General features: G+C 64.2%; 59 protein-coding genes (1 of these 59 cut by a window edge). 25 read left to right on the plus strand and 34 right to left on the minus strand.

The genetic code is table 11. From position 1 onward, the window contains the following. Nucleotides 1-541, plus strand: partial view of an ATP-binding cassette domain-containing protein gene (locus G7045_RS12745; protein WP_166159966.1) — the final stretch only. It extends 1,340 nt beyond the left edge of the window; the window shows 541 of its 1,881 coding nt (coding positions 1,341-1,881); the start codon falls outside the window, past its left edge; it ends in the stop codon at nt 539-541. 8 nt (nt 542-549) lie between these two features. On the opposite strand, the gene G7045_RS12750 is transcribed toward G7045_RS12745, so the two are convergent. From G7045_RS12750 to G7045_RS12780, 7 genes are read right to left on the minus strand one after another with little or no spacing between them, the layout of a single operon-like run. Next, entirely contained in the window at nt 550-1,641 is a 1,092-nt protein-coding gene (locus G7045_RS12750) for a chemotaxis response regulator protein-glutamate methylesterase (protein ID WP_166159967.1), read from the minus strand. Nucleotides 1,642-1,663: 22 nt separating this feature from the next. After that, a complete protein-coding gene (gene cheD, locus G7045_RS12755) occupies nt 1,664-2,419 on the minus strand; it encodes a chemoreceptor glutamine deamidase CheD (RefSeq protein ID WP_166159968.1) in 756 nt (251 codons plus the stop codon). Nucleotides 2,420-2,454: 35 nt separating this feature from the next. Beyond that, nucleotides 2,455-3,321, minus strand: a complete 867-nt coding sequence (locus G7045_RS12760; RefSeq protein WP_166159969.1) for a CheR family methyltransferase — start codon at nt 3,319-3,321, stop codon at nt 2,455-2,457. Between the two features lie 39 nt (nt 3,322-3,360). Beyond that, a complete protein-coding gene (locus tag G7045_RS12765) occupies nt 3,361-3,849 on the minus strand; it encodes a chemotaxis protein CheW (RefSeq protein ID WP_166159970.1) in 489 nt (162 codons plus the stop codon). A 59-nt stretch (nt 3,850-3,908) separates the two neighbouring features. After that, nucleotides 3,909-6,020 carry a chemotaxis protein CheW gene (locus G7045_RS12770; RefSeq protein ID WP_166159971.1) on the minus strand — a complete coding sequence of 704 codons (2,112 nt, stop codon included), beginning with the start codon at nt 6,018-6,020 and terminating at the stop codon, nt 3,909-3,911. A gap of 42 nt (nt 6,021-6,062) precedes the next feature. Further along, nucleotides 6,063-6,425, minus strand: a complete 363-nt coding sequence (locus G7045_RS12775; protein ID WP_166159972.1) for a response regulator — start codon at nt 6,423-6,425, stop codon at nt 6,063-6,065. Between the two features lie 47 nt (nt 6,426-6,472). Next, on the minus strand, nt 6,473-6,919 hold the full coding sequence (locus G7045_RS12780; protein ID WP_166159973.1) for a hypothetical protein: 447 nt from the start codon (nt 6,917-6,919) through the stop codon (nt 6,473-6,475). A gap of 93 nt (nt 6,920-7,012) precedes the next feature. On the opposite strand from G7045_RS12780, the gene G7045_RS12785 reads away from it, so the two are divergent. Next, nucleotides 7,013-8,125: an ATP-binding protein gene (locus G7045_RS12785; RefSeq protein ID WP_166159974.1), complete on the plus strand. Its 1,113-nt coding sequence runs from the start codon at nt 7,013-7,015 to the stop codon at nt 8,123-8,125. Further along, nucleotides 8,122-8,751: a response regulator transcription factor gene (locus G7045_RS12790; protein WP_166159975.1), complete on the plus strand. Its 630-nt coding sequence runs from the start codon at nt 8,122-8,124 to the stop codon at nt 8,749-8,751. Before G7045_RS12785 ends, G7045_RS12790 begins: the two co-directional genes overlap by 4 nt. A gap of 45 nt (nt 8,752-8,796) precedes the next feature. Here the strand turns inward: G7045_RS12790 and fliR are convergent, their stop codons facing one another. The 13 genes from fliR to fliF form a co-directional block, all read right to left on the minus strand. Beyond that, entirely contained in the window at nt 8,797-9,561 is a 765-nt protein-coding gene (gene fliR, locus G7045_RS12795; protein ID WP_166159976.1) for a flagellar biosynthetic protein FliR, read from the minus strand. 16 nt (nt 9,562-9,577) lie between these two features. Beyond that, nucleotides 9,578-9,847, minus strand: a complete 270-nt coding sequence (fliQ, locus tag G7045_RS12800) for a flagellar biosynthesis protein FliQ (RefSeq protein WP_166159977.1) — start codon at nt 9,845-9,847, stop codon at nt 9,578-9,580. 10 nt (nt 9,848-9,857) lie between these two features. After that, a complete protein-coding gene (gene fliP / locus G7045_RS12805; RefSeq protein ID WP_166159978.1) occupies nt 9,858-10,619 on the minus strand; it encodes a flagellar type III secretion system pore protein FliP in 762 nt (253 codons plus the stop codon). Continuing rightward, nucleotides 10,616-10,975, minus strand: coding sequence for a flagellar biosynthetic protein FliO (locus G7045_RS12810; RefSeq protein WP_166159979.1), 360 nt, complete (start codon nt 10,973-10,975; stop codon nt 10,616-10,618). The genes fliP and G7045_RS12810 overlap by 4 nt, the downstream gene beginning before the upstream one ends. Nucleotides 10,976-10,982: 7 nt before the next feature. Beyond that, nucleotides 10,983-11,441 (minus strand): flagellar motor switch protein FliN, encoded by a 459-nt coding sequence (gene fliN / locus G7045_RS12815; protein ID WP_166159980.1) that lies wholly within the window; start codon nt 11,439-11,441, stop codon nt 10,983-10,985. Beyond that, a complete protein-coding gene (fliM, locus tag G7045_RS12820; protein WP_166159981.1) occupies nt 11,431-12,435 on the minus strand; it encodes a flagellar motor switch protein FliM in 1,005 nt (334 codons plus the stop codon). Before fliM ends, fliN begins: the two co-directional genes overlap by 11 nt. A 24-nt stretch (nt 12,436-12,459) precedes the next feature. Then, the gene (gene fliL / locus G7045_RS12825; protein ID WP_240919224.1) at nt 12,460-13,029 is read right to left on the minus strand and encodes a flagellar basal body-associated protein FliL; all 570 of its coding nucleotides are present in this window, start codon (nt 13,027-13,029) and stop codon (nt 12,460-12,462) included. A gap of 126 nt (nt 13,030-13,155) precedes the next feature. Then, a complete protein-coding gene (locus tag G7045_RS14760; protein ID WP_240919225.1) occupies nt 13,156-14,394 on the minus strand; it encodes a flagellar hook-length control protein FliK in 1,239 nt (412 codons plus the stop codon). A 2-nt stretch (nt 14,395-14,396) separates the two neighbouring features. Beyond that, complete coding sequence (gene fliJ, locus G7045_RS12835) at nt 14,397-14,873, minus strand: flagellar export protein FliJ (protein ID WP_166159982.1); 477 nt, start codon at nt 14,871-14,873, stop codon at nt 14,397-14,399. Between the two features lie 12 nt (nt 14,874-14,885). Continuing rightward, a complete protein-coding gene (gene fliI, locus G7045_RS12840) occupies nt 14,886-16,280 on the minus strand; it encodes a flagellar protein export ATPase FliI (protein WP_166159983.1) in 1,395 nt (464 codons plus the stop codon). Next, nucleotides 16,270-17,052 carry a flagellar assembly protein FliH gene (locus tag G7045_RS12845; protein ID WP_166159984.1) on the minus strand — a complete coding sequence of 261 codons (783 nt, stop codon included), beginning with the start codon at nt 17,050-17,052 and terminating at the stop codon, nt 16,270-16,272. Before G7045_RS12845 ends, fliI begins: the two co-directional genes overlap by 11 nt. 24 nt (nt 17,053-17,076) lie before the next feature. Further along, on the minus strand, nt 17,077-18,075 hold the full coding sequence (fliG, locus tag G7045_RS12850; RefSeq protein ID WP_166159985.1) for a flagellar motor switch protein FliG: 999 nt from the start codon (nt 18,073-18,075) through the stop codon (nt 17,077-17,079). Nucleotides 18,076-18,132: 57 nt separating this feature from the next. Next, entirely contained in the window at nt 18,133-19,875 is a 1,743-nt protein-coding gene (fliF, locus tag G7045_RS12855; protein ID WP_166159986.1) for a flagellar basal-body MS-ring/collar protein FliF, read from the minus strand. Between the two features lie 174 nt (nt 19,876-20,049). Here fliF and fliE point away from each other — a divergent pair, with 174 nt between their 5' ends. Then, on the plus strand, nt 20,050-20,355 hold the full coding sequence (gene fliE, locus G7045_RS12860; RefSeq protein WP_166159987.1) for a flagellar hook-basal body complex protein FliE: 306 nt from the start codon (nt 20,050-20,052) through the stop codon (nt 20,353-20,355). A gap of 121 nt (nt 20,356-20,476) precedes the next feature. Here fliE and G7045_RS12865 read toward each other — a convergent pair whose 3' ends face one another. From G7045_RS12865 to G7045_RS14850, 4 genes are all read right to left on the minus strand, one after another. Next, on the minus strand, nt 20,477-20,776 hold the full coding sequence (locus G7045_RS12865; protein WP_166159988.1) for a flagellar protein FliT: 300 nt from the start codon (nt 20,774-20,776) through the stop codon (nt 20,477-20,479). A gap of 2 nt (nt 20,777-20,778) precedes the next feature. Continuing rightward, complete coding sequence (fliS, locus tag G7045_RS12870; RefSeq protein ID WP_166159989.1) at nt 20,779-21,285, minus strand: flagellar export chaperone FliS; 507 nt, start codon at nt 21,283-21,285, stop codon at nt 20,779-20,781. Nucleotides 21,286-21,346: 61 nt separating this feature from the next. Continuing rightward, nucleotides 21,347-22,762, minus strand: coding sequence for a flagellar filament capping protein FliD (gene fliD, locus G7045_RS12875; protein WP_166159990.1), 1,416 nt, complete (start codon nt 22,760-22,762; stop codon nt 21,347-21,349). A 204-nt stretch (nt 22,763-22,966) separates the two neighbouring features. Next, nucleotides 22,967-24,487 carry a flagellin gene (locus tag G7045_RS14850; protein ID WP_166159991.1) on the minus strand — a complete coding sequence of 507 codons (1,521 nt, stop codon included), beginning with the start codon at nt 24,485-24,487 and terminating at the stop codon, nt 22,967-22,969. A 316-nt stretch (nt 24,488-24,803) separates the two neighbouring features. Here G7045_RS14850 and G7045_RS14855 point away from each other — a divergent pair, with 316 nt between their 5' ends. Beyond that, nucleotides 24,804-26,327 (plus strand): flagellin, encoded by a 1,524-nt coding sequence (locus tag G7045_RS14855; RefSeq protein ID WP_166159992.1) that lies wholly within the window; start codon nt 24,804-24,806, stop codon nt 26,325-26,327. Between the two features lie 8 nt (nt 26,328-26,335). After that, the gene (locus tag G7045_RS12890) at nt 26,336-28,501 is read left to right on the plus strand and encodes a tetratricopeptide repeat protein (protein WP_166159993.1); all 2,166 of its coding nucleotides are present in this window, start codon (nt 26,336-26,338) and stop codon (nt 28,499-28,501) included. 62 nt (nt 28,502-28,563) lie between these two features. Here the strand turns inward: G7045_RS12890 and G7045_RS12895 are convergent, their stop codons facing one another. Genes G7045_RS12895 through rfbF form a run of 7 tightly spaced genes read right to left on the minus strand, consistent with a single transcriptional unit; the run spans nt 28,564 to nt 34,827 of the window. Further along, a complete protein-coding gene (locus tag G7045_RS12895) occupies nt 28,564-29,223 on the minus strand; it encodes a hypothetical protein (protein WP_240919226.1) in 660 nt (219 codons plus the stop codon). Further along, the gene (locus G7045_RS12900) at nt 29,217-30,074 is read right to left on the minus strand and encodes an NAD(P)-dependent oxidoreductase (protein ID WP_166159994.1); all 858 of its coding nucleotides are present in this window, start codon (nt 30,072-30,074) and stop codon (nt 29,217-29,219) included. Before G7045_RS12900 ends, G7045_RS12895 begins: the two co-directional genes overlap by 7 nt. A 17-nt stretch (nt 30,075-30,091) precedes the next feature. After that, nucleotides 30,092-31,162, minus strand: a complete 1,071-nt coding sequence (locus G7045_RS12905) for an FkbM family methyltransferase (protein ID WP_240919227.1) — start codon at nt 31,160-31,162, stop codon at nt 30,092-30,094. A gap of 17 nt (nt 31,163-31,179) precedes the next feature. Continuing rightward, a complete protein-coding gene (locus G7045_RS12910) occupies nt 31,180-32,421 on the minus strand; it encodes a class I SAM-dependent methyltransferase (protein ID WP_166159995.1) in 1,242 nt (413 codons plus the stop codon). Continuing rightward, nucleotides 32,418-32,978, minus strand: coding sequence for a dTDP-4-dehydrorhamnose 3,5-epimerase family protein (locus G7045_RS12915; RefSeq protein WP_166159996.1), 561 nt, complete (start codon nt 32,976-32,978; stop codon nt 32,418-32,420). The genes G7045_RS12910 and G7045_RS12915 overlap by 4 nt, the downstream gene beginning before the upstream one ends. Next, nucleotides 32,975-34,057, minus strand: a complete 1,083-nt coding sequence (rfbG, locus tag G7045_RS12920; RefSeq protein ID WP_166159997.1) for a CDP-glucose 4,6-dehydratase — start codon at nt 34,055-34,057, stop codon at nt 32,975-32,977. The genes G7045_RS12915 and rfbG overlap by 4 nt, the downstream gene beginning before the upstream one ends. Next, a complete protein-coding gene (gene rfbF, locus G7045_RS12925) occupies nt 34,054-34,827 on the minus strand; it encodes a glucose-1-phosphate cytidylyltransferase (protein WP_166159998.1) in 774 nt (257 codons plus the stop codon). Before rfbF ends, rfbG begins: the two co-directional genes overlap by 4 nt. 142 nt (nt 34,828-34,969) lie before the next feature. Between rfbF and motA the strand changes: the two genes are divergently transcribed. From motA to G7045_RS12970, 9 genes are all read left to right on the plus strand, one after another. Next, complete coding sequence (gene motA / locus G7045_RS12930) at nt 34,970-35,830, plus strand: flagellar motor stator protein MotA (protein ID WP_166159999.1); 861 nt, start codon at nt 34,970-34,972, stop codon at nt 35,828-35,830. A 24-nt stretch (nt 35,831-35,854) separates the two neighbouring features. Then, the gene (motB, locus tag G7045_RS12935) at nt 35,855-36,790 is read left to right on the plus strand and encodes a flagellar motor protein MotB (protein WP_166160000.1); all 936 of its coding nucleotides are present in this window, start codon (nt 35,855-35,857) and stop codon (nt 36,788-36,790) included. A 65-nt stretch (nt 36,791-36,855) separates the two neighbouring features. After that, complete coding sequence (gene cheY / locus G7045_RS12940) at nt 36,856-37,239, plus strand: chemotaxis response regulator CheY (RefSeq protein ID WP_255492040.1); 384 nt, start codon at nt 36,856-36,858, stop codon at nt 37,237-37,239. Nucleotides 37,240-37,243: 4 nt separating this feature from the next. Next, on the plus strand, nt 37,244-37,870 hold the full coding sequence (locus G7045_RS12945; protein ID WP_166160001.1) for a protein phosphatase CheZ: 627 nt from the start codon (nt 37,244-37,246) through the stop codon (nt 37,868-37,870). Nucleotides 37,871-37,980: 110 nt separating this feature from the next. Then, entirely contained in the window at nt 37,981-39,129 is a 1,149-nt protein-coding gene (locus G7045_RS12950) for a flagellar biosynthesis protein FlhB (RefSeq protein ID WP_166160002.1), read from the plus strand. Continuing rightward, nucleotides 39,126-41,207, plus strand: a complete 2,082-nt coding sequence (gene flhA, locus G7045_RS12955) for a flagellar biosynthesis protein FlhA (protein WP_166160003.1) — start codon at nt 39,126-39,128, stop codon at nt 41,205-41,207. The genes G7045_RS12950 and flhA overlap by 4 nt, the downstream gene beginning before the upstream one ends. Beyond that, on the plus strand, nt 41,204-42,892 hold the full coding sequence (flhF, locus tag G7045_RS12960; protein WP_166160004.1) for a flagellar biosynthesis protein FlhF: 1,689 nt from the start codon (nt 41,204-41,206) through the stop codon (nt 42,890-42,892). Before flhA ends, flhF begins: the two co-directional genes overlap by 4 nt. Then, on the plus strand, nt 42,885-43,661 hold the full coding sequence (locus tag G7045_RS12965) for a hypothetical protein (RefSeq protein WP_166160005.1): 777 nt from the start codon (nt 42,885-42,887) through the stop codon (nt 43,659-43,661). Before flhF ends, G7045_RS12965 begins: the two co-directional genes overlap by 8 nt. A 6-nt stretch (nt 43,662-43,667) precedes the next feature. Next, nucleotides 43,668-44,384 carry an RNA polymerase sigma factor FliA gene (locus G7045_RS12970; RefSeq protein ID WP_166160006.1) on the plus strand — a complete coding sequence of 239 codons (717 nt, stop codon included), beginning with the start codon at nt 43,668-43,670 and terminating at the stop codon, nt 44,382-44,384. Nucleotides 44,385-44,449: 65 nt separating this feature from the next. Here the strand turns inward: G7045_RS12970 and G7045_RS12975 are convergent, their stop codons facing one another. The 3 genes from G7045_RS12975 to flgA form a co-directional block, all read right to left on the minus strand. Then, complete coding sequence (locus G7045_RS12975) at nt 44,450-44,797, minus strand: hypothetical protein (RefSeq protein WP_166160007.1); 348 nt, start codon at nt 44,795-44,797, stop codon at nt 44,450-44,452. Nucleotides 44,798-44,858: 61 nt separating this feature from the next. Further along, nucleotides 44,859-45,179 (minus strand): flagellar biosynthesis anti-sigma factor FlgM, encoded by a 321-nt coding sequence (flgM, locus tag G7045_RS12980; RefSeq protein WP_166160008.1) that lies wholly within the window; start codon nt 45,177-45,179, stop codon nt 44,859-44,861. Nucleotides 45,180-45,289: 110 nt separating this feature from the next. Then, nucleotides 45,290-46,033 (minus strand): flagellar basal body P-ring formation chaperone FlgA, encoded by a 744-nt coding sequence (gene flgA / locus G7045_RS12985; RefSeq protein WP_166160009.1) that lies wholly within the window; start codon nt 46,031-46,033, stop codon nt 45,290-45,292. 168 nt (nt 46,034-46,201) lie between these two features. Here flgA and flgB point away from each other — a divergent pair, with 168 nt between their 5' ends. The 10 genes from flgB (at nt 46,202) to flgK (ending at nt 55,547) form a co-directional block, all read left to right on the plus strand. Beyond that, nucleotides 46,202-46,627 carry a flagellar basal body rod protein FlgB gene (gene flgB / locus G7045_RS12990; protein ID WP_166160010.1) on the plus strand — a complete coding sequence of 142 codons (426 nt, stop codon included), beginning with the start codon at nt 46,202-46,204 and terminating at the stop codon, nt 46,625-46,627. Between the two features lie 20 nt (nt 46,628-46,647). Further along, nucleotides 46,648-47,052 carry a flagellar basal body rod protein FlgC gene (gene flgC, locus G7045_RS12995; RefSeq protein WP_166160011.1) on the plus strand — a complete coding sequence of 135 codons (405 nt, stop codon included), beginning with the start codon at nt 46,648-46,650 and terminating at the stop codon, nt 47,050-47,052. 17 nt (nt 47,053-47,069) lie between these two features. Continuing rightward, the gene (locus G7045_RS13000; protein ID WP_166160012.1) at nt 47,070-47,735 is read left to right on the plus strand and encodes a flagellar hook assembly protein FlgD; all 666 of its coding nucleotides are present in this window, start codon (nt 47,070-47,072) and stop codon (nt 47,733-47,735) included. A 37-nt stretch (nt 47,736-47,772) separates the two neighbouring features. After that, nucleotides 47,773-49,053, plus strand: a complete 1,281-nt coding sequence (gene flgE / locus G7045_RS13005; RefSeq protein WP_166160013.1) for a flagellar hook protein FlgE — start codon at nt 47,773-47,775, stop codon at nt 49,051-49,053. 25 nt (nt 49,054-49,078) lie between these two features. Beyond that, entirely contained in the window at nt 49,079-49,819 is a 741-nt protein-coding gene (gene flgF, locus G7045_RS13010) for a flagellar basal-body rod protein FlgF (RefSeq protein WP_166160014.1), read from the plus strand. A gap of 33 nt (nt 49,820-49,852) precedes the next feature. Continuing rightward, nucleotides 49,853-50,635: a flagellar basal-body rod protein FlgG gene (gene flgG / locus G7045_RS13015; protein ID WP_166160015.1), complete on the plus strand. Its 783-nt coding sequence runs from the start codon at nt 49,853-49,855 to the stop codon at nt 50,633-50,635. 8 nt (nt 50,636-50,643) lie between these two features. Continuing rightward, nucleotides 50,644-51,330 (plus strand): flagellar basal body L-ring protein FlgH, encoded by a 687-nt coding sequence (locus G7045_RS13020; RefSeq protein WP_166160016.1) that lies wholly within the window; start codon nt 50,644-50,646, stop codon nt 51,328-51,330. Nucleotides 51,331-51,499: 169 nt separating this feature from the next. Then, a complete protein-coding gene (locus G7045_RS13025) occupies nt 51,500-52,630 on the plus strand; it encodes a flagellar basal body P-ring protein FlgI (protein ID WP_240919228.1) in 1,131 nt (376 codons plus the stop codon). A 2-nt stretch (nt 52,631-52,632) separates the two neighbouring features. After that, entirely contained in the window at nt 52,633-53,559 is a 927-nt protein-coding gene (gene flgJ / locus G7045_RS13030) for a flagellar assembly peptidoglycan hydrolase FlgJ (RefSeq protein ID WP_166160017.1), read from the plus strand. A 14-nt stretch (nt 53,560-53,573) separates the two neighbouring features. Continuing rightward, nucleotides 53,574-55,547 carry a flagellar hook-associated protein FlgK gene (gene flgK / locus G7045_RS13035; protein WP_166160018.1) on the plus strand — a complete coding sequence of 658 codons (1,974 nt, stop codon included), beginning with the start codon at nt 53,574-53,576 and terminating at the stop codon, nt 55,545-55,547. Nucleotides 55,548-55,558 lie beyond the last annotated feature (11 nt).

Here is a 55,558-nt window from a genome sequence, read left to right on the forward strand (position 1 = left end):
GTTTGCCCGCCCCGCCAATGTGCTGGTGCTCGACGAACCCACCAACGACCTGGACATTGACACCCTGGAATTGCTCGAAGAACTGCTGCAAAACTACGACGGCACGGTATTTCTGGTCAGCCACGACCGCAGCTTTCTCGACAACGTCGTCACCAGCACCATCGCCTGGGAGGGCGAAGGCCTGTGGCGCGAATACGAGGGCGGTGTGCAAGATTGGCTCATCCAGGCCCAGCGCAGCCGCGCTCTGGCCACATCCAACAAACCGGAAAATACCAATAAAACAGAGCCAAAACCCGCACCCAGCAAGCGCGAGCAGCTATCAAAAAAGAAGCTGAGCTACAAAGAACAGCGGGAGTTGGAGCAGTTGCCAGGCCACATTGCCGCGCTCGAAACCGAGCAGCAAGAGATCCGCGAGCAGTTAGCCGACGGCCAGTTGTACGCACAAGACGGCATCCGCGCCGCTGCCTTGCTGCAGCGCGACGCCGAGATCGAAGATTTGCTGCTGGCGGCGCTCGAACGCTGGACGCTGCTCTCCGAATAAGCCCGCCCTCAAATGCGGTGGTGCAGCCTATCGGTGGCACTGCGCAGGCGCGTGACCAGAGCGCCGGCGATTTGCGTCAGGGGCAGCACCTCGTCAGCCGCGCCGTGGGCAATGGCCTCGCGCGGCATCCCAAAGACGATGCAACTCGCCTCATCTTGCACGTAGTTGTAGCTGCCCGCGTCTTTCATCTCACGCATCGCCGTCGCGCCGTCAGCGCCCATGCCGGTCAGCATGATGCCGTAGGCGTTGCGCCCAGCAACCGCCGCTACCGATTTGAACAGCACCTCCACCGAGGGCTTGTGGCGGTTCACCGGCGGTGCATCTTCCACCACGGCCACGTAGTTCGCCCCGCTGCGGGCAATGTGAAACTGCATTCCGCCCGGGGCAATGTAGGCATGGCCCGGCAAAATACGCTCGCCGTGGCTGGCCTCCTTGACCGAAATTTGGCACAGGCTGTTCAGGCGGGCGGCAAAACTGGTGGTAAAGCCCGGCGGCATATGCTGGGTGATGACGATGGCCGGCGAATCTGGCGGCATACGAATGAGCACCTCACGGATGGCCTCGGTGCCGCCGGTGGAGGCTCCGATAGCAATGATTTTCTCCGTGGACAAGCGCCCAACCAGCCCCGCCGACGGCACGGGCGCAGGCGCAGCAGCGCCAGGAGCCGCAGCAGCCACCGGCGCGGCCCGGCGCACCTGGGCTACGGCTGCGACCCGGATCTTGTCCACAATTTGCGTCGCCAATTCATTCAGGCCATTGGCCAAACCCACGCGCGGCTTGGCGACGAAATCAATCGCGCCGAGCTCCAGGGCCCGCATCGTCACCTCAGCGCCACGCTCGGTCAAGGTCGAAATCATGACCACGGGCATGGGACGCAAGCGCATCAGGCGACCGAGAAAATCAATGCCATCCATGCGCGGCATTTCCACATCAAGGGTGATGACATCCGGATTGCGCTCCCGGATCATCTCGCGCGCCACCAGCGGGTCGTTGGCCGTACCAATGCACTCCATGTCACGCTGGCGGTTGATGATTTCAGCCAGCAAGCTGCGCACCAGCGCAGAGTCATCCACCACAACGACCCGAATTTTTTGATTCATTCCCACAAAATTCCTCTGAGCATCAGAACAGATCGACCGAGCCACCCGCCGTGGACTGAACCACCGTCGCCACGCTGCCACGCGACGTCTCTTGTGCCAGAGCATCCGGATGGGCGTGCGCCAAGCGCTTGACCATGGCTTTACCCGACACCGGGAAAAAAACCACCTTGCGCGGGTAGATGTCGAGCACATCCTCGGAAACGATGGGGATGCGTTCTGTTTGCAAATAGTTAACGACAAAATTGGTGTTACGTTCACCCACATTCATCGTGGTGAAGTTGGACATGACCTGCCCACCACCAAAAATTTTGGCCTGCAAAGTCTCGCGGCGCGCTCCGAGTTTGAGCATTTCGTTGATCAGCAATTCCATGGCATACGAGCCATAGCGCCCCGACGTGTCGTTGGCATCGCCCTCGGGCAGCATGAAGTGGTTCATACCGCCAACGCGCATCCGACTGTCCCACAGGCAGGCGGCAATACACGAGCCGAGCACGGTCATGATGACCACGTTTTCTCGCGCAACGAAATACTCGCCAGGCAAAACCTTGACGGCGTTGTACTGGAAGTGATGATCAAAGAAAAAAAACGAGGCCTCGCCTGGTTTGCGCGGCAACGCCTTGAGCTCTTGCAGGGAAATATCCGGCGCAGCCGCCGGTTTTTGGTTATAGATGTCTGCGCTGAGTTGCGCAATACGGGGGGCACGCCGTCGTTCCCCGGAAAACAAGGCGGCAGCGGCAGCGGGCGGAGGGGGCATGGAGCCGGTGCGGATGGTGGTCATGGGGCCCTTCTGACAAAGCGGGGGTCAAAACCGGGTCAACGGCGCTCGTACACCGTTTTACCGCGCAAGGTGAAAAGGTCGCGCGATTCGCTGAAATTTTCCGCATGGCCGACGAACAACATGCCGCCCGGTTTGAGCACACGGTGGATGCGTTCAAGTACGCGGCGCTGCGTCGGTGCATCGAAATAAATCATGACGTTGCGGCAAAACACGACATCAAAGGGCTCGCGAAACGGCCAATCGTCACGGATCAAATTTACGCTCATGAAATCGATCGCCTTGCGCAGCTCGGGCTTGGCCCGGATCATGCCGTCGTTGCCGCCTTTGCCGCGCAAGAAAAAGCGCTGCAGCCGCTCCTGGCTCAAGCCCTTGGCGGCATCGAGGCGGTACACGCCTTCGGCGGCCTTGGCCAGCACGCGCGAGTCGATATCGCTGGCCGTAAGTTTGAAATTGGCGCTCGCCCCCAAAGACTCCAGGGCCGTGATGACAATGGAATACGGCTCTTCCCCGGTGGATGCAGCGTTACACCACACGCGCCAGGGTTGGCTGGGCTTGGAGCGCAGATGCGAGGCCAAGATCTCGAAGTGGTGCTGCTCACGGAAAAAGGCCGTCAAATTAGTGGTGAGCGCGTTGACGAACTCCTGCCACTCAGGGCCATCGTGCTTTTCCAGCCAACTGAGGTATTCATTGAAACTGGTGTGCCCCGTCTCCCGCAGGCGGCGCGAGAGGCGGCTGTAAACCATGGCATGTTTGCCGTCATGCAGGCTGATGCCGGCGCGCTGATAAATCAGCGCCTGCACGCGGGAAAAATCTGCCGTTGTCCAGGCAAACTCCCGCCCCTGGGTGAGAGGCCCGGCGACGGCATCATCATCATCGTCACGAGCAGCGGCAGTCTGGCGCATGGTCAAGATTCTTTCTTGTCAAACAAGCCGAGAGTGGCGTCAATCGTCGCTGGACATCAAGCCCATATCCACGCTGGACATGAGTTTTTCAATGTCCAGCAAGATCAACATGCGCTCGTTCACCGAGCCCAGGCCAAAAATGCAGCTGCTGTCGATGGCGCTTTCAATGTCCGGCGCTGAGCGCACGTTATCGCTCGCCAGCTCCATCACGTCACTCACCGAATCGACCACGATACCGACCACACGCTTGTGCAGATTCAGGATGATGACCACGGTGAAGCTGTTGTACTCAGCCTTGGAACAATTGAATTTCAGGCGCATGTCCACGATCGGCACAATGGTGCCGCGCAGATTCACCACCCCCTTGAGGAAGGCAGGGGCATGGGCAATGCGCGTGGGCGGTTCGTAGCCCCGTATCTCCTGCACCTTCAGGATGTCGATGCCGTACTCCTCCTGATCGAGGCGGAACGTCAGGTATTCACGGGCGCCAGTCTTGGTCGCTTCTGCGCTCTGGGATACCACGGTCATAGTCATTCTCCTTGTCGCTGCGCCGGCCCTTTGCAGCCGGCGCACAGCTGCTCACTGCATTAATAACGCGCCCGGCGCACCAGCGTGCTGGTGTCCAGGATCAGGGCCACGGTGCCATCGCCCAAAATCGTCGCCCCCGAAACGTTGGCCACCTTGCGGTAGTTGGTTTCGAGGTTTTTCACCACCACCTGGTGCTGGCCCAGCAGTTCATCGACCAGCAGGGCAATGCGGCTGCCATCGGACTCGACCACGACCATGATGTGGCTGGATTTGTCTTGATCCTCGCGCGGCACCTGGAAAACTTTTTCCAGCGAGATCACCGGCATGTATTCATCGCGCACCTTCACCAGCTGCGAGCCCTGGGCTACGGTGCTGACGTCATCGGGGTTCACCTGGAAGGATTCGACCACCGAGGACAGCGGCAGGATGTAGACCTCGTTGCCCACACCCACCGACATGCCATCCATGATGGCCAGGGTCAGCGGCAGGCGCACGGCCACACGCGTGCCATAGCCTTCTGCCGAATCAATTTCAACCGAGCCATTGAGCGAGGCAATATTGCGCTTGACCACGTCCATGCCAACGCCACGGCCCGACACATCGGTCACCACATCGGCGGTGGAAAAACCGGGGGCAAAAATCAGCTGCCAGACCTCGCTATCGGGCATGGTGTCAGACACATCCATGCCACGCTCGCGCGCTTTGCGCAGAATTTTCTCGCGCGACAAGCCTTTGCCGTCATCACGCACCTCGATGACGATGGAGCCCCCCTGGTGCGCCGCCGACAACGTGATAGTTCCATGCTCGGACTTGCCGGCCGCCAGACGACCTTCAGGTGATTCAATACCGTGATCCACGCTGTTGCGCACCAGGTGGGTCAGCGGATCGGTGATTTTTTCCACCAACCCCTTGTCCAACTCCGTGGCCTCCCCCTGGGTGACCAATTCGACCTTTTTGCCGAGCTTATTGGCCACGTCACGCAACATGCGCGGAAAGCGGCTAAAGACGGTGGACATCGGGATCATGCGGATCGACATCACCGACTCCTGCAGATCACGCGTGTTGCGATCGAGGTCTGCCAGGCCGGCGAGCAGCTGCTGGTATGCGCTGGGATCGAGCCCCTGGCTGTTTTGCGCCAACATGGCCTGGGTGATGACGAGCTCGCCCACCAGGTTGATGAGCTGATCGACCTTGTTCACCGCCACGCGGATGGTGGTGGACTCCATCTGCGCCGCTTTGGTATCCCCCCCCCGCGCAGCTGCAGGCTTGGCCACGGCCATACCCGCAGACACGGCGGCGGCTGCCACCGCCTGCTGCTCGGCCGGCGCCCCGGGCGCGCCGGGGAAAAAGCCATAGGGCATATCGCCCGCATCCAGCGAGGCATCGGTGGCTACAGAGGGTGCTGGCGCCTCAGTTCCTGGAGCGGCAGTGATTTGCACCTGCTCTTTGCCCACATGAAACGCGAACAAATCAAGCAGGTCGTCATTACTCGATGGCGTGCGCACGGCAAACAAACGGGTGTGGGGTGCTGTGGCCGGAATGTCTTCAATACTGCCCAAACCAGGAATGTCGCGGAACAAGTCCTTGATGGCATCGGCTTGCTCCAGACGTTCGACGGGGCCGATCTGGATGTGCAGCAGACGCGAGCCACCCGCTGTGGTGGCCGCTGCCGCCGGCGCAGCAACCGGTGCTGGCACAGGGGCAGTCACTGGCACCGGTGCAGGTGCAGCGATGGGTGCAGCGCCTTCGCCCGAAGCCAACTCGGCGATGCGCTGCACCAGATCAGCGGTGGACAGAGCTTCACCTTGGCCGCCAGCCTGGTGTCGCGCCAGCAGGCTGCGCGAGGCATCGGCAGAATCGAGCAGCACATCGACCATTGCGGGAATGGGCTGCAGTTCGTGGCGACGCAGTTTGTCAAGCAACGATTCCATCTGGTGCGTGAGCTCGGCCACATCGGCAAAGCCGAAGGTGGCGGCCCCGCCCTTGATGGAGTGGGCGCAGCGGAAGATGCCGTTGAGTTCTTCGTCGTTGGCGTTCGTCAAATCCAGATTGAGCAGCATCTGCTCCATCTGGTCGAGGTTTTCACTCGCCTCTTCGAAGAAGATTTGGTAGAACTGGGTCAGGTCGAAATCAGCGCCTGCGCCAGCCCCTTCGTTGTAGTTGTCCGCCATCTGGGCTCCTGCTGTATTCGGGGGGTGCGGTGTCTCGCCAGTTCAGCGAATGACTTTCTGGATGACCTCAATCAAACGATTGGGGTCAAAGGGTTTGACCAGCCAGCCCGTGGCGCCGGCAGCGCGCCCGGCCTGCTTCATCTGGTCGCTCGATTCGGTGGTCAGAATGAGGATGGGGGTGGTTTTGTAGCGTGGATGTTCACGCAGCTTGCGCGTCAGCCCAATGCCATCGAGGCGCGGCATATTTTGGTCAGCCAGCACCAGGGCGACTTCGTGGGTGTCGGCTTTTTCCAGCGCATCCTGGCCGTCCACGGCCTCCACCACGCGATAACCGGCGCCAGTGAGGGTGAAGTTCACCATCTTGCGCATGGAGGGCGAATCGTCAACAGCAAGAATCGACAGCATGTAAGACTCCAACAGGACTTGTTGTTCAAATAGGGTTAAGGGCAGGCTCAGAACAGGTCAACCGACCCGGCATCCATCTCACTCTGGGTCACGGGGTTGGGGCGCTCGGGCATGATGTCGCCGTAGGACGCTTCTTCCTCGCCTTCATCGAGGCCCATGGCCTCAGATGCCAGCCGGAAGGCGCAGCCCTGCAGCACCTTGGTGGTATGCCAGATCAGCTGCGACGCCATGTCCTGGAACTGCAGCTCCGTGACCGCACTGCGCAACGCCGCACGGGCGGCCAAAAGTTCAGGGTTATGGCCGACCACGGCATCACTTAGCTGGCCATTGGCCTCACCAAAGCGTTCCATCAGATTATCGGTGGCATGGCTCAGCAGTCCTTCGAGCCGCTGCAGATCGTGCATCACGACCAGCAACGAATCCTGCAGCTCCGCAGCCACCATGACCGGCAGGTGCACGGCCGGCTCGGTGGTTGTCGTTGGCGAAGATTGCATGGTTCCTCCCGCTGCGGGGTATTGTGGCTCTCGGCGGGCTGCCCGCCAGGCGGCCCATCGAGTGTTCCAAGTTGTATCCTATGATAGCGCCCTATGGGCCCGGCCACACCAGATCATCCCCTGCGCATTTTGCACATTGAAGACTCCCTGGCTGACCACCAGCTGGCCCGCCGCACCTTGTTGCGCAGCACCACCGCCTTTGCTATCGAGCATATCGACAGCCTACAGGCTCTGCAACAGTGCGACCTATGCTCGTTTGACCTGATCCTGGCAGATTACCGCCTGCCCGGCTTTACGGCCCTGGATGTCTGGGCCCATGTGGCACAGCAGCCGGGCCACCCGCCTTGCGTGCTGCTATCGGGCGCCATTGGCGAGGCCGCCGCTGTGGAAGCCATGCGCCAAGGCTTTAGCGACTACCTGCTCAAAGACGACATGGCACGCTTGCCACATGTGCTGGCGCGCGCCATCGAGGTGCACGAGGCGCGGCGCACACGCGAGCAAGCTGTGGCAGAACTGGCACAGTCCGAGCGCCGCCTGGCCGAATTGACCGAGCACCTGCAGCGCTCGATCGAGGCCGAGCGCGCCGCCATCGCACGCGAGATCCACGACGACATTGGCGGCGCCCTGACTGCCGTCAAATTTGACCTGGCCTGGATTGGCCGGCACGCAAGCAGCGCCGACATCGGCGCCCACGCCCAGGCGGCCAGCGAGATGCTGCAGCACGCCATTGGCGCCAGCCAGCGCATCATGATGAATCTGCGCCCGCCCGTGCTCGACCAGGGGCTGGTGGCCGCCGTGCAGTGGTTGGCAGAAAATTTTGAGCGCCGCACCGGCATCACCGTGCGCCTGCACAGCCGCGCCGCCGCCCTGGCGCTGGCGGCCGACATCGAGCTGGTGGCCTACCGCACGGCGCAGGAGGCGCTGACCAACGTCGGCAAATACGCCAGCGCACGTCAGGTGCGCATCGACCTCTCGGACGATGGTGCGGTGCTCACCCTCGAAGTGAGCGACGACGGCTGCGGCATGGCGCCCGAGGCCCGGGCCAAGCCGCAATCCTTTGGCCTGCGCGGGCTGCACGAGCGCGCCCGCACCGTGGGCGGCTGGCTCGACGTCAGCAGCCGCCCGGGCCAGGGAACATCGGTCATCGTCTCGATACCGCTACCATCGCAGCCTACCGAGCAACCACCCCAAAGGCCCCCCGCGTGATCCATGTTGTGCTGTGCGATGACCATGCCGTGCTGCGGCGCGGTATCCGCGACACCCTGCTTGACGACCCCGACATCAGCGTCACCGCCGAGGCCGCCGGCTACTCCGAGCTGCGCGAGGCGCTGCGCCACGTCGCCTGCGACGTGCTGCTGCTGGACATCAACATGCCCGGGCGCAGCGGCCTGGAGGTACTCGCCAGCCTGCGCGAGACGCACCCGGCCATCCGGGTGCTGATGGTGTCGATGTACCCCGAGGACCAATACGCCCTGCGTTGCCTCAAGGCTGGCGCCCATGGCTACGCCAACAAGGCCGGCGACCCCGGCGCCCTGATTGCCGCCGTGCACACCCTGGCACAGGGGCGCAAGTACCTCACGCCCGAAGTCGCACAGATGATGGCCGACAGCCTGGCCGAGCCCGCGCCCGAGCTGCCGCACGAGACGCTGTCCGAGCGCGAGCTGCAAACCCTGGTGAAAATCGCCTCCGGCAAGCGCCTGTCCGACATTGCCGAGGAGCTCATGCTCAGCCCCAAAACCGTGAGCGTGTACCGCGCCCGGGTACTGGAAAAGCTCAAGCTCAGCAACAACGCCGAACTCACGGTGTACGCCATCCGCAACCAACTGGTTTAAGGACAAAAATGGCTCTAGCGCTTATCAGATAAGCGCGAGCAGCTATCATTTTTGAAAAATATCGAGCGCCCGGTAGAGCAGCGTCAACAGCGGCTGCTCCAGCTGCGGCAAGAGCGCCGCAATGCCCACCATGCCCACCGTCAGCGTCACCGGAAAGCCGACGGCGTAGATGTTCATCTGCGGCGCCACGCGCGAGATGATGCCCAGCGTCAGGTTAACGAACAGCATCAGCGCCATCAGCGGCAGCGCCAGCCAGAAAGCGCTGGAGAACAGCGCGCTGCCCAGCTCGAACAGCCGCATCTGCGCCAGTGCCTGAAAAAAATTGCCATCGACTGGAAAAAACTCAAAGCTCTTGACCACCGCCAGCAACACCACCAGATGGCCGTTGATGACGATGAACAGCAACGTGGCCATGTTGCCAAAAAAGCGCCCGACGGCGCTGAGCTGGCCACCGCTGGCCGGATCGAAGAAGGAGGCAAAGTTCAGCCCCATCTGCAGCCCGATGACCTCACCCGCCATCTCCAGCGCCGCAAACACGATACGCACGGAAAACCCCAGCGCCATGCCCACCGCCACCTGCTGCGCCACGGCGCCCAGGGCCTCGCGGTCGTTCACGCCAATGACCGGCTGCGGCCCGAGCATGGCCTGGGAGCACAGGGCGATGAAAAACGCCAACCCGACCTTGACCCGCATCGGAATGGCGCGCATGGAGAACACCGGCGCCGTCGAAAACAGCGCCAGCACGCGCAAAAACGGCCACAGCAGGGGCGAGAGCCAGGCCATGATCTGGCCCTCGGTAAAGCTGATCACTGCCGCCGCTCCCCCGTCAGCCCAGGGCCAGGGGCAGGGATTCGATCATGCGCCGCAGGTAATCCACCAGCGTCGCCAGCATCCACGGCCCGGCAACGGCAAACACCACCAGCGCCGCCACCAGCTTGGGTACGAAAGCCAGCGTTGCCTCGTGGATTTGCGTCACCGCCTGGAATACGCTCACCAGCAGGCCCACGGCCATGATGGTGCCCAAGAGGGGCATGGACACCATCAGCAGCATGGTCAGGGCCTCGTTGCCTATCGTCAGCACCATTTGCGCGTTCATGGCTGCCCTCCTAGGTGGCAAAGCTCGCCGCCAGCGAGCCGATCAGCAGATTCCAGCCATCGGCAAGCACAAACAGCATGAGCTTGAACGGCAGCGCCACCAGCACCGGCGAAAGCATCATCATGCCCAGCGACATGAGGATGCTGGCCACCACCATGTCGATGACCAGAAACGGAATGAAGATCATGAAGCCGATCTGGAACGCCGTTTTCAGCTCACTGGTGACAAAGGCCGGCACGATGACGCGAAACGGCGCCTGCTCGGCGCCCACGCCCGGCTCCAGCCTGGCCAGACGCGCGAACAGGGCAAAGTCGGACTCGCGCGTCTGCTTGAGCATGAAGGCGCGCATGGGCGCCTGGGCCTTGTCCAGCGCCTGCTCAAAACTCAGGGCGTTGGTGGTGTAAGGCTTGTACGCCTCTTGGTACACCTTGTCGAAAGTCGGCCCCATGACGAAGAAAGTCAGAAACAGCGACAACCCAATGACCACCTGGTTGGGCGGTGCCGACTGCGTACCCAGCGCCTGGCGCAGGAGCGAGAGCACGATGACGATGCGCGTAAAACCCGTCATCAGCAACAGCACTGCTGGCAAAAACGACAGGGCGGTAAAAAACAGCAGCGTCTGGATGGGCACCGAATAACTGTTGCCCCCCGCCCCCGCGCCCACCATCAAAGGCAGACTCGCTGGCGCCCCCTGCGCCCCCGCCCAGCTGGCCGCAGCCAGCAGCAAGCCAGCAACAGCGCCACGCGACCACAGCCCATGCGTGCGCTTCATGCTTGCTCCGGTGCAGGTGCAGCTGCTGCGGCCACCGCCAGCGGTGCACTCGCCTGGGCAGCGGCCATTTCCGTGCGAAACGAAGCGGCAGGCAGGGCCGGCGTGCTGCCCAGCACATGCAGGCATTGCAGCTGCTGCGCCGAAACCCCGAGCACAAGTACGGCGCGCTGGCCCTCGTGCTGCACCTCCACCGTCACCACCCGCTGCTGCGGCCCGACGGCGGCTTGCGCCAGCACCCGCGTGCTGGCGTTGCCCGCACCCTGGGCGCCCTGACGCTGCTGCAGGCGGCGCACCAGCCAAGGCAGCGTGGCGATGCCGGCGATGAACAACACCACCAGCACCAGCGTTTGGTTCATGGCGCCATCAGCCACGGCTGACCCGGCGCAGGCGCTCGGACGGGGTCACCACGTCGGTCAGGCGGATACCGAACTTGTCGTTCACCACCACCACCTCGCCCTGGGCAATCAGGTAGCCGTTGACCAGCACGTCCATGGGCTCGCCCGCCAGGGCGTCGAGCTCGACCACCGAGCCCTGCGCCAGCTGCAAGATGTATTTGATCGGCACCTTGGTGCGCCCGAGCTCGACCGAGAGCTGCACCGGAATGTCGAGCACCATGTTGATGTCGCTGACCGGCACATCACCGCCCTGGGCGGCTGCGGAGGGGCGCACCGTATTGCCCGACAGCGGCCCGCCCTGCTCGTCCATATCGGCCTGCGCCTGCTGACTGCCTTCGGTGCTTTTTTGCTCCTCCAGCGCCTCGGCCCAGCCGGCAAACGGGTCGTCCCCGCCCTCGGCGTTGTTGTTCTCACCTTCAGTTGCCATGTTTTTCTCCCAGCCAGCTCGTCTCGCCGCCGCGCAGGCATTGTTCGATACGGATGGCGTATTTGTCGTTGTGCGTGCCGTACTGGCATTCAAAAACCGGCACCCCACCAATGGAGGCCCGGATGCGCGGCTCGCGGTCAAGCTCGATGAAATCGCCCGGCTTCATCGCCAGCAGCTGCTCGACAGTGGCGTCAGCACGCGCCAGCTCGGCCACCAGGGTGACCTCGGCGGCCTGAATCTCCCGCGTCAAAAGCTTGACCCAGCGCCGATCGACCTCGATGGCGTCGCCCTGCACCGAGGAATAAAGCACATCGCGGATCGGTTCGAGCGTGGCATAGGGCATACACACATGAATGGCCCCGGCCAAATCGCCAATTTCCAGCTGAAAAGCGGTGGACACCACAATTTCACTGGGCGTCGCAATGTTGGCAAACTGCGGCTGCATTTCCGAGCGCTGGTAGGCCAGCTCCAGCGGATAAATACCCTGCCAGGCTTTTTTGTATTCGGTGGCAATCACGTCCACCAGGCGGTTGATGACGCGCTGCTCGGTGGGCGAGAAGTCGCGCCCCTCGATGCGTGTCTGGAACTTGCCCACGCCGCCATAGAGGGTATCGATGATGCCGAACACCAGCGACGGCTCACACACCACCAGGCCGTTACCGCGCAACGGGCGAATGGCGACGATGTTGAAGTTGGTCGGCACCGCCAATTCGCGCAAAAAAGCGCTGTAGCGCTGCACCTGCACCGTACCGACGGAAATCTCGGGGCTGCGGCGGATGAAGTTGAACAGGCCGATGCGGAAGTTGCGCGCAAAGCGTTCATTGACGATTTCCATCGTCGGCATCCGCCCGCGCACGATGCGCTCCTGGCTGGAGATGTCGTAGTTGCGCACCGCGCCCTGCTCGACCTGCTCCTCCACAGTCTTCTGGCTCTCGCCAGTAACGCCCTCCAAGAGGGCATCGACTTCTTCTTGCGACAGAAAAGCATCACTCATGCCCTGCTCCTTTCGCGCGCCACATCACTGCACGATAAAGCTCGAGAACAACACACCGCGCACCGGATTGGCGCTGGGACGCGGAGCTTCTTCCTCATCCTCGTCTTCTTCCTCGTCCTTGCTGGGTTTGCGCTTCTTCGGCACCTTGTAGCCCAGGGGCTTGGAGACCTCACGCAAAATGTCCTGCGCCAGCTTTTCCTTGCCTTCCTTGGTCAGGAGCTCGTCCGAAGTGCGTTGCGACACCAACACCAAAATCGCACTGCGAATAGTCGGCATGAACTGCTTGACCTGCTCAGCCGTCTTCGCGTCTGCCAACTCCAGCGTCAAACCAAGTTGCGCAAACCGATCTCCCCCAGGGTCTGCCAGATTCACCACCATGTTTTCAATGGGCAAAAACGTCGGCGGGCCTTTGGGCGCTGCGGCCTTGTGTTGGGCCGGAGCACCCTCTTCCCCTTCACCCCCTTGGGCACCGAGCATGAACCATGCCGCAGCAGCACCTACCACCACCAGCACAGCGACGATGGCACCAATGAGCACCAGTTTTTTCTTGCCAGCCGGTTTGTCCTTGGCGGCGTCAGCAGGTTTATCGGACACGGTGGAATTTCCTTGCGGTAATGCGGGCAGCCAGGGGCCGGATGCCGCCGATTATGGGAGGAGAGGCGGGCAATAATAGCCAGAATAAAAGCCCCAAAGCCCTGCCTTCACCGCCCTTCGCCAGGCTCACACGAAAACGTCCAGGCCCCGCGCACCGGCCACAGGCGTACGGGGGGTGCCAGCGGCCACGGCCTGGGCCGGCGCCACCTGGGCCCGTCCCGCTCGCGCGCCGGCGCGACCCTCGCCGCCTGGCTGGCCAGACTGGGACGCTGCGCCGCCACCCGCACCAGCGCCAGCGCCATCACCCACAGTCACCCCGGCCAACACCAGGCCCTGGTTTTGCAGCAGCTCGCGCAGCTGCGACATGCTGGCGTCGAGCGCCTCGCGGGTCTGCACCTGGTCGCTGCGGAAAGTGACATGCGCCTCGTTACCCGACAACGCCACCCGCACCTGCATCGGCTGGCCATCGCGGTCGAGCGTCATCTCGGCACTTTGGCTGTTTTGATTAACCCAGAACGCCACCTGCTCAGCCATGCTGTCCTCGCCCGCCAGGGCGCTGGCATCGGGCGCTGGCGCTGCGGCATCGGGGGCGCCAGGCGTCAGATCAGCGGCCAGCGCGCCCCCCGCTGCCCCTTCGGGCGCAGTGCGCGCCACCGGCTCCGCCGCTGCCGCGCTGGAGCCGCGTTGCGCCTGCAGCGCAGCCTGCAGGGCCTGCAGCAGCGGCCCACTGGCGGGCTCCTGTGCGGATGCTGCAGCCTGCAAAGCCACCGTTGCGCCCTCACGCGCTACGCTCTGCATATCTGCAGCCTGCGCCCCTGCAGAAGCGGGCGCCGGCTGCGCCCCAGCAACACCTGCGAGCGCAGACGCGGCAGGCGCCTGCCGCCCCAAAGTGGCGGTATCCGCAGGCTGCGCACCGCCACGGCTGTCCCACGCAGCGCTGGCGCTGGCCCAGCGCGCCTGCGGGCCCTTGGCCTTGGTACCCAACAGTCCGAGCGCATCCTTCTCGTCGCCTTCGGCACGGTCTGCGGCCAGATCCATCTGCGCAGTTTGTGCCACCAAAGTATTGGCAACACCACCGAGCCCCACCCAGGCCAGGGCAGCTTCCACCCCACCGAGCGCCGGCGCTGTGCCCTCTGCCCCTGGTAACTCTTGCACCTGCGACTGCAGACCCACTACAGCCTGGCCGCCATCACCGAGCGCCGCCAGCAGGCTGGCAAACACGTCCTGCGCCCCCTGTGATGCCCCACTGGCGTTGGCACTGGCACTGGCATTGGCGTCCGTAGGTTTGGCATTGCCCTTGCGCGCCGCGCCCGAGGTGGGGGCGGCGGGCGGCGGCGGGGTGCTGTTGCTGCGTTCGGCTTGCATGGTCATACCTCCTGCCCCAGGGGGCTTGTGCGGCTTGTGCTGTACGGCGACACCAGGCGCAGGCTGGCGCGCTCATCGGTTTGCTTTTGCTCGCGGCGTTGCTGCGCCAAAGCCTGCTCCTGCTGCTTGCGCTGCAGCACTTTTTGCAGGCTTTGAACCCGCAACTCGGCCTGCATCAACACCTGGCGCGCCTGGGCCACGCGCTGGCCCTGGGCCTGCACGATGTCGGCTTGCAAGCCCATGGTGTGTTCGAGCCGGGCCATGAACTGGTAGTGGTGGTGCATCACCTCCGGCTGCACGGCGGCGCCTGCGCGCATTCCCCAGCGCTGCTCGGTTTCTTGTGCGTATTGGCGCAATTGGTCGAGTTGCGCTTGCCCCGCCTGCACGATGCGCTGCAAATCCAGGAGCGCCTGGCGCGCGCCGTCACGCTGGCGCTGGGCCACTTCAATGGCAACTTGCAGGGCGTTGAGGGTGGACATGACAGCCTCCCATTACCCAGCGAGCGTCGCCGCCATGGCGTTGAGGCTCTCGTCGAGGCTGGCGCCCTCGCGCATCCCCTGCTGCAAGAAGGCGGCCATGGCCGGCTGCAGGCGGATGGCTTCGTCAAGCTGCGGATCAGAGCCGCTCATATAGGCCCCCACCTGCACCAAGTCGCGCCCTTTTTGGTAGCGCGAATACAGGGCGCGAAACTGCCGCGCCAGCTCAAAATGCTCGGGCGACACAACGTTGTGCATCACGCGCGAAGCCGATTGTTCGATGTCGATGGCCGGAAAATGTCCCATCTCCGCCAGGCTGCGCGAGAGCACGATGTGGCCGTCAAGAATGGCGCGCGCCGCGTCGGCAATCGGGTCTTGCTGGTCGTCGCCCTCAGAAAGCACGGTGTAGAACGCCGTGATGGAGCCATGCCCGTGCAAGCCGTTGCCACTGCGCTCGACCAGCCCCGGCAGCTTGGCAAAACACGACGGTGGGTAACCCTTGGTGGCCGGTGGTTCGCCAATGGCCAGCGCAATTTCGCGCTGCGCCATGGCGTAGCGGGTGAGCGAATCCATGAGCAGCAGCACGTGCTGGCCCTGGTCTCGAAAGTATTCGGCCACCGCCGTAGCGTAGGCTGCGCCCTGCATCCGCAACAGCGGCGGTGCATCGGCCGGCGCCGCGACGACCACGGCGCGCTGGCGATCCTCGGCGCCCAAAATATCTTCCACAAACTCCTTGACCTCGCGCCCGCGCTCGCCGATCAGGCCGACGACGATCACATCCGCCTGCGTGTAGCGTGCCATCATGCCCAGCAGCACGCTCTTGCCCACGCCGGAGCCGGCAAACAGGCCCAGGCGCTGGCCGCGCCCAACCGTCAGCAGGGCGTTGATGGCGCGCACGCCGGTATCGAGCGTCTGGCGCACCGGATCGCGCTCCATGGCGTTGATGGGGCTGCGATCCATGGGCTCGGCCTGCACGTCCAGAATAGGCCCGGCATGATCGAGCGGCAGGCCCTGCGAATCGACCACGCGCCCGAGCAGACCGCGCCCGAGCGGCAGGCGCAGCACGCCCGTGGCCAGCGAGGGCACCTCGGTATCGCCCAGCTGCGGCGCCAGCACGTAGGGCTGGGCCGGCGTCACGCTGGCGCCACTGGAGAGCCCATGGATGTCGCCCGCCGGCATCAAGAACGCCCGCCCGTCCGAGAACCCCACCACCTCAGCCAGCACCGGCTCCTGGCCCGGCATCTGCACCTGGCATTGCGCGCCCACCGGCACGCGCAGGCCCGAGGCTTCGAGCACCAGCCCCGTCAGCCGCGTGAGCGTGCCGCGCGCCTGCAGCGCCAGCGGCTGGTTGGCGCGCTGGCGGGCATTGGCCAAAAAGGCGCCCCAGGCCGGGCCGGGTTCAATCGGCATCGTCGCCCTCCTCCCATTCGCCCACCAGGCCCAGTGCGGCCACGGCGCGGCGCCAGCGCTTGGGCAGGCTGCCGTCGATCACGGCGCCGGCCGATTCGACCAGGCAGTCGCCCGGCGCCACTGCCGGATCGGGCTGCCACTGCACCTTGCCGGCGCCAAACTTTTCACGCAGCGGGCGCTCGAGCTGCTCCCAGTCCGACGGATGCAGGCGCACGGTGGCCGCGCGGCCTTCGCTCACCAGCATGTCCAGCGCCTCGCGCACCACGGGCAGCAGCGCCTGCGGATCGCCTTTCAATTCGCGGCGCACCACCTGGCGCGCAATGTCGCAGGCGAGCTGCAGCAGCTCGCGCGCCATGCGTTGCTGCAGTTCGGTGCAGCTGGCATCGAGCGCGGCGAGCAGCGCCGTCAGCTGCTCGGCGCTTTGCTGCCCGGGGCCGGCGACGTAATCGTCCAGGCGTTGCTGCCATTCCTGCGCGGTTTGCTGCTGGCCCTGTGCCAGCCCCTGGGCGTGGCCCTCGGCGTGGGCCTGGGCACTCACTTGCTGCAGCAAGGCTTCGTGCTCGGCCAGGGAGATCATGGGTTCGAACGGCTCCAGCGGTGCGGGCGGCGCCAGGTCTTCCGGCACCTCCTCGGGCTCGGGCTGCGGCTCTGCCAGCGGCGGCTCGCTGCCACTGCCGATGTGGCCAAAGCTCCACTGCGTGACCGCCCCGGCCTCGATCTCCTCCTTGGGGATGAAGCGGGTGTAGGCGCGGCTGCCCGATGGACTCACCATGGCCGTCCCCTGCCTGGAGTGGCGTTACACCAGCGCATCGTCGGCCCCGCCACCGCCGAGCACGATCTGGCCTTCTTCGGCCAGGCGGCGCACGGTCTTGATGATTTCGCGCTGCTGCGTCTCGACTTCGGACAGGCGCATGGGCCCGCGCGCCTCCAGGTCTTCGCGCATGGCTTCGGCAGCGCGCGAGGACATATTGCCCAGGATTTTTTCGCGCAGCTCGTTCGAGGCCGCCTTCAAGGCAACGATCAGCGTCTCGGACGCCACCTCGCGCAGCACCGTCTGGATGGAACGGTCGTCGAGCTTGCCGATGTCCTCGAAGACGAACATCTTGTCCATGATTTTTTGCGCCAGGTCGGGGTCGTAGCCCCGGATGGATTCGAGCACCGTGGCATCCACGCCCGAGCTCATCAGGTTGATGATCTCCGCCGCCGTCTTGACGCCGCCGAGCGAGCTCTTGCGAATCTTGTCACCACCGGCGAGCACCTTGTACAGCACCTCGTTCAAGTCCTTGAGCGCCGTCGGCTGTATACCTTCGAGCGTGGCCACGCGCAGCATGATTTCGCAGCGCTGGCGATCGGTCAGCTGCATCAGGATGGCCGACGACTGCTCCACATCCAGGTGCACCAGGATGGCTGCGACGATCTGCGGGTGCTCGTTGCGCAGCAGCTCCGCCACCGACAGCGGATCCATCCACTTGAGGCTCTCAATGCCCGAGACGTCACCGCCCTGCAAAATGCGGTCGATCAGCAGCGTGGCCTTGTCGTCCCCCAGCGCCCGCCTGAGCACCGAGCGCACGTAGTTGCCGGTATCGGACACCAGCAGACTTTGCGCCGCCGCGTCCTCGGAAAAGCGCGAGACGATGTCGTCCACCTTGTCGCGCGAAATGGCGCGCATCCGCGCAATCGTTTCGCCGAGTTTTTGCACCTCCTTGGGCGAGAGGTGCTTGAACACCTCACCGGCGGCCTCCTCCCCCAGGGAGATCAGCAAAATCGCGGCATCGTTGAGCCCTTGTTCATCCATGGCTGTATTCCATCCATCGCAAAGAAGCCAAGCATAAGGCGGCCCGCCCTGGCGAGGTCAAGGCGCCTCGCCATTGACCCAGGTTTTGAGGATGTTGGCGACCGCAATCGGGTTTTCCTTGGCCAGCAAACGCGCCTCCTCCAGGCGCAGCTCCTCAGGCGAGGGACCGGGATCGACCACCTTCTTCGCCGGCAGCGCCGGGCGATCGACGTCGTCGTTCTCCAGCGCATCGAGCTGGCTGCGCGCCTCGGCAATCGCCACCGCCTCCTGCACCTCTTCGAGCTTGGGCTGGCGCAGCGCCGGGCGAATCAGGCCAAACAGCACCACCATGGCAAACAGCACCATGCCCACCGGCCAGGCAAAGCTCTTGGCCAGCTCCACGGTTTCGGGCTGCTTCCACAACGGCAGGGGCTCGATCGCTTTTTCGGGCTGGAACAAAGTGTTCATCAGGTTGACGGAGTCGCCCCGGTCTTTGTTGTAGCCAATGGTCTCGCGCACCAGGGCCGTCATCTGTTCGAGCTGCTCGGGCGCCAGGGCCTTGTTCTCCACCTGGCCCTTGTCGCCCTGGCTGGGCTGGTAGTTGACGACCACGGCCGCCGTCAGGCGCTTGATGCTGCCATTGCCGCCGCCCGCACGGGTCACGCGCACGGTCTTGTCTACTTCAAAATTGGTGATGGATTCGCGCTTGACGCCACCGCCGCTGCCACTGCCGCCGGGCTGGCTGCTCGACACCGAGGGCGCCGGGTTGGCGCCATTGATGGGCGCCGTCGAGCCCTGCGGCGGCTGGTTGCTTACCGCCCCCGGAATACCCGAGGGCAGCACCGTACCGGGGCCGCCACTCTCCACTACCTGCTGGCTGCGCACCGCGCTGGCGTCCTGCGCCAGGTTGGGGCGGTGCTGCTCCGAGGTCTGCTCGGTCTGGCTGAAATCGACCTCCGCCGTCACCTGGGCCTTGACGTTGCCGCGCCCGACCACGGGCTCCAGGATGTCGAGAATGCGGCGCTGGTACTGCTCTTCGAGCTTTTGCACATACTGCACCTGCTGCACATCAATGCTGGAGCCGCCACTGCCCGGCCCGCCCTCGGGCGTCTGCGACAGCAGCTTGCCGGTATCGTCCACCACGCTCACCGCCTGCGGCTGCAGCTCGGGCACGCTCGACGCCACCAGGTGCACGATGCCGGCAATCTGCGCCCGATCGAGAAACCGCCCCGGGTACAACCCCAGCAGCACCGAGGCCGAAGGCTTTTGCTGCTCGCGGAAAAAACCGTTCTGGTTCGGCAGCGCCAGGTGCACGCGCGCGCTTTGCACCGAGTCGAGCGCCTGAATGGAGCGCGTGAGCTCACCTTCGAGCCCGCGCTGAAAATTCAGCCGCTCCTGAAACTGGGTGACGCCAAACTTGGCGTTCTCCATCAACTCGAACCCCGTTACCGAGCCCTTGGGCAGCCCCTGGGTGGCGAGCTTGAGGCGCACATCGTGCACGCGCTCGGTCGGCACCATGATGGCGCCGCCGCCCTCGGTGTACTTGTAGGGCACGTTCATCTGCGCCAGCTGGGCGACGATGGCGCCGCCATCCTTGTCGCTGAGGTTGGCAAACAGCACCCGGTAGTCGGGCTGGCGGTTGAGCAAAATCGCCGCCACCACCGCCGCCACCAACAACACCAGGCCGGCAACCAGCTGCATACGCTGCTTGCGGTCGAGCGCTTCGAGCCGCTGGCGCAACGCCGGCAAGCCCGCCGCAGGCGGCGTGGGCGTCACGGGCGGTGCGGGCGGGTTGTCGGGAACTTCAGCAACGGCAGACATGGTGTGGATCGAATATCAAAACCGCAAAGGGAATCAGCGGTGTGCCGATTATTGGCGCAGCGCAAGTACCCATTCACACAATAAAGCGCGCCTTTGGCCATCTATTCCAGAAGATGGCGCCGCGCCCAAGCCCTAGGATCGCCCCATCCCCCATTGCCACGACGAGAGCCCACCATGGATTTGCGCATCAACAGCACCAGCACCGCCCCCCTGGCCGGTACGGGCGTGGCGCGCCGCCCTGCGGCCACCGCCGGGCAGGAGGGCTTTTCCACCGCCTTCAAAGACGCCCTGCAGTCCGTCAGCCAAGCCCAAAACCAGGCCGACGCCATGAAGCGCGAAGTCCAGCTCGACAACCCCTCGGTCAGCCTGGAGCAAACCATGGTGGCCATTCAAAAAGCACAAATCGGCTTTCAGGCCACGCTGCATGTGCGCAACCGCATGGTGCAAGCCTATTCCGACATCATGAACATGCAGGTCTGAGCCCGAGCCCTCCGGCTTATCCCATGCAAAAAGCCCGCTATTGAGCGGGCCTTGCTATTTATTTGATAGCTGCTAGCGCTTGCCAAATAAGCGCTAGAGCCTTATTTCATCAAATTCAAACTCAATGCATGGTGTGCGGCTGGCCGTCAAACAGGTGCTCGAATTGGGCAATCCAGGGCTCGGCCAGGCAGCGAATCTGGGCATCGTTGCGCAGGATGCGCTGCATGATGCGCACCTTCTCGCGCCGGTGCTCGGGCAGCAGCTCCTGGCGCTGCGACTGGTTGCGCAGCTGCTCGATCAGCACGGCGCAAGTGCCTTCGTAGCGCACCACGCCATCCCAATCTTTCGACTTGGCAGCTTCGAGCATCTTGGCGCTGCTGTCTTCAATGGCTTTGTAGTAATCAATCAGCATTTCGGGCATGGCTAGGCCCCCATGGTGGCAAAACGCGCGGCAGCGCGGGAAGCCACGGACGTGGCGGGCGGGGTGGGAATCAGGGCCGGGGTGGGCTGCGCCGCAGCATCGAGGGCGGCGGGCGCGGGGGTTCTAATTTGGCTCCAGCTCTGGGCAATGGGCTCGATCAGGCTGGCGACCTCGGCCAGCATGGCATCGTCGTTGCGCGAATTGGCCAGGATGAGGCGGCGCAGGCTGTAGTCGTAGAGCGCTTCCAGGTTCAAGGCAATTTCACCACCGGCGTCTTTGTCGAGGGCGGTCATCAAGCCCTCTTCGATGATGCGCACCGCCTTGGAGATGCTGCTGCACTTGATTGGCACATCGCCGCGCGCGAGTGCACCGCGCGCGGTAGCAATCGAGCTGAGCACACCCTGGTACAGCAGGCTGACCAGCTGGTGCTGGTCCATGGTGTGCATACTGGTTTCCACATTGATCCGCTGGTAAGCAGATGCGGCACGGGGGTTGCGAGCGGCGAACATGGGTGGCTATCCTTGGGAACTGACTGGTGTTTTTATCGGCCTAGCGCCGGCAAACTGTAGGTCAGTTCGACTTGTTCCAGGTCGTCACCTGCTGCGAGATATAGGCATTGAGCGCGGTCAGTTTGCTCATCTGCGAATCAAGCGCGGTGTAGCGCGCCTTGAGCAAAGACTCCGTACTATCGGCTCGGTCATTCACCCGCGCAATTTCCTTCACATCACGCTCCTTGACTTTTTTCAGCTGTGCGTCTTTGGAGGCAAAAAAGCCGCTGGAATCGAGCATTCTGGAAGTGGCGTCCTTGATTTTCTCGGCCACACCATCGACGGTGCTGCCATTGCCATCGGCGCCCACAAACATAGCCTTGAGCCCGGCAGGATCTTGCATGGCAGCCGCGAGCTTGGTGCTGTCAATGCTCAAATCTCCACCTTTGATCATGCCCAGGCCAATGCTGGAGAGCGTTTTCATCGTGCCCGTGCTGCTCGACACCGACAGCATGGCGTTGCGCAGCATGTTCTGCAAACCCACCGCCGTCGAGTCGCCCTGCAACAAGCCGCCTTGTTTGGTGCCTGCGTCGTACTTGGTCAAATCGTTGAGTGCCTGGTTGACGGCGTTATAGGCAATGACCAAATCTTCAATGTTCTTTTTGATCGCCGAGTTGTCCTTGGATACGGTGATGGCGATGGGTGCCGTAGTGACCTGCTCGGCCTTGAACGTCACGCCCGCAACGGCGTTTTCAAACGTGTTGGTGGCCGAAGTAACGTCGTAGCTGCCATTGATCCTGGCCTTGGCGTTGGCGCCCGCGTTGGCGCCGGGGTCGGTAGAGAGGCCATTGCTCAGGCGCTGCAAACCCGCAGGATCGCCCGTGGTGACCGTCATTTGAAAACCAAACTCTTCGCCCGTGGCCTTGCTGCGCAGCATCAGGCGCTGGCCAGAGGTATCGGTAAGGATGGTGGCCGTGACGCCGGTGTTGGCACCGTTGATCTTGCCCGCCACATCGGCCACCGTGTCGGATGCCGAAACCGCAATATCCACCCCCGGCGTCGTGCCCGCCGTAAAGCTGCCGCCCGACCATTTGCCCATTTGCAAGTGCAACGTTCCGGCCCCCACGCCCGTGCCGGTCGGGATGGCATCCGCAGTGGACACCTGGGCCTTGGCCAGCTGCGAGACTTCAACGTTGAAGGTCGTCTCCACCGTGCCGCCAATGGCGGTGGCAGACACAAATTTGCTGTCCGACGAGCTGGCGGAAACAGCATTCCAGCCCGTTACGCTAGAGAGCTTGCCCGCCGCCAGCTGCAGCGAAGACACCAGCGACTTGACCTGCCCGAAGGTGGAGATCTTGGCATCCGTCAGCTTGATCTGATCGTTCAGCCCGTTAGGGCGGGTAATGGACAACTTGACCGCATCGACCGACGCCTTGATGAGCGCGTTGACATCGACACTCCCCCCCAGGCCCACACCAATGGAAGAAAAACTGGCCATGACACACCTCCAGGGAAGGACTCTACGAATCCGATCATTATCAGAAAAAAACGTTCCGGTGGCACACCGATAAACGTCCCCAATCCCCCCCAATCCAAGCTTTGGTCTTCTTCCAGCGCCACAAGGCGGCGGCCCTTGGTTGCCGCCGCCTTGTCTTGTCAACCCGGCCGGGCATCAGGCCCCGGCCAAGCCAATTCCTGCCGCTTAGCCGCGCAGCAGGGCCAGCACGCCCTGCGGCAGCTGGTTGGCCTGGGCCACCATGGCGGTGCCGGCCTGCTGCAGAATCTGCGCCTTCGACAGGTTGGCGGTTTCTGCCGCAAAGTCAGCGTCCAAAATACGGCTACGCGAGGCAGACATGTTCTCAGAAGTGATTTGCAGTGCCGCAATACTGGTTTCAAAACGCGACTGCAGGGCACCGAGCTTGGCGCGCTCGCCAGCAATGAAGGACAACGCCGAATCGACAGTCTTGAGGGCATGGGTCGCCTTGCCGAAGCTGGTGATATCGAGGTCTGCCACTTTCTTCAAGTCAGAGCTGGCCGTACCAGGGGTTGCCTGCAATGCCGTGGTCGTCGTGGATACTGCACTGAACGACTTATCTGAGTCCAGCGTAAGGTAACCACTGACCGTAACGTTTTCCGCCGTAGAGGCAGTGGAAATACTGACGGCCGACCCTGCCGCAGCCATCACACCCTTGCCATCGCCCGCCATTTTTTGAACACTCACAGCGGCAGCGTTTGAAGACGTACCCGAATTGCCAACCATGATGTTCACACCTGTCTCATTCGACAGAATGATCCCGGTGGCCGTATCGTTCAAAGAGGCAACCACGCCCGTTTTGGCAGACTGCTCGTTGATGGCAGAAATTGCTGTAGACAGACCATCCGAACCACTGGTGGCAGACAAAGAGAACGAAATTTTTTGGACTGCCGAGTCGCCAGACTGCACGGACAGAGAATAAGCCCCAGTACCACCAAACCCCAGCTGCACAGCGGTACGCGCCGTCGCCGTGACGCCGGTGTACTGCGACTGCAAATTGATCGATTCCGCCGTGGTTTTCGAGGTCTCATTGGTGACCGTGGTGATGTTTTTGCTCCCCAAAGCACCATTGATCGCAATCGTGCCGCCCGTCACCCCGTTGGTGGCATAGGCGTTCGATGCCGCAGAAGTTGCAGCAGCACCCGTACCGGCAGCATTGGTGCCCGACACCTGGTTGTTGCCGTACACGCTGGTACGCAGGTTGGCTGTGGCGGCGACGATGGTTTGGTTGGCGTTGGCCCCCACCTGGAATTGCTGCGTACCAAAGCTGCCATCGAGCAGCTTAGCGCCGTTGAATTCAGTGGTTTGCGAGATGCGGTCGAGCTCCGACACCAACTGACCCACTTCCTGCTGCAGAGCTTGACGATCCGATGCGCTATTGGAAGCGTTGGCCGACTGCACGGCCAGCTCGCGCACACGCTGCAAGATGTCGCCCGATGCCTTCATGGCACCTTCCGCCGTTTGCGCCAGCGAGATACCGTCGTTGGCGTTGCGCACTGCCTGGTTCAGACCCCGGATCTGGCCGGTGAAACGCTCCGAGATGGCCAGGCCGGCTGCGTCATCCTTGGCGCTGTTGATGCGCAGGCCCGAAGACAGGCGCTGGATGGATGTGTTGAGCGAACTCTGACTCACGCCCAGGTTGCGCTGGGCGGTGAGCGAGGCAATGTTGGTCATGATGGAGGCGGCCATTGCGAATCTCCTAAAAAAACAAAGACTGACGGAGGGTTGTTCTGTGCGCCAACCCTGTGCCGGCTCAAGAACGGCGGGGATCGCACCACTGGCAACCGCCCGTTGGATGTGTTTTCGGGCAGCGCCCGGAAAACTTTAGGCCCAAACGCAAAGAAAGCGCGGTTTTGCTGCCGCTTATCCCTCCAACGCCCAGCCGGTACGCCAACCACAATCAGCCCACGTTCCCCAAAGTCCGCCGGAATGCTGACGCTTGCACCGGCCCCGCGCTACGGCGCCATTGCCTGCACGTCACGCCCTCGCGCAACAGGAGTAACCCATGGCCTCGACCATCAATACCAACATTGCCTCACTCACCGCCCAACGCAACCTGGGCGTGAGCCAGGGTTCGCTTAACACATCCATCCAGCGCCTGTCTTCGGGCCTGCGCATCAACAGCGCCAAGGATGACGCGGCCGGCTTGGCCATTTCCGAGCGTTTTACCAGCCAGATTCGGGGCCTGAACCAGGCAGCACGCAACGCCAACGACGGTATCTCGCTGGCGCAAACGGCGGAAGGCGCGCTCAAGTCATCAGGCGACATCTTGCAGCGTGTGCGCGAGCTGGCCGTGCAGTCGGCCAACGCTTCCAACAGCGCTTCTGACCGCCAGGCATTGCAACAAGAAGTCAGCCAACTGGTGGCCGAACTCGACCGCGTAGCGCAGACTACCGAATTCAACGGTGCCAAGCTGCTGGACGGCAGCTTTGGCACGCAACAATTCCAGGTGGGTGCCAACGCCAACCAGACCATCGTCGCCGCCACGGCCAACCTGCGCACCAGCGTGTACGGCAACAACCAGGTGTCAGGCTCCAGCGCCACCGGGGCCGATGCCACAGCCACGGTCGCCGCTGCCAGCACTGCCTACAGCGCCAATGGCGTGGCCGGCGGCACGATTGCCATCAACGGCGCACTGGGCAGCCAAAACATCACCGTCGGCGCCAACGAACACAGCAGCAAAACTGCCGAGCTGATTAACCTGCAAACCCAATACACGGGCGTGACAGCCTCGGCACGCACCACAGCGCAGCTGCAATTTGGTGCCACCGGCGCCTACAGCCTGACCTTGTTATCGGACAACAGCGACGAGAAGACCATCTCTTTTGCCGTCTCGGCCACATCCGGATCAGATGGCCTGGCCAACGCAGTGGCTGCCATCAACGAGCAATCCTCAAAAACCGGCGTAGTGGCATCCCTCAACCAAACCGCTGACGGCATCATCCTGACCAACCCCACTGGCAACACCATTGCAGTGGGAAAAACGGGAGGCACCAACGCTGGCGCCGTCACCGTACAAAAACTTGTCGGCGACGGCAAAGGCAGCGTAACCACGGCAGGCACCAACCAGACGCTGGCAGCCGCTTCCGGCGCCACCCCCAGCGTGGGCGTCAGCGGTTATATCACTTTGGACTCAGACAAATCATTCAGCGCTGTATCCACAACAACTACAGCCCTGGGCGGGGCGGGCAGTACACTTAATTCCGATCTGAAAAAAGTTTCAGAGCTTGATATTACCGATTTTGGCAAAGCAACGCACGCACTCAAAACGGTGGACTCAGCCCTCTCATTCATTGCCGGGGAGCGCGCCAAGCTTGGTGCCTTGCAGTCACGCTTTGAAACCAGCATTGCCAGCCTGAACATTACATCTGAAAATATGTCAGCCTCGCGTTCACGCATTTTGGACGCCGATTTTGCACAAGAAACTGCAAACCTATCACGCACCCAAATTTTGCAGCAGGCTGGCACCGCCATGGTGGCCCAGGCCAATCAAATTCCGCAAAGCGTGCTCTCTCTGCTCAAGGGCTAATTTTCAGCATGACAACATCTCGCACTAGCGCCATAGCAGAACGGCTCAACGCGGCGCGTGATGCCAAGAACTGGGATTTAGTTATACGCCTATGCCGCCAAGCACTGCGTAAAAATGGAAACCATCAACAGGCGCACCGCTTGCTAGGGTTTGCCCTATGGCAACGCGGTGACACCACAGAAGCGCTCACCGCATACCGCCAAGCCAGTATTTTTTGGCCACAAGACGCAGAATTACTGATCAACTACGCTAATTTATTAATTAGCTTGATGCGCAACACTGAAGCACTACCACTGATGGAAAAAGTAGTGCGACTATACCCTGACAACAGTATTTGCTGGACCAAAATGGCGCAATGCTGTTATCAAATCAATCTTCACCCAAAAGGATTTGAAGCCGCCAAAAAAGCACTCGCCTGCGCAAAAAATATTGACGAACAAGTTGATGCCTTGACACAACTAGCAATTCACCGCAGAGAGTTAGGCCAGGTACACGAGGCAGTAGAAAACTGCCTAAAAGCCATTGCGCTGCGCCCTCATATCTTCCACAACTACACCAATAGCCTGCTTTTCATGCTGGCCGACCCAGCCTGCAAACCGAGCGACATCTACAAATTGGCCCGTGATTTTAATGCGGAATTTTGCACTCCATTAAAAGAAAATTGGCCTGATTTTTCAGAAATAGATCACCACCCCTGGCGCCGCTTGCGAATTGGATTTATCTCCCCAGATTTTCGCGATCATGCCGTCATGTATTTTGTCGAAGGGTTGCTTGCACAGCTCGATCGGCGCATGTTTGAAGTTGTGGCATTTCACCTTTGCCCGACATCCGACCACATTACAACGCGCATCAAACGTCACGCTGATAAATTTATTGATCTGTCACGACAAACGCCGCAGACACAAGCACAAGCCATTACAGCAGAAAAAATCGACATTGCCATCGACCTGGCTGGACATACTGGAAATTCTGGCCTGCAAGCCTTGTTATACAAACCTGCGCCCATTCAAGTATCTTGGCTCGGCTACCCAGCAACCACGGGTTGCGATGCCATTGATTATAAATTTTCCGACGAAACTACCGACGCACCAGGCACCGACGACCAATACAGCGAGCGCCTGTATCGCCTACCCACTCTTTTTTGCTGCTATCGCCCCATGATTCGGGGCCCTTTGCTACGCTATCAACCACGTTATTTGGTGCAACCCACACCAGCCTTAACCAACGGCCATATTACTTTTGGCTCCTGCAACAACCTTGGAAAACTCACCGACAACGTCCTCGCCTTGTGGGGGCGAATTCTTGCGCTGGTACCCCAATCCCAGCTTTTGATCGAGGGCAAAAACCTCGATGTTAAAAGCACCGCCACAGAATTTCGTCAACGCTGCATCGCCCTGGGAATTCCATCAGAGCGCCTGCAACTTGTTGCCCAAGACCCCCGCAACCAATATCTAACCTACCACCGCATCGATATCGCACTCGATCCATTCCCACTCGTGGGCGGCACTACTACCTTTGACGTCCTGTGGATGGGCGTACCCCTGGTGTCTATGGTGGGAGATAGCTTCAAAAGTCGCATGGGCATGGGTATCCTTTCCTACCTAGGGCACACCGATTGGCTAGCCCAAAATGAGGATGAATACCTGCGCATTGCCCAAACACTCGCCACCGATGTGGGCCAACTCAATCAATTACGCCTAGGCCTGCGCGACGAGGTGGAGCAATCACCATTGATGCGCGAAGACATTTACACCCAACTGTATGGCGAGGGCCTGCGCGTGATGTGGCTCCAGTGGCTGGCACAAGAGCAACACCCCGATGACGAGATGGCACAACAACAGGCCATGGCGCAATGGGTGCAGGAGTTTCCCCCTGAGTGGAACCAGCCCCCGGTACCGGGCGTAGGACTCGAGCCCGGCAAGCGCGTACCGCTGACCGAAGCCCATGCTCTCTTGCAAACCTTGGTTGATCGCGCCAAGGTGCTGAACACACCGCATGGAATTGCCATTGAAGACCGCCGCTGGATTCACATCACAGAACTCGCTGAAACCGTGTTATGCGCCGTGCCCCACGACCCCGTTGCCCTGGCCTGCTTAGCCGAGGTGGAGCACGCCCACGGGCACACCGATTTTGCAGTGACGTATTTGCAATACGCCTCCAAAGCCATGGCGTAGTCAGCGTTTTTGCATCTTCTGCAGCAAACGCGTGGCATGTATTCGTCGCGCTCTGTCTGCCGCTACCGCCGAAAAATATCTTCCAGCACATTGCGCCCCGAAGGCCTGAATACCACCCCCGCCCCCGTGGAGGCGCCAAACACCGTGCAGTGTCCCGGTGTATCGGTGTTGACCAGGCTGGTGCCTTGCGCCAGCACCGTACCATCACCCACCTGGCAGCGACCGATGATGGCGGTATTGGGATACATCACCACGCCTTCACCCAACATCGGGGCCACGCCGTGGTTCTTGCCTACGGTGGAGTTCTGGTACACCACCAAGTAGTTGCCATAAGTGGCCTTGGCAAACACGATGCCAACCGAGTGGCCGATGAAAAACACCTCGGGCATCTCGATTTCGTAGAACAGATCAATACCATTGAGGGCTTTGTTCAGCCCGAACAGCTTGTTGCACAGAATTCGATCTCCGGTGGCTTGCCATAGGGTGTTGGACAGGTAGTACAGAAAAAACGTGTACTGCGTGGAATGCAGGTGGTCAAACGCATCCGGCGTCCACCAGCGCACCTCGTTGATGCAGCGCCCCAGACGCGCCAGGGCCGCATCGAGGCCAGACGCGATCTGCGCCTGCGCCTGGGGCGTCGTGCCATCGGGAAAGAAATGGTCGAGCTGGCGCACCACGTAGCGGGCCAGTTCGGTGCGGGACAGATACACGGTGTTCAACATGGCGCCTCCTGGGGCCAACGGCCCATCACATCCAGCACCCCCTGCGGTTGCCACTGCAGCTCATCGTGCAGGCGGACGATGGAAATTCGCGGCGCAGGCGACGGCGTGCTGGTCTGCTGCGCCGCAATGCGGCAACCCCAGCGCTGCTCCAGCCAAGCGAACAAGGCCGCATTCGAGACGTTGCCCCCCGAGGCAACGTTGTACACCGGCTGCCGGCCCTGCAGGGCGATGCGGATCAGCGCCTCCACCACGTCGGGCAGGTGCACGTAGTCGCGCTCGAAATGCGGTGACGAGGCCACCGCCACCTCCGGGCATCCTTGCCGATGGGCGGCGGCAACCTGGCGCCACAGCTGCGGCAGAAACCCATCGGCATCTCCCGGCCCGTCGTAAACACAGGCCAGGCGCGCCACCCGGGCGCGCCCTTGGCCCATGACATGGCACAGCGATTCGCCCAAGCCCTTGGAGAGGTCATACAGGTGGCGCGGGTTGGCCGGGTTCATCGGCAGTACGGCATCCTCCTGCGCCACGGCCACGCCGAGCGCGTCGTACAGACGCGTGGAGGACAGGTATACCAGCGACTCCCATTGCGGCTGCTGCAGCACCTGCGCCAGCAGGCAGGCGTGGGCCTGCACGGTATCCAGCGGGCGCACGAGGTAGTCCGCCGTCAGCCCAGCGCAATACAGCACGTGGCCTAAGGGGGTGGGCCAGGGCAGCGCCTGGTGGCGCCCCGGTTGCCAGACCTGGGCGCCTCGTGCACGTAAGGCTTGCACCAGGGCGCGGCCCACGAATCCGTCGCCGCCCACCACCGTGAAGCGCTGGCCCTGCAAGTCGATTGCGGCAGGTGCGGGCATGGCCGCCTGCGCTGGCGTCAAAACCCGCCCACCGGGTGGTGCAGCTGTGCCGCCTTGTGCGGCAGCAGCTTGGGGCTCACGCCCTCGACGATGCGAAACGCACCACCCTGCACCCGGGCGGGGTCGGCCACGGCCAACATATTGAAGCCATGCGGCGGGCCTTCAAGGTAGACCGTATCGAGCGGCACCAGCTCTACGGGTTGGCCCGGCATTTCGCGGTGGGAATTGATGTCGCGCACAGCAAAAATCGTGTAGCCCAGGTTCAGCAGCAGCTGGCACAGGGGCGTAGCGCGCAGGCCATGGGACCAGTCCACATAGTGGCGGTGCAGCTCGAAGACCACGTGGGGTTTGTCGCGGGCCAGCACCTGCTGCGCACCCTGCAGGGCGGCCAGTTCCGCGCCCTCGATGTCGAGCTGGATCAAGCCTACGCGCAAGCCCAGGCGCTGGGCATAGTCGTCCATGGCCACGGTGTCGAAGCCGCTGCCGTCCTGCGCCGCCACCATGTTGGCAAAAGAGTCGAATCCGTCCAGGCGCATGTGCTCGCCGCTGCGGTGCCACAGGCCTGCGACGTTGACCACGGCGTTGCCCAGGTGGTTGATGTCGATATTGCGCTGCAGCATCCGCGCCTGCTGCGGATTGGGCTCAAAACAGTGCACGCGCAGGCCGTGCCCGGCCAGCTGGCGCGCCACCAGCACGGCCTGGTCGCCAAAGTAAGCCCCGCCCACCAACACATCGCCCTGCAGATCGCGGCCGAGCTCCAGCAGCAGCTTGGTGGTCTGCGGCTCCCAGACGTGGGTGGGGTGCTCAACCTCGGCCAGCAAAAAATCCCGTGCGATCTTGGTACGGTAGAGGAACTGAAAGCGCGTGCCGTCGGCCAGCACTTTTTCGTACTCGTCGCTGTCCAGGTGCAGGGCGTCGATGATGGGACCGACCACCTCATCGCGCACCGCGCCTGTGCAGGCCACCTGACCCTCGCATTCGCGCAGCAACGCAATCATGCGCGCGCGCAACGCGGGGTTGCGCCCCAGGGTCTGCATGGCGTTCTGCAGGTTTTTGCCGTCCAGGTCACGGGGATCGTTGCTCGTCATGGCTCAATTCCTTGCGTTCAAAATTCTTCCAACCGTGGCACCGCCACGGCAAATCGCCCGCCCCAATCCCGCACATACGCCAGCTGCTGCGCCACTTCCTCGCGCAAATTCCACGGCAGGATCAGCACGCGATCGGGGCGCTCGCGCTGCAGATGCGCCTCATCGACGATGGGGATGCGGCTGCCGGGCAGGTGCTGGCCTTGCTTGGCGGGATTGGCATCCACCACCCAGGGCAGCAAATCAGGCCGCGCGCCGGCGAAATTCAGCAGAGTATTGCCCTTGGCCGCCGCGCCATAGGCGCCCACCTTGAGCCCCCGGGCCTGGCATTGCAATAAAAAAGTGAGCAGCTCACGCTTGATGCGCAAGGCCTGGAGCTGAAAATCGCTATAAAAATGGGCACTGCACATGCCCGCATCGGCCTCCAGCGTCAGCAGTGCGGCGACGCGGGCGGCGCCTGCGGGCGTGGCGTGGGGGTGCTCAGCCGCGTCGCGGCGGGCGGCGAAGACACGCAGGCTGCCGCCGTGGGTGGACAGTTCCTGCACGTCGATGACGGCCAGGCCGCTGGCGGCAAAAATGCGCTGCACGGCGGTAAGCGACAGGTAGGAGTAATGCTCGTGGTAGGCGGTGTCGAACTGGCAGCCCTGCACCATGCGCAGCAGGTGCGGAAATTCAAACGTCGCCACGCCGCTGGGCTTGAGCAGGCGGGCAAAGCCGGCGACGAAGTCGTTGATGTCCGGCACGTGGGCGAGCACGTTGTTGGCGGCGATCAGGTCGGCCCGGCGGCCCTGGGCGGCCAGTTCGTCGGCCAGGGCGACGCCGAAGAAACGCTCGGTGATGGCGATGCCCCTGGCGCGTGCGGCCGCCGCCGTGCTGGCCGTGGGCTCGATGCCGTAACAGGGGATGCCCGCCTGCTGCACGTACTGCAGCAGGTAGCCGTCGTTGGCGGCGACCTCGACGACGGTGCTGGCCGCACCCAGGCCCAGCCGGGCGCACATGTCCTGCACGTACTGCCGCGCGTGCGCCAGCCAGGAGCTGGAGTAGGAGCTGAAGTAGGCGTAGCGGTCGGTGAACAGCGCCTCGCGCCCGGCGTGGTCTTCGGTCTGCGCCAGCCAGCAGTGCTGACACACCAGCACGCGCAGCGGGTACCACACCTCCGGTGCGTGCAGGGCCGCTGGGCTCAGGTAGGCGTTGGACGGCGGGGCGCTGCCCAGGTCGAGCAAGGGCAGGGTCAGGGGCTGGGCGCAGTGGCGGCACTTCACGGGCGGAGTCCTTCAAACGCATCGGTCAGCCAGGCGTGGCCGGCATCGCGCGGCGAGAGTTCAGCCAGCGGCAGCGGCCAGGCAATTGCCAGGCGCGCGTCCTGCGGATGCCAACCCGCCTCGGCCGCCGGGGTGTAGGGGTGGGAGTGGCAGTAGAGCAGCTCGGCATCGGGCGTGAGCGCCTGAAAGCCGTGGGCAAAGCCCTGCGGGATGAGCAGGGCGCAGGCGTTGTCGGCACTCAATTCCTCGGCGTGCCAGTGCAAAAAGGTGGGGGAGCCGGCGCGCAAGTCCACGGCCACGTCCCACACGGCGCCGCGCAGGCAGGTGACGAGTTTCATCTCGGCGTGCGGCGGCTGTTGGTAGTGCAGGCCGCGCACGCTGCCCGCCTGGCGCGTGAGGCTGTGGTTGATTTGGGCGATGGGCCCGCTCCAGCCGCAGGCGGCGAGTTCTTCGGCGCAGAACAGGCGCTCGAAGAAGCCGCGCGCATCCGCCAGCAGCTGGCGCTGCACACGCGTGAGGCCCGCCAGGGGCAAGGGGGTGCAGGCAAAGCGGCTCATGCCGCCGCTTCCCATGCGGCCAGATCAGCCAGGCACAGTGCCCGGGCATCCGCCCCGTCGGCCTGCGCGCGGTACCAGGCCACGGTGCGCTGCACGGCGGTTTCCAGGTGCCAGCGCGGCGCTACGCCCAGCGCCTGGCGGGCGTGGGCGGTTTCCAGCGCCAGCCAGCCGGCTTCATGGGGCTGATTGCTATTATTTTGATAGCTGGTTGCGCTTACCTGGTAAGCGCTAGAGGCCATTTTGACCACATTCCCCACGCTGGCGGCTTCGTGCGGCAGGGGGCCGAAGTTGTAGGCACCGGCCAAAGCGGGATCGGCCCACAGGCGCTCGGCCAGTTGCAGGTAGGCGGCCAGGGGTTCGATGACGTGCTGCCAGGGGCGGGTGGCGCCGGGGTGGCGCAGCTCCAGGGGGCGGCCCGCCTCCCAGGCGCGCACGGCGTCGGGGATGAGGCGGTCGCTTGCCCAGTCGCCGCCGCCAATGACGTTGCCGGCGCGCGCGCTGGCCACGGCCACGCCTTGGGCGCAGAGGTAAGCGCTGCGGTAGCTGGCCGTCACCAGCTCGGCAGCGGCCTTGCTGGCGCTGTAGGGGTCGTGGCCGCCCAGGGCGTCGTCCTCGCGGTAGGGGTAGGCCCATTCGCGGTTGCGATAGACCTTGTCGGTGGTGACGACCACGGCCACGCGGGCGTCAGACTGGCCGCGCAGGGCGTCGAGCACATGGGCCGTGCCTTGCACGTTGGTGGCCCAGGTGGCCAGCGGCTCGGCGTAGCTGCTGCGCACCAGCGCCTGGGCAGCCAGGTGCAGCACGATCTGCGGGCGGGCGCCCTGCACGATGGCGGCCATGGCCTGGGCCTCGCGGATGTCGCACCAGTGGCTGGCGTGCAGGCCTTCGTCCACGCGCGCCAGGGTGAACAGGTTGGGGGTAGCGGTGGGCGCAAGGGACAGGCCCGTGACCTGCGCCCCCAGGCGCGTGAGCCACAGCGCCAGCCACGCGCCCTTGAAGCCGCTGTGGCCGGTGAGCAGCACGCGCTTGCCGCGCCAGAAATCGGCGCTGGGGGTGGGCGTGACGACGGCGGCACTCATGCCCAGCATTTCCACGGCGCCTGGCCGGTCTGCCACAGCTCTTCGAGCTGGTTTTTCTCGCGCAGCGTGTCCATGGGTTGCCAGAAGCCCTGGTGCTCGAAGGCGCGCAGCTGGTCGCGCTGCGCCAGGGTTTGCATGGGTTTCGCCTCCCAGGGTGAATCATCGCCATCAATCAGGTCGATGACCTCGGGCTGCAGCACGAAGAAGCCGCCGTTGATCCAGCCGCCGTCGCCGCGCGGTTTTTCTTCAAAGCCCGTGACGGCATCGCCCTGGCGCAACAGCGCGCCGTAGCGCCCCGGCGGCTGCACTGCGGTGACGGTGGCGAGCTTGCCGTGCGCGCGGTGAAAGGCAAACTGTGCCCCCATGTCCAGGTCGGCCACGCCGTCGCCGTAGGTAAAGCAGAACGATTCCCCCGGCGCCAGGTACTCGCGCACGCGGCGCAGGCGCCCGCCGGTGAGCGTGTCGGCGCCGGTATCGACCAGCGTCACGCGCCAGGGCTCGGCGTGGCGGTGGTGCACTTCCATGCGGTTCTCGGCCATGTCGAAGGTGACGTCGGACATGTGCAGGAAGTAGTTGGCGAAGTATTCCTTGATGACGTAGCCCTTGTATCCCAGGCAGACGACGAAGTCGTTCACGCCGTGGGCGGAGTACATCTTCATGATGTGCCACAGGATGGGCCGCCCGCCGATTTCAATCATGGGCTTGGGGCGCAGGTGCGATTCTTCAGAGATGCGGGTGCCTAACCCGCCGGCGAGCAGTACGGCTTTCATGGCCGTCAAGCATAGCCAGCCGCCGCCGCCGCTAAAGCCCCGGGCAAGCGCGAAAAGCCACGCTTCTTGGACAATTGCCCCCTTTCGCCCACCCTGCTCCCGGGTTTAGAGTGGGCAGCTGTCTGCCACAATCGCACGCACTATGTTTCTCATCATCGGCTATCTGATCTGCTTCGGGTGCATTTTTGGCGTGTTCGTCGCCCACGGCGGCAACGTCAAGGTGCTGCTCGAAGCCCTGCCCTTCGAGATGATCACCATTGGCGGCGGCGCCCTCGGGGCGTTCGTGGTGAACAACCAGCCCAAGGTGCTCAAGGCCACCATGGCGGCGCTGCCCTCGGCGCTCAAAAGCAGCAAATACACCAAGGCGCGTTACCTGGAGCTGATGTCGCTGCTCTACGAAATTTTGCAAAAGGCACGCAAAGAGGGGCTGATGTCGATCGAAGGCGACGTGGAAAGCCCAAAGGATTCGCCCATTTTTCAGAAGTTTCCCAATGTCGGCTCGGACCACCACGTGGTCGAATTCATGACCGATTACCTGCGCATGATGGTTTCGGGCAACCTCAACGCGCACGAGATCGAGGCCCTGATGGACAGCGAGATCGAAACCCACCACCAAGAGGCGCACGCCCCCATCGCCGCCCTCACCCGCCTGGCTGGCGCGCTGCCGGCCTTCGGTATCGTGGCCGCCGTGCTGGGCGTGGTCAACACCATGGGCTCGGTGGGGCAGCCGCCGGCGGTGCTCGGCGGCATGATCGCCTCGGCCCTGGTCGGCACGTTCCTGGGCATCTTTTTGGCCTACGGCGTGGCCGAACCGCTGGCCGGCCTGCTGGAGCAAAAAGCCGAAGACGCTGCCAAGGAATTTGTCTGCATCAAAACCACGCTGCTGGCCAGTATGCAGGGCTACAACCCGGCCACGGCGATCGAGTTTGGCCGCAAGGTGCTGTTTTCTGACGTGCGCCCGGGCTTTCTCGAACTCGAATCGCACGTCAAGGGCAAGAGCTGACGCTCGTGTTGACACTGACACGCCATGGCTGAGAAAAAACTCCAACCCATCATCATCAAGCGCGTCAAAAAGAGCGGCCATGCCGCCCATGGCGGCGCCTGGAAGATTGCCTACGCCGACTTCGTCACGGCCATGATGGCGTTCTTCTTGCTGATGTGGCTGCTGGGCTCCACCGCCAAGGGCGATTTGCAGGGCATTGCGGCCTACTTTGCCTCGCCGCTGAAGGTGTCGATGCAAGGCGGCGACGGCGCTGGCAGCAGCTCCAGCATCATCCCCGGCGGCGGCACCGATCTGTCGAAGGTGCACGGCCAGGTGCGCCGCTCTGACTCGACGGAGAACACCGCGCGGCGCATGGACATCAATTCGCGCGCCGAGCGCGCGCGCCAGGACGCACAGCGCATCAAGGCGCTGCAAGCAAAGATCGACGCCATGATCTCGGGCAACCCCAAGCTCAATGAATACCGCTCCCAAATCCGCATGGACGTGACGCCCGACGGCCTGCAAATCCAGATCGTGGACGAGCAAAACCGCCCCATGTTCGACAGCGGCAGCCCGCTGGTCAAACCCTATATGCGCGACATCCTGCGCGAGATCGGCTCGGCCCTGGGCGGGGTGGAAAACCACATCAGCCTCGCCGGCCACACCGACGCCACGCCCTACGGCAACGGCGACAAGGGCTATAGCAACTGGGAGCTGTCGGCCGACCGCGCCAACGCCTCGCGCCGCGAGCTGGTGGCCGCCGGAATGCCCGACGACAAGCTGGTGCGCGTCGTCGGCCTGGCCGCGAGCGACCCGCTCGACGCCAAAGACCCGCGCGCCGCCATCAACCGCCGCATTACCGTCACGGTACTCACGCGCGAGGCCGAGGAGCGCCTGGCAGGCCGCAGCGCACCACAAGTCACCATAGAACAACTGCAATCTGAAAAGCAGGACAATCCCCAAGCCACCGCACCGCCGTAACCGCTTGTCACCACGGCCGTGCCCATGAGAACATCGCCCATAAATATTGACCGAAGGGGTCCCTTGTGTCTGATCTTCGTTTTTTGATCGTTGACGACTTTTCCACCATGCGCCGCATCGTGCGCAACCTGCTCAAGGAGAGCGGCTTTGCCGACGCCGACGAGGCCGAAGACGGCGTGGCCGCGCTGCAAAAACTGCGCAACGGCAAGTTCGACTTTGTCGTCTCCGACATCAACATGCCGAACATGAACGGCTTTCAGCTGCTCGCCGAAATCAAGGCCGACGAAAAACTCAAGCACCTGCCGGTGCTGATGGTGACGGCTGAAGCGCGCAAGGAAGACATCGTGCTGGCAGCACAAAACGGCGCCGCCGGCTACATCGTCAAACCCTTCACCAAGGCCACGCTGGAAGAGAAGGTCACCCTGATCCTCAAAAAACTGGGGATGTAAGGCCATGGACGAAAGCCCGCAAACGCCGCCCGACAGCGGCGCCGAGGTACACCAAAAGATTGGTGTCCTCACGCGCCAGCTGCACAACGCCCTCAACGAGCTGGGCTACGCCGAACAGCTGCGTGGCAGCGCCGGCGAGTTGCCCGATGCGCAAAGCCGCCTGTCCTACATTGCCCGTCTGACGGGCGAGGCCGCCGAGAAGGTGCTGTACCGCGTGGAACAGGCCAAGGTGCAGCACGAGCACATGGGCGCGCAAACCAAGCGCATGCTTGCATCCCTGGTCAAAGACCCGGTAGCTGCCGTCGCCAAAGGCGAAATTTACAACCACCTGGTTGAAATGGAGCAGGTGACGCAGGCCGCCGACGAACACCTGACCGAGATCATGATGGCGCAGGACTTTCACGACCTCACCGGCCAGGTGATTGCGCGCGTCGTCACCCTGGCCTCCACCATTGAGCAGCAACTGGTGCAACTGCTGGTGCAGACGGCCCCCCCAGGCACGCCCACCATCCAGCCGGCGGCACCGGTGCACGAGCACCTGTCGGGCCCGGTGGTCGATCCAGAGAACACCCCCGACGTCGTCACCGACCAATCGCAAGTGGACGATCTTCTGGCCAGTCTCGGTTTTTAAACCGATTGCGCCTGTCCACCAAGGCTGAATAGCCGCCCATCCTGGGCGCTATTCGGCCTTTAGTTTTTGCGCTGCGTCACGACAATGGCCTGACCCTCAGTGCCCCTGCCATGGACTCCAGCCAAGACAAAAACCTACCCGCCACCGAGCGCAAGCTGCAAAAGGCCCGCGACGACGGCCAGGCTGCGCGCTCGCGCGACTTGTCGCACCTGGCAGTGCTGGGCATGGGCGCGGCCGCCACCTTGGTGCTGGCACAACCCCTGATCGAGCACCTGCAGGCCGCCCTGGCGCAGCAGCTGCACTTCAACGCCGCCACAGTGCAAGCGCCGCACACCATGCTCGAACGCCTGCGCAGCATGGTGTACACCGGCCTGATCGCCAGCCTGGCGTTTGCGCTGCTCACCAGCACCGCCGTGGTCGCCAGCGCCGTGATGTCGGGCGGCTGGATCTGGAGCCTCAAGCCCATCAGCCCGCAGTTCAACCGCCTGAACCCGCTGCAGGGTCTGGCCAACCTGTTCTCCAAACAGCAACTGACCAACGTCGCCAAGATGGTGCTGATGACGGCGCTGCTGACCTTCGTCGCCTGGAAGTACTTTGACAGCGGCATCGAGCGCGTGACGCGCATGGCGCTGCAGCCCTCCAAGCTGGCGTTAACCGAGGTGGGGCAGTGGCTCACCCTGGGCCTGGCGCTGCTGCTGCTGGTGGTGTTTTTGGTGGCGCTGCTCGATGTGCCGCTGCAAATTTTCCTCTTCAAGTCGCGCCTGAAAATGAGCCACGAGGAAGTCAAGCAGGAGCACAAAGAGGCCGAGGGCAACCCGCAGATCAAGGGCAAGATCCGCCAGAAGCAGCGCGAGATTGCCGACCGCGCCAGCGTGGCCAACGTGCCGAAGGCGGATTTCGTCGTCATGAACCCGACCCACTACGCCGTGGCCCTGCGCTACGACGAGCAGAGCATGAACGCGCCGCAGGTCATCGCCAAGGGCACCGACCTGATCGCCTTCAAGATCCGCGACCTGGCCCAGCAGCACACCGTGCCGGTGCTGCAATCGCCCATGCTCGCGCGTGCGCTCTACGCCCACGCCGAGCTGGAGCAGCCCATTCCCGCCCAGCTCTACGCTGCCGTGGCGCAGGTGCTGGCCTATGTTTACCGCCTCAAGGCCGCGCTGCGCGGCGAAGGCCGGATGCCCGAGGAGCTGCCCGAGCCCTTCGTACCGCCCGAGCTCGACCCCCTGCAGCGCACCACCGGAGCTAGCGCATGAACAACGCCGCCAATACCCTGCGCCAGTGGGCAGGCAGCAACGGCGCCATGCTGCAGGGGCTGTCGGCCCCGCTGCTGGTCGTCGCCATCCTGGCGCTGATGGTGCTGCCCATCCCCGCCTGGCTGCTCGATACCTTCTTCACGCTGAACATCGCCGTGGCGCTGATGGTGATGATGGTCGCCGCCTACATGCTGCGCCCGCTGGACTTTGCCGCCTTCCCCTCGGTGCTGCTGCTCACCACCTTGATGCGGCTGTCGCTCAACGTCGCCTCCACCCGCGTCGTGCTGCTCGAGGGCCACACCGGCCCGGGCGCAGCCGGCGCGGTGATCGAGGCCTTCGGGCACTTTTTGATCGGCGGCAACTTCGCCGTCGGCCTGATCGTGTTCGCCATTCTGGTGGTCATCAACTTCGTCGTCGTCACCAAGGGTGCGGAGCGTATCGCCGAAGTCTCGGCGCGCTTCACCCTGGACGCCATGCCCGGCAAGCAGATGGCGGTGGACGCCGACCTCAACGCCGGCCTGATCAACGAGGACGAGGCCAAGCGCCGCCGCGCCGAGGTGCAGGAGGAAGCCAACTTCTTCGGCTCCATGGACGGCGCGAGCAAGTTCGTGCGCGGCGACGCCGTTGCCGGCATCTTGATTTTGCTCATCAACATCGTCGGCGGCTTTGCCATTGGCATGGCGCAGCACGGGCTCTCGGCCAGCCAGGCGGCCAACAGCTACATCTTGCTGGCCGTGGGTGACGCGCTGGTGGCGCAGATTCCGGGCCTGTTGATCTCGGTGGCCGCCGCCATGGTGGTCTCGCGCGTGGGCAAAGAGCACGACATGGGCGGGCAGATCGTGCGCCAGCTGCTCATGTCGCCACGCGTGCTCGGCGTTACCGCTGCCATTTTGATTTTGCTGGGCGTCATCCCCGGAATGCCGCACACGGTGTTCCTGCTCATGGGCAGCGGCCTGGGCTACTGCGCCTGGCTGCTGCTGCAAAAGCAGAACCAGCCCGAACCCGAACCCGAGGCGCCAGCCGCGCCGGCGGGCGACGGCGAGGCCAGCTGGGACGACCTGCAGCCCATCGATCTGCTCGGGCTGGAGCTGGGCTACCGCCTCATCGCCCTCGTGGACAAAAACCGCCAGGGCGACCTGCTCACGCGCATCAAGGGCGTGCGGCGCAAGTTTGCGCAAGAGGTGGGCTTTTTGCCGCCCGCCGTGCACGTGCGCGACAACCTCGAATTGAAGCCCAGCGGCTACCGCATCACGCTGCGCGGCGTGGTCGTGGGCGAAGGTGAGGCCCACCCCGGCATGTTCCTGGCCATCAACCCCGGCGGCATCAGCACGCCGCTGATCGGCACGCCCACCACCGACCCGGCCTTTGGCCTGCCCGCGCACTGGATCGACGCCGCGCAGCGCGAAGCGGCGCAAATGGCAGGCTTTACCGTGGTTGATTCGGAAACCGTGATGGCCACGCATTTGTCACACTTGATGCAAGTGCACGCGGCCAAGTTGTTGTCGCGTACCGAAACCCAGCAACTCGTGGAGCATGTGGCACGCCTGGCGCCCAAACTGATTGAAGAAGTGGTACCCAAAATGGTGTCGATCACAACGTTCCAGAAGGTGCTGCAGCTGCTGCTCGAAGAATCCGTGCATATCCGCGACATCCGCACCATCATCGAAACCCTGGCCGAGCACGCCACCAGCGTGCAAGACCCGGTCGAGCTGGCGCGGCGCGTGCGCATCGCCCTCTCGCCGGCCATCGTGCAGCAAATCTACGGCCCGACGCGCGAGCTCTCCGTCATCGCCATCGAGCCCGGCCTGGAGCGCCTCTTGGTGCAGGCCCTGGGCGGCCAGGGCGGCCCCTCGCTCGACCCCGGTGTGGCCGACCTGCTCACGCAACGCGCCGCCGAAGTCGCCCTCAAACAAGAAGAAATGGGAATGCCCGCCTGCCTGCTGGTGCCCGACGCGATTCGCGGCGCCATCTCCCGCCTGGTGCGGCGCGTCGCCCCGCGCCTGCAAGTGCTGGCGCACAGCGAGATTCCTGAAACCCACACCATCCGCATCGGCCCGATCCTCAAAGGTGCAGCATGAACATCAAACGCTTTACCGCCGCCACATCGCGCGAGGCCCTGGCCAAAGCCCGCATGGCTTTTGGTGACGGCACCTTGATCCTGTCCAACCGCGCCACGGCCAACGGCGTCGAGGTGGTGGCCACCGCCGAAGACACGCTGCACAGCCTCAACCACGACCACATCGCTGAAGGCCAGGCGCAGCCGGCCCTGCAAACCGTGCGCAGCGAAGAGCCGCCTCGGCGCAGCGCGGCCCCCGCACAGCAGCCGGCCGCGCCCAAAGCCCCGCCCGCGACGGCCCGCCGCAGCGTTGAGGCCGATACCGAGCAGCTGGCCATGAGCACCCTCTCGTTCCAGGACTACGTGCGCGAGCGAATGCTGCGCCGCCGCCACGAGGCCATGCACGGCAGCCCGCCGCCCAACGCCCGCATCGAGCCCACCCTGCCCGAGCGCCTGCCGACCTTTGCCGAGCAGCAGCGCGCCCCTACATTCGCCGAGCGCGCACGCGACACCCTGCCCGAGCGCAGCGCCGAACGCGAGCGCGACTTTGGCGCTGCCGAGCGCACCGATCTGGCCGCCGAGGCCGCCTACCCGCGCAGCAGCGCACACGAAGCGCCCCGCGCCCCGGTGCGCGAGAGCACGCCCGCCCCGCGTCCGGCCCCGGTGGTGGCACGCCACAACCCGCTGCACCACCACATCCCGACCGACCTGGCGATCGAGCCGCGCCACAGTGGCGCCCTGGCCGCGCCAGCGGCACCGGCAGCCAACCCGCAAGGCCTGATGAGCGAGCTGCAGTCGATGAAGGCGCTGATCGAAGATCGCTTCAACACCCTGGCCTGGCTCGGCCAGGCGCGCCAGGATCCGATCCAGTCCAACCTGATGCTCAAGCTCATCCGCGCCGGCTACTCGCCGGTGCTGGCGCGCGCCATTCTCGAGCGCCTGCCCGAAGACCTGGGCGCAGCCGACGCCGTGCGCTGGCTGATGGAAGTGCTCGAGCGCAACCTCAAGACCGACGCCCACAGCCTGCCACTGTACGAAGAGGGCGGCATCTTCGCCCTGGTCGGCGCCACCGGCGTCGGCAAGACCACGACCACCGCCAAGCTCGCCGCCCTGTGCGCGCGCCAGTACGGCCCCGGCAGCGTCGGCCTGATCACGCTCGACACCTACCGCATCGGCGCGCACGAGCAGCTGCGCAGCTTTGGCCGCATGTTGGGCGTGGTCGCCCACCTGGCGCACGACCAGGCCGCGCTGCAAGACCTGCTGGGCCTGCTCAGCGGCAAGAAAATGGTGCTCATCGACACCACCGGCGTTGCCCCGCGCGACCCGCGCAAGCGCGAGCTGCACGAGGTGCTCGACCTGCCCGGCATCCAGCGCCTGCTGGTGCTCAACGCCGGCTGCCACGGCGATACGCTCGACGACGTGCTCGACGCCTTCAAGACCGATGGGCCGCAGCAAGCCCTGCTGTCCAAGGTGGACGAGGCCGTCAAACTCGGCCCTGCCGTCGATGCGCTGATCCGCCACCAGGCCGTGCTGCGCGGCGTCACCAACGGCCAGCGCGTGCCCGAGGACTGGGAAGCGGCCAACGCCCACCAGCTGGTGCAGCAGTCCATGCGCGCGCCGGCCAAATCCGCCTTCGACCCGAAGGCGATGGAGCTCAACTTCTTCTTCACCCCCGGCGGCAGCAGCGAAGGCGGCCACTATGCTTGAACGCGGCCAGCACCAGGGCATGGGGCTGCTCAAGCGCCAGCCGGCCAGCGGCCTGCGCTTTGCCGCCGTGGCCCAGGCGCCCGACGCCCAGGCCCTGCACACCCTGTGGTTGCTGTGCCAGCAGCTGCAGCAGCTGGGCTACCCCACCTTGGTGCTCGACGGCTGCGCCAGCGAAGGCGCACACAGCCCCGGGCTGGAGCAGCTGCTGCAAGCTGGCGCCCTGCCCGTGGCACTTCAGCAGGGCGACGGCGCCAGCATTGCCGTGCTGCCCGCTGCACGCGGCCTGCGCCAACTACCGCTGGACGCCGCCATGCCGCTGGCACCGCTGCAGCCGCTGCTGCGCAGCTACGCCGTGGCCTTGCTGCACGCGCCCGTGCCGCAGCTCTCGGCCCTGCTGCAGCCGCACAACGTCGTGCCCCTGATCCTCGCTGCCCCCGGCACGGCTGGTACGCAGCAAGCCTACCGCCACATCAAGCACCTGCATTTGCACGCCGCCCTGCCCAGCCTGGTGTGCGCCCTGGTGGCCGGCGACAACCCGGCGCAGGAGCGCCAGGCGCGCACGCAAATCACCACCTTGCAGCGCTGCGCCGCCGACTACCTGGGGCTGACGCAGCGCGGCCTGGTGCTGAATGTGCAAAGCCCCCAGGATCTGCAGCGTCTGGCCTTGCAACTGCTGGAAAACGCGAGCACCATCACCGAAGCCGCACCGTTGCTGCCGCTGTACTACCCCCGGCAGGCAGCCACCGCAGCGTTTGTTCGGAGCCACTGAGCCGTGATGTACACCGCCAAAGGTCAGCTCGATCGCAACGCCTTGCTGCGCCAGCACGCGCCGCTGGTGCGCCGCATTGCGCACCACATGATCGCCAAGCTGCCGCCGAACGTGGAGGTGGACGACCTGATCCAGGTCGGCATGATCGGTCTGGCGGAAGCGCTCTCGCGCTTCGAGGCGGCGCAGGGCGTGCAGTTCGAGACTTTCGCCAGCCAGCGCATACGTGGCGCCATGCTCGATGAGCTGCGCGGCAGCGACTGGATGAGCCGCAGCTCGCGCAAGAGCCAAAAAGACATCGAACAAGCGCTGCACCGTGTCGAGCAGCGCCTGGGGCGCAGCCCGCTCGAATCTGAAATTGCCGCCGAACTGGGCGTGAGCCTGGAGGAATACCAAAGCCTGCTGGGCAAGGTGCGCGGCACGCAGCTGGTGTACCTCGAAGACATGCAGTACGGCGACGAGGGCGACGACGGTTTTCTCGACCGCCACGTGGCCGACGCCAGCGCCGACCCGCTGGCCCTGCTGCGCGACCAGCGCCTGCGCGGCGCACTCATCGACGCCATCAACGCCCTGCCCGAGCGCGAGCAGTACATCATGGGCATGTACTACGAGCACGACATGAACCTCAAGGAAATTGCCGCCGTGCTCGGCGTCACCGAATCGCGCGTGTGCCAGCTGCACAGCCAGGCCATTGCCCGCCTGCGCACCAAGATGCGCGCCCACTGATTTCAAGCCAAATCAGGCTCTAGCGCTTATCCAGCAAGCGCGAGTAGCTATCATTTTGATAGCAATCAACCCAGTGCACGGTAGATGCGCGCCCCCCCGCCGGCGGAGCTGCCATAGGTGGCCTTTTCGGTGGACGGCAGTACGCTGGCGGCCTGGCTGTTGGTCAAGGCCGTGACGCGGGCGAGCTGATCGCGCACCTGCACCAAGCGGGCGCTCAGGGCGCGCAAACGCTGGGATTGGTCTTCAGTGAGGGGAAGCGAGCCAGGCTGGCCCAGGATTTGCGCCAGGGCGCCGGCGGCGCTGCGCAGTAATTCGCTGCTGCGCTCGAGTGCCTGGGCATCGGCTGCCAGCAGGGCTTGGGCAGCGGCGTGCACGGTGTCTTCGGTGCCGGCGAGGAGAAATTCCAGATCCATGAATCAAGCCGCCCAGGGGCTACGCAAAGAGAGAAAAACAGGGGCGGCGGCGTGACAAAGCTTAGTAGCTGGCGCGCACCAGCACCTCTTGGGCATTGGCCAGGAGCTTGTCGGCGATGGCACCGGCGTTGATTTTGAAAGTGCCGTTTTGAATGGCGGCGCGCATGGCCTTGACCTTGTCAGCGTCGAAATCGCCCTGGTTGCGGCTGCTGGCCTCCAGGCTGCGCGCGGCATTGGACAGGGACACCGGGGCACCATTTTTGGCCGCCGTAGAGCTCTGCGCCACGGCCTGGGCAACCGGCGCGGCAGCCCTGGCCAATTGCTTGGCAGGCGTTGATTGCGCGAGCGCGTTGGCGATTTCCGGGTGTTGACCTATTTTCATGGTTCTCTCCGCTGCCCTGAGAGGGCGGGGGTTTGCGTGTCCATGTTTTCGGCGCGGAGGTCGCAAACTTGAGGCATTTTTGTGCTTTTTTACAAAGGTGAAGCAGGCACTTACAGCGCCACACCCACCGTCCCATCCTCAGACACAGTGCCGCTGATGATACGGCCATTGTCCATGCGCACCCGTACCATTTGCCCCACAGCGCCCGCCCCCAGGGCCTGGCCCGCAGAGGTGACGACATACCCGGGCCCCTGCACCGTCACGCGCACCTGGGCGCCCGCACGAAACAACTCCGGGGCCCGCACCATGCCCTGGCGCAGGGTTTGGCCCGCCATCAGCGGGCGCGCGGCGACCTGGCCTATCCAGGCTTCGGGGTTGGCCATCACGGCGGCAAAGTCCGCCGCCCAATCGACCTCGTCTTGCATCGCATCGCCAGCCGCCAGCACCTTGCCAGCGTTGACGTTGCCCGCCAGCACCCAGGCCGGGCCCCAGGCTTTGACGGTGATGGGCAAAAACACATTCCACTGCACCGCGCCTTCCACGCAGCGCAGCCCCAGGCGCGTGCGCCCCCACAGGCGCGAGCCTGCGGGCAGATAAGGCTCGACGCGCGCGCAAGGCGCCAGACGCAGGCGCGGATCGAGCTGGCCGACCTGCACCTCCATGCGCAGGCCCGCACCACTGGCCTGGGCTTGCTGCAAGGCGCCATCGAGCCAGCGCTGGGTGGCCGGGCCAATGTCGGCCAGGGCATCGGGCGCGGGCGCCGTCTGCGCCGCCACGCCCAGCGCCCAGCCCAGCAGCAGGCCGGGCAGCGCACGGCGCAGCCAGCTCCAAAGGGGGGGGGAGAGGGATTTCATGGCAGCCTTCCAAACCGTAGCGGCTCTATAACGCCTGCACTGTAGCGGCGCACGCCGCAGCGCCATGGCGGAAATTGCGCAACCAAAGCGGCGTTCTTCGGGCTTTAGAAAAATGGGGCGACTTTCACAATCGCTGCACGACCCACCAGGCCCGAACCGAGGCACACCATGCTCGATAAGTTGACGCAACCACTGGCATTTCAAGGCAACGCGCTACAGCTGCGCGCTGAGCGCCAGCGCATCATCGCGAGCAATATTGCCAACGCCGACACGCCCGGCTACGTTGCCCGCGATTTTCAGTTTGCCGACGCCCTGCGCGCCGCCACGGACGATGGCAACGCGCTGGCACAAAAGCTCGGCAGCAATGGCGCCACCGACCCACGCCACATTCCCCTGCCCGCCGCCCGCAGCGGCGAGCCCCAGCCCGGCGCCCTGGGCTACGGCCTGCAGACCGAGCCCAGCATGGACAAGAACACCGTGGACATGGACCGCGAGCGCGCCAACTTTGTTGACAACTCGGTGCGCTACGAGGCAGCGCTGCGTTTCATCAACGGCAGCGCCAAAACCATGCTCAGCGCCATCCAGGGCCAGTAAGCGCCATAAGGAGCCTCGCCATGTCGATGTTTTCCATCTTCAACGTCTCGGGCAGCGCCATCAGCGCCCAATCGCAGCGCCTGAACGTGGTCGCCAGCAACCTGGCGAACGTGGACGCCGTTGCCGGCCCCGATGGCCAGGCGTACAAGGCGCGCCAGGTGGTGTTCCAGACGCAAACCATGGGCGACGACACCGCCGCCGGCGTACGCGTCAGCCGCATCGAGGAGAGCCAGGCGCCGGGGCGGCGCGTGTTCGACCCGAGCCACCCCTCGGCCGACGGCGAGGGCTACGTCAACCACTCCAACGTCAGCGCCGTCGATGAGATGGTCAACATGATCTCGGCCTCGCGCTCGTACCAGAACAACGTCGAGGTCATGAACACCGCCAAGACGCTGCTGCTCAAGACCCTGCAGATGGGCCAGTAAACCGAAGGGGCCACGCCATGTTCATCTCTCCCATCGACACCAGCGCAATCGACGCCGGCGCCAGTACCACATCGACCAAGGCTTCGGGCACCGATCCGCAGGCGGCGCAAGACCGGTTTTTGAAGCTGCTCGTGGCCCAGCTCAACAACCAGGACCCGATGAACCCGCTGGACAACGCGCAGATGACCTCACAGATGGCGCAGATCAACACCGTCACCGGCATCCAGCAGCTCAATCTGACCATGCAAACCATGGCCGAGCAGTTTGCCGCCATGCAGTCGCTGCAGGGCACGATGATGATTGGGCGCGACGTGCTGACCGAGGGCAACCACCTGGCCGTCTCCGACAAAGGCCAGGCCCAGGGGGCATTTGAACTCGCTGGCGCCGCCTCCTCGGTGAAGGTGGAGATCAGCACCGCCGGCGGCGAGCTGCTGCACACCATCGACATGGGCGCGCAGGCCGCAGGCCGCCAGCAGGTGCAGTGGGACGCCAGCGGCTACAGCGGCGACAAGAGCACGCTGCGCTTCAAGGTCGTGGCCACCAACAAGGACGGCGCCGCCGTGGACAGCACCGCCCTGATGCAGGCCAAGGTGCAGGGCACGAGTACAGAAGGCGGCCAGCTGATGCTGACCCTGGATACGGGCGAAACCGTCGCCTACAGCAAGATTCGCAGCGTGGTCTGAGCGCCCGCAGCCGCACATTTCCGATCAGGAGCACACCATGGGATTCCAACAAGGCCTCTCCGGGCTCAACGCCTCCAGCAAAAACCTGGACGTGATTGGCCACAACATCGCCAACTCGGGCACCGTGGGCTTCAAAGCCTCGCGCACGGAGTTTGCCGAAATGGTGGCCTCCGCCATCGGCTCGGCCAACGGCACCAACGGCGGCATCGGCGTCATGGTCGATGACATTGCACAGCAGTTCACGCAAGGCAGCATCTCCGTCACCGGCAACAACCTGGATGTGGCCATCAACGGCAACGGCTTCTTCCAGATCCAGCAGAGCGACGGCAGCCTGGCCTACACCCGCGCGGGCAATTTCAAGCTCGACAAAAACGGCAACGTCATCACCAATAACTATGGTCAGTTGATGGGCTACGCCGTCAACCCCACCACGGGCCAGGCCGCGACCGGGGTGCTCCAGCCCATGGTCTTCCCCCCGGGGACCCCGATTCCGGCCAAGCAAACCACTGCCATCAAAGCTGCCTTCAACCTCGACGCCCGCGCCCCGGACGCCGCCGGCAACCCAGCGGCCGTGCCGCCCATTCCGATGACGCCGCGCTCCACCTACGGCACATCGATCAACGTCTACGACAGCCAGGGTGTGCCCACCAAGGTCAACCTGTATTTTCAGAAGACCGCTACGGCCAACACCTGGGATGTCTATACGCAGCTCGACGACCCAGCTGCCGTACCGCCGGTAGTGGCCACGCCCATCGGCCAAATCACGTTTGACAACAACGGCAAGATCACGGGCCCAGCCGCCGCGCCACCAGCCACCGGTTTTCAGCTGCCGGTGACCATTGCCCCGCCCACGCCCAACCCGAACAACCTGCCTGCGTACACCGTGCAGGTCAACCTTGATGGCGTGACCCAATTTGGCACCAAATTCGCCGTTTCCGACCTGACACAAGACGGCTACACCGCCGGTCAACTCACCGGCATCAACATCGGCGCCGACGGCACCATCCTCACACGCTACTCCAACGGCGTCACGCGCCCGGAGGGGGCTGTGGCCCTGGCCACATTCCGCAACACCCAAGGCCTGTCGGATATCGGCAACAACCTCTGGGTCGAAACCTTCGAATCGGGCCAACCCTCGCTCGGCCAGCCGACCAACGGTACCTTTGGTGCTCTGCGCTCGGGCGCGCTCGAAGACTCCAACGTCGATCTGACGGCCGAGCTCGTCAACATGATGACTGCGCAGCGCGCCTACCAGGCCAACGCCCAGACCATCAAGACCCAGGACCAGGTGATGTCCACCCTGGTCAACCTGCGCTGACGCGCGCTGAACCGGGGCCCTTGCCATGGACCGCATCATCTACACCTCCATGACCGGCGCCAACGCCGCCGCACACCGGCAGGCGGTGCTGTCCAACAACCTGGCGAACGTGGCGACCAACGGCTTTCGCGCCGAAATGTCCACCTTCCGCTCGGTGCCGCTGCAGGGCGATGGCGCCAAGACGCGGGTGTTCGCCCTGGAAGCCACTTCGGGCCACGTCGAAACCCCGGGCCCGGTGCAGCGCACCGGGCGCAACCTCGACGCCATGGCCGCCGGCAACGCCTGGTTTGCGGTGCAGGGGCTCGACGGCACCGAGGCCTATACCCGCGCCGGCTCGTTCCAGGTCACGGCCACCGGGCAGATGGTGACCAGCACCGGCCTGCCGCTGCTGTCCGATGGCGGTGGCCCGGTGCAGGTGCCGCCCGGGGCTGAAATTTCCATCGGCGCCGACGGCACGCTCACCGCCACCACCGCCGGCCAGCCGCCCGCCCCCGTGGGCCGCATCAAGCTGGCCACGCCCGGCGCGGCCGATCCGCTGCAGCGCGGCGACGATGGCCTGTTTCGCAGCGCCAGCGGCGCGCCCCTGGCGCAGGATGGCAACGCCACGCTGCTGTCCGGGGCGCTGGAGGGCTCGAACGTCAACGCCGTCGAATGCATGGTCGGCATGATCGCCGCCGCGCGCCAGTTCGAGCAGCAGATGCGCTTGCTGCAAACCGCCGAGAGCAGCGACAAAAGCGCTGCCCAGCTGCTCAACGTCAACGGCTAACGTCAACGGCCAAAGCCGCCAAGGAGAAACACCATGATCAATTCCCTGTGGATCGCCAAGACCGGCATGAGCGCCCAGCAAACGCAGCTGGACGTGATCTCGCACAACCTGGCCAACGTCTCGACCACCGGCTTCAAGCGCAACAACGCCGTGTTCGAGGATTTGATTTACCAGAACCTGCGCCAGGTCGGCTCCAACACCACCGAGCAAAACCAGCTGCCCACCGGCCTGCACCTGGGCCTGGGCGTGCGCACGGTGGCCACCAGCCGCAACTTCATCCAGGGCAGCCTGCAGCAGTCGAACAACAGCCTGGACGTGGCCATCAACGGCAACGGCTTTTTTGAAGTCAACCTGCCCGACGGCACCATCGGCTACACGCGCGACGGCTCGTTCCAGGTCGATGCCCAGGGGCGCCTGGTCACCTCCAACGGCCTGCCGATTGCCAACGGCATCACCATCCCGGCCAACGCCATCAAGGTCAGCATCAGCGCCGACGGCGTCGTCTCCGCCACGCTGCCGGGCAACCCGCAGCCGCAGCAGCTGGGCAACCTGGCCATGTCCAGCTTCATCAACGCCGCCGGGCTCGAGCCCGTGGGGCAGAACATGTTCAAGGAATCGGCCGCCAGCGGCCAGCCGCAGCAGGGCACGCCCGGCACCAACGGCCTGGGCTACATCAAGCAAGGCTTTCTGGAATCCTCCAACGTCAACGTGGTGGAGGAGCTGGTGACCATGATCCAGGCGCAGCGCGCCTACGAGATGAACTCCAAGGCCATCCAGACCAGCGACCAGATGCTCGCCAAACTCTCGCAACTGTGAGGTTCGCCATGCGTTCCCTCCTTCGCAGCAGCCTGCCCGCCGCCTTGCTGGCCCTGGCCACGGGCTGCGCCAGCGTCAACCCACCGCCGCCGGTGGAGGTGCTGGCCACCACACCGCCGCCGCTCTCTGCCTTGTCAACTGCCGATGCCGCCCCTGCCAACGGCAGCCTGTTCAGCAGCCAGCGCTACCGCCCACCGCTGGAAGACCCGCGCGCGCGCCTGGTGGGCGATATGGTGACCATCACCATCAAAGAGAAAATTTCGGCCAGCCAGAACTCCAACTCCAACGTCAGCCGAAAACCCAAGGTCAGCGGCGGCATCACGGCCCTGCCCTTCGTCGGCGGCGACATCGAGGGCAAAACCAAGATCGGCGCCGAGTTCTCCAACACCTTTGACGGCGGCGGCAAAACCAGCAGCGAAAACAAATTTGAGAGCAGCATCACCGCCACCGTGACCGAAGTGCTGCCCAACGGCCACCTGGTCATCACCGGCGAGAAGCAGGTGGGGGTGAACCGCAGCGTTGATGTGCTGCGCTTCTCCGGCACCATAGACCCGCGCCGCATCGCACCAGGCAACACCATAGACTCGCAATACGTCGCCAACGTGCGCGTAATCTCGCGCGGCATGGGCGAGCAGGCCGAGGCACAGGCCATGGGCTGGCTCGGGCGCTTCTTCAACACCATCACGCCGTTTTGAGAGAAAAAGCCATCCAGCGCTTACCAGACAAGCGTCGGCAGCTATCAAAAACATAGCTGTTGACGCTTTTTTCGTCCCCGCATCGGGGTACTGGGGAGCGGCTAATTGGCCGCTTTTACGCCGTCTTATCGGCCTATAGTTTTTGCCGGTGGCGCCCAGAATCGGGGCCATGTCTGGTCTGCCTGCCCCCTTTCTGTCCCGTCTCGCCTGGTTGCCCGCCGCCCTGGCGCTGCTGTGCACGGCGCTGCCGGCGCAGGCGCTGCGCATCAAGGAAGTGGCCGCCGTGCAGGGCGTGCGCAGCAACCAGTTGACGGGCTACGGCCTGGTTGTGGGCCTGGACGGCACGGGCGACCAGACGACGCAGATGCCGATCACCACCCAGGCGGTGCAGAACTACCTGCAGCAAATGGGCATCACGCTGCCACCGGGCACCACCGCGCCGCAGCTCAAGAACGTGGCCACCGTGGTCGTCACGGCGCAGCTGCCGGCCTTTGCCCAGCCGGGGCAGTTCATCGACGTCACCGTCTCCTCCATCGGCAACGCCAAGTCGCTCAAGGGCGGCACGCTCATCACCACGCCGCTGCGCGGCGCCGACGGCGAGATTTACGCCCTGGCGCAGGGCAACGTCGTCGTCGGCGGTGCGGGCGCCTCTGCCGGCGGCTCCAAGGTGCAGATCAACCACCTCTCGGCCGGGCGCGTGCCCGAGGGCGCGCAGGTCGAGCGCAGCGTGCCGACACCGCTCAACGACGGCGACACCATCACCCTGGGCCTGAACGCCTCCGACTTCCAGACTGCGCGCAAGGTGGCGCAGGCCATCAACAACCGCAGCGGCGCCGGCACGGCCACCGCCCTCGACGGCCGCACGGTACAGGTGCGCGCACCGCAAGAACCCGGCGCGCGCGTGAACTTCATTGCCGAACTCGAAGAAATCCAGGTCGCTGAGAGTACGCCAGCGGCCAAGGTAGTCATCAACGCGCGCACCGGCTCCATCGTGCTCAACCAGGCGGTCACGCTCGGGCCCTGTGCCATCGCACACGGCAACCTGGCCATCACCATCAGCAGCACGCCCGTCATCAGCCAGCCCAACCCGCTGTCGCAGGGCGTGACGGTGGTGGCGCAAAAGAGCGACATCCAGGTCAAGCAAGAGCCGGGCATTTTGATGACGCTGCCGCCCGCGCCGCAGCTCGCCGACGTGGTGCGCGCCATCAACACCCTGGGCGCCACGCCGCAAGACCTGCTGGCCATCTTGCAGGCCATCAAGGCCGCCGGCGCGCTCAACGCTGAGCTGGAGGTGATCTGACCATGGCCTACTCCGCCCCCCTATCGAGCAACCCCTCGCCGCGCCAGGCCCTGGCTGCCGATGCGCGCTCGCTCAACGCCCTGAAAACGCAAAGCGGCCCCGAGGCCACGCGCGAAGCGGCCAAGCAGTTCGAGTCGCTGTTCATGCGCGAGATGATCAAAAGTATGCGCGAGGCGACCATGAAGTCCGGCCTGCTCGACGGCGCCGAGGGCAACCTGGCCAACGACATGTACGACCAGCAGCTGTCGGTGCAACTCTCGGGCCAGCCCGGCGGGCTGTCCGAGGCCATTCAGCGCCAGCTCACGCGCCAGATGGGCGGCAGCGAGGCCGAGCTGTCCGTGCCCTCCACCCTCAGCCTCGACCGCAGCGCGCGCACCGTGGCCAGCAACCCCAACGCCACCAAGGCGTCGCCCAAGGGGTTGGACGATTTCGTGCAACACCACCGCCGCAGCGCCGAACGCGTGGCGGCCGAAAGCGGCATTCCGGCCAACTTCATGCTCGGCCAGGCCGGACACGAGACCGGCTGGGGCAAGGGCGAGATCCGCCAGAAAGACGGCACGCCCGCCTACAACCTGTTCGGCATCAAGGCCGGCAAGGGCTGGACGGGCAAGGTGGCGGAGGTCACCACCACCGAATACATCGACGGCCAGGCACGCAAGGTGACGGCCAAGTTCCGCGCCTACGACTCCTACGAGGACTCGTTTCGCGACTACGCCCGCCTCATCAACGACAACCCGCGCTACGAAAAAGCGCGCGCCCAGGTGCATTCGGCCCCGGCTTTTGCCAGCGCACTGCAAAAAGCCGGCTACGCCACCGATCCGCTGTACGCGCACAAGCTCTCACGCGCCATTGCCAGCACGCAGCGCGTAACGAGCAGCGCCAACGCTGACCTCACCACGGCCCGCAGCCTCGGTGGCACACAGGTCTGAGCAAGGAGCACGCCATGAGTCTCTTGAACGTCGGCGCACGCGCCTTGCAAGCCAACCAGATCGCGCTGCAGACCACCGGCAACAACATTGCCAACGTCAGCACCCCCGGCTATTCACGCCAGACGGCACACATGGTGACGGTGCAAGGCCAGTTCACCGGCAACGGCTACATCGGCAAAGGGGTGGATGTGCAAACCATTTTGCGCAACCACAACGAACTGCTCACGCGCCAGGCGGCCATGGCCGCCTCGGGCCAATCGAGCGACGCCGTGCGCTCTGAGCGCCTGAACCAGATGCAGGAAATTTTCACCGGCGGCAAGGACAGCCTGGGCACGGCCATTTCCGACATGCTGGGCTCGCTCTCGGACGTGAAAAACTCGCCCACCGACATGACGGCGCGCACCGTCACGCTCACGCGCATGAGTGAAACCGCCGGACGTTTTCGCACCGCCGCCGAGCGCCTGGCCGACATTGAGTACACCGTCAACGAGCAGCTGCAAAACAACATCAGCAAAATCAACAGCCTGGCGCAAAACATCGCCGACGTGAACGAGCAAATTGCCTCTGCTCGCGGCAACGGCCAGACCCCCAACGACCTGTTGGACAAGCGCGATCAGCTCATCCGCGAACTCAACCAGTACATCCAAACGACGCAAATCCCAGCCGATGACGGCTCCGTCGGCCTGTTCATCGCCGGCAGCCAGCCACTGGTGCTGGGCAATATGCCCATGACCATGTCGGTGATGGAGAAAAAAGAATACCCCGGCAGCGGCCAGATGGCGCTGTACTTCAACCGCCCCGGCGCCACGCCACTGGAGTTGGGCGAGGCCACCTTGGGTGGGGGCGAATTGAACGGACTGCTCAAGTTCGCCAACCACGATCTGGCCGAGGGCCGCAACCTGCTCGGGCGCATGGCACAGGCCATGGCCATGACCATGAACCAGCAGCAAAGGCTGGGCCTGACGCTTGACGGCCAGATGGGCCAGGATTTGTTTTCGATCCCCACCAGCATCATCGGCACCACCAATGGCACGGGAGCGGGTACCGTCACTTTTGCCAATCCGACGCAGTTCGCCGCCTCCGATTACGAAGTGCGCTTTACCACCCCGCCCGCCGGCCAGGTGGTGCGCCTGAGCGACGGCAAAGCGACCCCCTTTGCCGGCCTGGCCGACCCGGCGCTGCAAAACATCGACGGCCTGCAATTCAACCTCACGGCAGCGGGCGCAGCGGGACAAACCGTGCTGTTCAAGCCCTTTGCCAGCTCCGCTGCCAACATCCAGGCCAAGCTGCTCTCGCCCTCCTCGTTGGCCGCAGCCAATCCCATCAACGCCGCCATGGGCACATCCAACAGCGGCTCGATGCAGCTGGCGGGGCTCAAGGCCACGGGCATTCCCGCCCTGACCCTGCCTACCATCGGCACGCCTGCCGTCTTGAGCTTCAACGGCACCGGTGGCTTTACCGTCGCCAACGGCGGCACGCCCATGAACACCGCCGTCACGCCCCCCGTGCCGCTGACGCCCACCAACCCCGGGCCGCCGCCGGTGTACGCCTACACCTCGGGCCAGTCCATCAATATCGATGGCTGGCAGATCACCCTCCAGGGCACCCCAAAGAGTGGCGACACCGTGTCCATCGGCAACGCCCTCGATCCACAATACGGCGACGCCTACAAGCGCAACTCCGGCAACGCCGGCGCGTTGATGGAGCTGCGCGATGTGCAGATGTTCGACAACGCCACGCTGCAAGACGGCTGGGCCGGCGCCATCGCCCAGGTGGGCACGCGCACACAAAGCGCGCAATACGCGAGCAATATGTCCACCGCCATCGCCAACAACCTCGAACGCGACCGCACCGCCGTCTCTGGCGTCAACCTCGACGAGGAAGCGGCCAAACTCATTCAATACCAGCAGGCCTACCAGGCCTCGGCCAAAATGCTGCAGATTGCACAAAGCATTTTCGACAGCCTGCTGCAAACCGTCAGCCGTTGATGATTGGAGCG

It is taken from the genome of Acidovorax sp. HDW3 (assembly GCF_011303755.1).
Classification (GTDB): domain Bacteria; phylum Pseudomonadota; class Gammaproteobacteria; order Burkholderiales; family Burkholderiaceae_C; genus Paenacidovorax.

What these genes read in the sequence shown, in the direction of transcription:
- G7045_RS12750 (WP_166159967.1), bottom strand. Translation starts at nt 1,641, where the DNA reads ATGAATCAAAAAATTCGGGTCGTTGTGGTGGATGACTCTGCGCTGGTG.
- cheD (WP_166159968.1), bottom strand. Translation starts at nt 2,419, where the DNA reads ATGACCACCATCCGCACCGGCTCCATGCCCCCTCCGCCCGCTGCCGCT.
- G7045_RS12760 (WP_166159969.1), bottom strand. Translation starts at nt 3,321, where the DNA reads ATGCGCCAGACTGCCGCTGCTCGTGACGATGATGATGATGCCGTCGCC.
- G7045_RS12765 (WP_166159970.1), bottom strand. Translation starts at nt 3,849, where the DNA reads ATGACCGTGGTATCCCAGAGCGCAGAAGCGACCAAGACTGGCGCCCGT.
- G7045_RS12770 (WP_166159971.1), bottom strand. Translation starts at nt 6,020, where the DNA reads ATGGCGGACAACTACAACGAAGGGGCTGGCGCAGGCGCTGATTTCGAC.
- G7045_RS12775 (WP_166159972.1), bottom strand. Translation starts at nt 6,425, where the DNA reads ATGCTGTCGATTCTTGCTGTTGACGATTCGCCCTCCATGCGCAAGATG.
- G7045_RS12780 (WP_166159973.1), bottom strand. Translation starts at nt 6,919, where the DNA reads ATGCAATCTTCGCCAACGACAACCACCGAGCCGGCCGTGCACCTGCCG.
- G7045_RS12785 (WP_166159974.1), top strand. Translation starts at nt 7,013, where the DNA reads ATGGGCCCGGCCACACCAGATCATCCCCTGCGCATTTTGCACATTGAA.
- fliQ (WP_166159977.1), bottom strand. Translation starts at nt 9,847, where the DNA reads ATGAACGCGCAAATGGTGCTGACGATAGGCAACGAGGCCCTGACCATG.
- fliP (WP_166159978.1), bottom strand. Translation starts at nt 10,619, where the DNA reads ATGAAGCGCACGCATGGGCTGTGGTCGCGTGGCGCTGTTGCTGGCTTG.
- G7045_RS12810 (WP_166159979.1), bottom strand. Translation starts at nt 10,975, where the DNA reads ATGAACCAAACGCTGGTGCTGGTGGTGTTGTTCATCGCCGGCATCGCC.
- fliN (WP_166159980.1), bottom strand. Translation starts at nt 11,441, where the DNA reads ATGGCAACTGAAGGTGAGAACAACAACGCCGAGGGCGGGGACGACCCG.
- fliM (WP_166159981.1), bottom strand. Translation starts at nt 12,435, where the DNA reads ATGAGTGATGCTTTTCTGTCGCAAGAAGAAGTCGATGCCCTCTTGGAG.
- G7045_RS14760 (WP_240919225.1), bottom strand. Translation starts at nt 14,394, where the DNA reads ATGCAAGCCGAACGCAGCAACAGCACCCCGCCGCCGCCCGCCGCCCCC.
- fliJ (WP_166159982.1), bottom strand. Translation starts at nt 14,873, where the DNA reads ATGTCCACCCTCAACGCCCTGCAAGTTGCCATTGAAGTGGCCCAGCGC.
- fliI (WP_166159983.1), bottom strand. Translation starts at nt 16,280, where the DNA reads ATGCCGATTGAACCCGGCCCGGCCTGGGGCGCCTTTTTGGCCAATGCC.
- G7045_RS12845 (WP_166159984.1), bottom strand. Translation starts at nt 17,052, where the DNA reads ATGGTGAGTCCATCGGGCAGCCGCGCCTACACCCGCTTCATCCCCAAG.
- fliG (WP_166159985.1), bottom strand. Translation starts at nt 18,075, where the DNA reads ATGGATGAACAAGGGCTCAACGATGCCGCGATTTTGCTGATCTCCCTG.
- fliF (WP_166159986.1), bottom strand. Translation starts at nt 19,875, where the DNA reads ATGTCTGCCGTTGCTGAAGTTCCCGACAACCCGCCCGCACCGCCCGTG.
- fliE (WP_166159987.1), top strand. Translation starts at nt 20,050, where the DNA reads ATGGATTTGCGCATCAACAGCACCAGCACCGCCCCCCTGGCCGGTACG.
- G7045_RS12865 (WP_166159988.1), bottom strand. Translation starts at nt 20,776, where the DNA reads ATGCCCGAAATGCTGATTGATTACTACAAAGCCATTGAAGACAGCAGC.
- fliS (WP_166159989.1), bottom strand. Translation starts at nt 21,285, where the DNA reads ATGTTCGCCGCTCGCAACCCCCGTGCCGCATCTGCTTACCAGCGGATC.
- fliD (WP_166159990.1), bottom strand. Translation starts at nt 22,762, where the DNA reads ATGGCCAGTTTTTCTTCCATTGGTGTGGGCCTGGGGGGGAGTGTCGAT.
- G7045_RS14850 (WP_166159991.1), bottom strand. Translation starts at nt 24,487, where the DNA reads ATGGCCGCCTCCATCATGACCAACATTGCCTCGCTCACCGCCCAGCGC.
- G7045_RS14855 (WP_166159992.1), top strand. Translation starts at nt 24,804, where the DNA reads ATGGCCTCGACCATCAATACCAACATTGCCTCACTCACCGCCCAACGC.
- G7045_RS12890 (WP_166159993.1), top strand. Translation starts at nt 26,336, where the DNA reads ATGACAACATCTCGCACTAGCGCCATAGCAGAACGGCTCAACGCGGCG.
- G7045_RS12895 (WP_240919226.1), bottom strand. Translation starts at nt 29,223, where the DNA reads ATGTTGAACACCGTGTATCTGTCCCGCACCGAACTGGCCCGCTACGTG.
- G7045_RS12900 (WP_166159994.1), bottom strand. Translation starts at nt 30,074, where the DNA reads ATGCCCGCACCTGCCGCAATCGACTTGCAGGGCCAGCGCTTCACGGTG.
- G7045_RS12905 (WP_240919227.1), bottom strand. Translation starts at nt 31,162, where the DNA reads ATGACGAGCAACGATCCCCGTGACCTGGACGGCAAAAACCTGCAGAAC.
- G7045_RS12915 (WP_166159996.1), bottom strand. Translation starts at nt 32,978, where the DNA reads ATGAGCCGCTTTGCCTGCACCCCCTTGCCCCTGGCGGGCCTCACGCGT.
- rfbG (WP_166159997.1), bottom strand. Translation starts at nt 34,057, where the DNA reads ATGAGTGCCGCCGTCGTCACGCCCACCCCCAGCGCCGATTTCTGGCGC.
- rfbF (WP_166159998.1), bottom strand. Translation starts at nt 34,827, where the DNA reads ATGAAAGCCGTACTGCTCGCCGGCGGGTTAGGCACCCGCATCTCTGAA.
- motA (WP_166159999.1), top strand. Translation starts at nt 34,970, where the DNA reads ATGTTTCTCATCATCGGCTATCTGATCTGCTTCGGGTGCATTTTTGGC.
- motB (WP_166160000.1), top strand. Translation starts at nt 35,855, where the DNA reads ATGGCTGAGAAAAAACTCCAACCCATCATCATCAAGCGCGTCAAAAAG.
- G7045_RS12945 (WP_166160001.1), top strand. Translation starts at nt 37,244, where the DNA reads ATGGACGAAAGCCCGCAAACGCCGCCCGACAGCGGCGCCGAGGTACAC.
- G7045_RS12950 (WP_166160002.1), top strand. Translation starts at nt 37,981, where the DNA reads ATGGACTCCAGCCAAGACAAAAACCTACCCGCCACCGAGCGCAAGCTG.
- flhA (WP_166160003.1), top strand. Translation starts at nt 39,126, where the DNA reads ATGAACAACGCCGCCAATACCCTGCGCCAGTGGGCAGGCAGCAACGGC.
- flhF (WP_166160004.1), top strand. Translation starts at nt 41,204, where the DNA reads ATGAACATCAAACGCTTTACCGCCGCCACATCGCGCGAGGCCCTGGCC.
- G7045_RS12965 (WP_166160005.1), top strand. Translation starts at nt 42,885, where the DNA reads ATGCTTGAACGCGGCCAGCACCAGGGCATGGGGCTGCTCAAGCGCCAG.
- G7045_RS12970 (WP_166160006.1), top strand. Translation starts at nt 43,668, where the DNA reads ATGTACACCGCCAAAGGTCAGCTCGATCGCAACGCCTTGCTGCGCCAG.
- G7045_RS12975 (WP_166160007.1), bottom strand. Translation starts at nt 44,797, where the DNA reads ATGGATCTGGAATTTCTCCTCGCCGGCACCGAAGACACCGTGCACGCC.
- flgM (WP_166160008.1), bottom strand. Translation starts at nt 45,179, where the DNA reads ATGAAAATAGGTCAACACCCGGAAATCGCCAACGCGCTCGCGCAATCA.
- flgA (WP_166160009.1), bottom strand. Translation starts at nt 46,033, where the DNA reads ATGAAATCCCTCTCCCCCCCCCTTTGGAGCTGGCTGCGCCGTGCGCTG.
- flgB (WP_166160010.1), top strand. Translation starts at nt 46,202, where the DNA reads ATGCTCGATAAGTTGACGCAACCACTGGCATTTCAAGGCAACGCGCTA.
- flgC (WP_166160011.1), top strand. Translation starts at nt 46,648, where the DNA reads ATGTCGATGTTTTCCATCTTCAACGTCTCGGGCAGCGCCATCAGCGCC.
- G7045_RS13000 (WP_166160012.1), top strand. Translation starts at nt 47,070, where the DNA reads ATGTTCATCTCTCCCATCGACACCAGCGCAATCGACGCCGGCGCCAGT.
- flgE (WP_166160013.1), top strand. Translation starts at nt 47,773, where the DNA reads ATGGGATTCCAACAAGGCCTCTCCGGGCTCAACGCCTCCAGCAAAAAC.
- flgF (WP_166160014.1), top strand. Translation starts at nt 49,079, where the DNA reads ATGGACCGCATCATCTACACCTCCATGACCGGCGCCAACGCCGCCGCA.
- flgG (WP_166160015.1), top strand. Translation starts at nt 49,853, where the DNA reads ATGATCAATTCCCTGTGGATCGCCAAGACCGGCATGAGCGCCCAGCAA.
- G7045_RS13020 (WP_166160016.1), top strand. Translation starts at nt 50,644, where the DNA reads ATGCGTTCCCTCCTTCGCAGCAGCCTGCCCGCCGCCTTGCTGGCCCTG.
- G7045_RS13025 (WP_240919228.1), top strand. Translation starts at nt 51,500, where the DNA reads ATGTCTGGTCTGCCTGCCCCCTTTCTGTCCCGTCTCGCCTGGTTGCCC.
- flgJ (WP_166160017.1), top strand. Translation starts at nt 52,633, where the DNA reads ATGGCCTACTCCGCCCCCCTATCGAGCAACCCCTCGCCGCGCCAGGCC.
- flgK (WP_166160018.1), top strand. Translation starts at nt 53,574, where the DNA reads ATGAGTCTCTTGAACGTCGGCGCACGCGCCTTGCAAGCCAACCAGATC.